The sequence below is a fragment of the Geomonas anaerohicana genome, assembly GCF_016458305.1.
Classification (GTDB): Bacteria; Desulfobacterota; Desulfuromonadia; order Geobacterales; family Geobacteraceae; genus Geomonas; species Geomonas anaerohicana.
This window is the reverse complement of sequence record NZ_JAEMHL010000004.1, coordinates 339690-395357: the sequence shown is the minus strand read 5'-3', so window position 1 is coordinate 395357 and position 55668 is coordinate 339690. Positions and strand designations below refer to the sequence as shown.

Annotated in this window: 55 protein-coding genes and 1 tRNA gene (2 of these 56 running past the window's edge); 13 read left to right on the top strand and 43 right to left on the bottom strand. The window is 61.3% G+C overall.

Annotated elements, in window-relative coordinates; all coding sequences use genetic code 11:
* The 4 genes from panB to JFN91_RS10910 all read right to left on the bottom strand — a co-directional run.
* Positions 1–679 carry the 5' portion of a 3-methyl-2-oxobutanoate hydroxymethyltransferase gene (gene panB / locus JFN91_RS10925; RefSeq protein WP_199389228.1) on the bottom strand. 125 nt of this gene lie to the left of the window's left edge, so only the first 679 of its 804 coding nucleotides appear in the window; it begins with the start codon at positions 677–679; the stop codon falls past the left edge of the window.
* A 428-nt stretch (positions 680–1107) separates the two neighbouring features.
* Complete coding sequence (locus tag JFN91_RS10920; protein ID WP_199389227.1) at positions 1108–3099, bottom strand: methyl-accepting chemotaxis protein; 1992 nt, start codon at positions 3097–3099, stop codon at positions 1108–1110.
* A gap of 94 nt (positions 3100–3193) precedes the next feature.
* A complete protein-coding gene (locus JFN91_RS10915; protein ID WP_199389226.1) occupies positions 3194–4279 on the bottom strand; it encodes a 6-phosphofructokinase in 1086 nt (361 codons plus the stop codon).
* 752 nt (positions 4280–5031) lie between these two features.
* Entirely contained in the window at positions 5032–5673 is a 642-nt protein-coding gene (locus JFN91_RS10910; protein WP_199389225.1) for a peroxiredoxin-like family protein, read from the bottom strand.
* Between the two features lie 211 nt (positions 5674–5884).
* Between JFN91_RS10910 and JFN91_RS10905 the strand changes: the two genes are divergently transcribed.
* The 3 genes from JFN91_RS10905 (at position 5885) to JFN91_RS10895 (ending at position 7198) form a co-directional block, all read left to right on the top strand.
* Positions 5885–6121 (top strand): hypothetical protein, encoded by a 237-nt coding sequence (locus JFN91_RS10905; RefSeq protein ID WP_199389224.1) that lies wholly within the window; start codon positions 5885–5887, stop codon positions 6119–6121.
* Positions 6122–6187: 66 nt separating this feature from the next.
* Positions 6188–6646, top strand: a complete 459-nt coding sequence (locus JFN91_RS10900) for an iron-sulfur cluster-binding oxidoreductase (RefSeq protein WP_183351166.1) — start codon at positions 6188–6190, stop codon at positions 6644–6646.
* Between the two features lie 3 nt (positions 6647–6649).
* Complete coding sequence (locus JFN91_RS10895; protein WP_199389223.1) at positions 6650–7198, top strand: hemerythrin domain-containing protein; 549 nt, start codon at positions 6650–6652, stop codon at positions 7196–7198.
* A 241-nt stretch (positions 7199–7439) separates the two neighbouring features.
* Here JFN91_RS10895 and JFN91_RS10890 read toward each other — a convergent pair whose 3' ends face one another.
* From JFN91_RS10890 to JFN91_RS10830, 13 genes are all read right to left on the bottom strand, one after another.
* Entirely contained in the window at positions 7440–8747 is a 1308-nt protein-coding gene (locus tag JFN91_RS10890; protein WP_199389222.1) for a homoserine dehydrogenase, read from the bottom strand.
* Positions 8748–9009: 262 nt separating this feature from the next.
* Entirely contained in the window at positions 9010–9447 is a 438-nt protein-coding gene (nusB, locus tag JFN91_RS10885; protein ID WP_183348122.1) for a transcription antitermination factor NusB, read from the bottom strand.
* Positions 9448–9915, bottom strand: a complete 468-nt coding sequence (gene ribH, locus JFN91_RS10880; RefSeq protein WP_199389221.1) for a 6,7-dimethyl-8-ribityllumazine synthase — start codon at positions 9913–9915, stop codon at positions 9448–9450.
* A gap of 111 nt (positions 9916–10026) precedes the next feature.
* Entirely contained in the window at positions 10027–11229 is a 1203-nt protein-coding gene (locus JFN91_RS10875; RefSeq protein ID WP_199389220.1) for a bifunctional 3,4-dihydroxy-2-butanone-4-phosphate synthase/GTP cyclohydrolase II, read from the bottom strand.
* 135 nt (positions 11230–11364) lie between these two features.
* Entirely contained in the window at positions 11365–12009 is a 645-nt protein-coding gene (locus JFN91_RS10870; RefSeq protein ID WP_199389219.1) for a riboflavin synthase, read from the bottom strand.
* A gap of 163 nt (positions 12010–12172) precedes the next feature.
* The gene (ribD, locus tag JFN91_RS10865; RefSeq protein WP_199389218.1) at positions 12173–13288 is read right to left on the bottom strand and encodes a bifunctional diaminohydroxyphosphoribosylaminopyrimidine deaminase/5-amino-6-(5-phosphoribosylamino)uracil reductase RibD; all 1116 of its coding nucleotides are present in this window, start codon (positions 13286–13288) and stop codon (positions 12173–12175) included.
* A 280-nt stretch (positions 13289–13568) separates the two neighbouring features.
* Entirely contained in the window at positions 13569–14021 is a 453-nt protein-coding gene (gene nrdR / locus JFN91_RS10860; RefSeq protein WP_183348112.1) for a transcriptional regulator NrdR, read from the bottom strand.
* Complete coding sequence (locus JFN91_RS10855) at positions 14018–14473, bottom strand: deoxycytidylate deaminase (protein ID WP_199389217.1); 456 nt, start codon at positions 14471–14473, stop codon at positions 14018–14020. The genes nrdR and JFN91_RS10855 overlap by 4 nt, the downstream gene beginning before the upstream one ends.
* Before the next feature lie 54 nt (positions 14474–14527).
* Positions 14528–15790 carry an MFS transporter gene (locus tag JFN91_RS10850; RefSeq protein WP_199389216.1) on the bottom strand — a complete coding sequence of 421 codons (1263 nt, stop codon included), beginning with the start codon at positions 15788–15790 and terminating at the stop codon, positions 14528–14530.
* A 3-nt stretch (positions 15791–15793) separates the two neighbouring features.
* Complete coding sequence (locus tag JFN91_RS10845) at positions 15794–16204, bottom strand: hemerythrin domain-containing protein (RefSeq protein WP_199389215.1); 411 nt, start codon at positions 16202–16204, stop codon at positions 15794–15796.
* An 85-nt stretch (positions 16205–16289) separates the two neighbouring features.
* A complete protein-coding gene (locus JFN91_RS10840) occupies positions 16290–17471 on the bottom strand; it encodes a hypothetical protein (protein ID WP_199389214.1) in 1182 nt (393 codons plus the stop codon).
* Positions 17472–17561: 90 nt separating this feature from the next.
* Positions 17562–19097 carry an FAD-dependent oxidoreductase gene (locus tag JFN91_RS10835; RefSeq protein ID WP_236015081.1) on the bottom strand — a complete coding sequence of 512 codons (1536 nt, stop codon included), beginning with the start codon at positions 19095–19097 and terminating at the stop codon, positions 17562–17564.
* 71 nt (positions 19098–19168) lie between these two features.
* The gene (locus JFN91_RS10830; protein WP_199389213.1) at positions 19169–19522 is read right to left on the bottom strand and encodes a cytochrome c3 family protein; all 354 of its coding nucleotides are present in this window, start codon (positions 19520–19522) and stop codon (positions 19169–19171) included.
* Between the two features lie 240 nt (positions 19523–19762).
* Between JFN91_RS10830 and JFN91_RS10825 the strand changes: the two genes are divergently transcribed.
* Together JFN91_RS10825 and JFN91_RS10820 are read left to right on the top strand one after the other, a co-directional pair.
* Positions 19763–21394: a sigma-54-dependent Fis family transcriptional regulator gene (locus JFN91_RS10825; RefSeq protein ID WP_199389212.1), complete on the top strand. Its 1632-nt coding sequence runs from the start codon at positions 19763–19765 to the stop codon at positions 21392–21394.
* A 228-nt stretch (positions 21395–21622) separates the two neighbouring features.
* Positions 21623–23893 (top strand): Tex family protein, encoded by a 2271-nt coding sequence (locus tag JFN91_RS10820; RefSeq protein WP_199389211.1) that lies wholly within the window; start codon positions 21623–21625, stop codon positions 23891–23893.
* 175 nt (positions 23894–24068) lie between these two features.
* On the opposite strand, the gene JFN91_RS10815 is transcribed toward JFN91_RS10820, so the two are convergent.
* The 17 genes from JFN91_RS10815 to JFN91_RS10735 all read right to left on the bottom strand — a co-directional run bounded on the left by JFN91_RS10815 (position 24069) and on the right by JFN91_RS10735 (position 42671).
* Positions 24069–24515, bottom strand: coding sequence for a hypothetical protein (locus JFN91_RS10815; protein WP_199389210.1), 447 nt, complete (start codon positions 24513–24515; stop codon positions 24069–24071).
* Between the two features lie 241 nt (positions 24516–24756).
* Positions 24757–25404 carry a phosphatase PAP2 family protein gene (locus JFN91_RS10810; protein ID WP_199389209.1) on the bottom strand — a complete coding sequence of 216 codons (648 nt, stop codon included), beginning with the start codon at positions 25402–25404 and terminating at the stop codon, positions 24757–24759.
* An 89-nt stretch (positions 25405–25493) separates the two neighbouring features.
* Positions 25494–25784 carry a DUF2325 domain-containing protein gene (locus JFN91_RS10805; protein WP_199389208.1) on the bottom strand — a complete coding sequence of 97 codons (291 nt, stop codon included), beginning with the start codon at positions 25782–25784 and terminating at the stop codon, positions 25494–25496.
* On the bottom strand, positions 25775–26575 hold the full coding sequence (locus JFN91_RS10800; protein ID WP_199389207.1) for a DUF3793 family protein: 801 nt from the start codon (positions 26573–26575) through the stop codon (positions 25775–25777). The genes JFN91_RS10805 and JFN91_RS10800 overlap by 10 nt, the downstream gene beginning before the upstream one ends.
* Positions 26576–26842: 267 nt before the next feature.
* A complete protein-coding gene (locus JFN91_RS10795) occupies positions 26843–27241 on the bottom strand; it encodes a hypothetical protein (RefSeq protein WP_199389206.1) in 399 nt (132 codons plus the stop codon).
* Between the two features lie 143 nt (positions 27242–27384).
* A complete protein-coding gene (locus tag JFN91_RS10790) occupies positions 27385–29346 on the bottom strand; it encodes a type VI secretion system Vgr family protein (protein WP_199389205.1) in 1962 nt (653 codons plus the stop codon).
* 44 nt (positions 29347–29390) lie between these two features.
* Positions 29391–30368: a type VI secretion system baseplate subunit TssG gene (tssG, locus tag JFN91_RS10785; protein WP_199389204.1), complete on the bottom strand. Its 978-nt coding sequence runs from the start codon at positions 30366–30368 to the stop codon at positions 29391–29393.
* The gene (tssF, locus tag JFN91_RS10780) at positions 30365–32143 is read right to left on the bottom strand and encodes a type VI secretion system baseplate subunit TssF (RefSeq protein ID WP_199389203.1); all 1779 of its coding nucleotides are present in this window, start codon (positions 32141–32143) and stop codon (positions 30365–30367) included. The genes tssG and tssF overlap by 4 nt, the downstream gene beginning before the upstream one ends.
* A gap of 6 nt (positions 32144–32149) precedes the next feature.
* On the bottom strand, positions 32150–32665 hold the full coding sequence (gene tssE / locus JFN91_RS10775; RefSeq protein WP_199389202.1) for a type VI secretion system baseplate subunit TssE: 516 nt from the start codon (positions 32663–32665) through the stop codon (positions 32150–32152).
* Positions 32666–32687: 22 nt separating this feature from the next.
* Positions 32688–33185, bottom strand: a complete 498-nt coding sequence (locus tag JFN91_RS10770; RefSeq protein WP_183348072.1) for an Hcp family type VI secretion system effector — start codon at positions 33183–33185, stop codon at positions 32688–32690.
* A gap of 34 nt (positions 33186–33219) precedes the next feature.
* Positions 33220–34707: a type VI secretion system contractile sheath large subunit gene (gene tssC, locus JFN91_RS10765; RefSeq protein WP_199389201.1), complete on the bottom strand. Its 1488-nt coding sequence runs from the start codon at positions 34705–34707 to the stop codon at positions 33220–33222.
* Between the two features lie 13 nt (positions 34708–34720).
* The gene (gene tssB / locus JFN91_RS10760) at positions 34721–35248 is read right to left on the bottom strand and encodes a type VI secretion system contractile sheath small subunit (RefSeq protein WP_199389200.1); all 528 of its coding nucleotides are present in this window, start codon (positions 35246–35248) and stop codon (positions 34721–34723) included.
* 21 nt (positions 35249–35269) lie between these two features.
* Positions 35270–36601 (bottom strand): type VI secretion system protein TssA, encoded by a 1332-nt coding sequence (gene tssA / locus JFN91_RS10755; RefSeq protein ID WP_199389199.1) that lies wholly within the window; start codon positions 36599–36601, stop codon positions 35270–35272.
* Positions 36602–36610: 9 nt separating this feature from the next.
* Positions 36611–40075: a type VI secretion protein IcmF/TssM N-terminal domain-containing protein gene (locus JFN91_RS10750; protein ID WP_328746716.1), complete on the bottom strand. Its 3465-nt coding sequence runs from the start codon at positions 40073–40075 to the stop codon at positions 36611–36613.
* A 15-nt stretch (positions 40076–40090) separates the two neighbouring features.
* Positions 40091–40756: a DotU family type IV/VI secretion system protein gene (locus JFN91_RS10745; protein WP_199389198.1), complete on the bottom strand. Its 666-nt coding sequence runs from the start codon at positions 40754–40756 to the stop codon at positions 40091–40093.
* Between the two features lie 2 nt (positions 40757–40758).
* Complete coding sequence (tssK, locus tag JFN91_RS10740) at positions 40759–42171, bottom strand: type VI secretion system baseplate subunit TssK (protein WP_199389197.1); 1413 nt, start codon at positions 42169–42171, stop codon at positions 40759–40761.
* Positions 42168–42671, bottom strand: a complete 504-nt coding sequence (locus JFN91_RS10735; RefSeq protein WP_199389196.1) for a type VI secretion lipoprotein TssJ — start codon at positions 42669–42671, stop codon at positions 42168–42170. The genes tssK and JFN91_RS10735 overlap by 4 nt, the downstream gene beginning before the upstream one ends.
* A 200-nt stretch (positions 42672–42871) precedes the next feature.
* Here JFN91_RS10735 and mobA point away from each other — a divergent pair, with 200 nt between their 5' ends.
* The 4 genes from mobA to JFN91_RS10715 all read left to right on the top strand — a co-directional run bounded on the left by mobA (position 42872) and on the right by JFN91_RS10715 (position 44802).
* Positions 42872–43468, top strand: a complete 597-nt coding sequence (mobA, locus tag JFN91_RS10730) for a molybdenum cofactor guanylyltransferase (RefSeq protein WP_199389195.1) — start codon at positions 42872–42874, stop codon at positions 43466–43468.
* Positions 43465–43968, top strand: coding sequence for a molybdopterin-guanine dinucleotide biosynthesis protein B (gene mobB, locus JFN91_RS10725; protein ID WP_183348040.1), 504 nt, complete (start codon positions 43465–43467; stop codon positions 43966–43968). The genes mobA and mobB overlap by 4 nt, the downstream gene beginning before the upstream one ends.
* Positions 43969–44246: 278 nt before the next feature.
* Positions 44247–44516 carry an AbrB/MazE/SpoVT family DNA-binding domain-containing protein gene (locus JFN91_RS10720; protein WP_199389194.1) on the top strand — a complete coding sequence of 90 codons (270 nt, stop codon included), beginning with the start codon at positions 44247–44249 and terminating at the stop codon, positions 44514–44516.
* On the top strand, positions 44506–44802 hold the full coding sequence (locus tag JFN91_RS10715; RefSeq protein WP_199389193.1) for a hypothetical protein: 297 nt from the start codon (positions 44506–44508) through the stop codon (positions 44800–44802). The genes JFN91_RS10720 and JFN91_RS10715 overlap by 11 nt, the downstream gene beginning before the upstream one ends.
* A gap of 21 nt (positions 44803–44823) precedes the next feature.
* On the opposite strand, the gene JFN91_RS10710 is transcribed toward JFN91_RS10715, so the two are convergent.
* Positions 44824–45117: a hypothetical protein gene (locus JFN91_RS10710; protein ID WP_199389192.1), complete on the bottom strand. Its 294-nt coding sequence runs from the start codon at positions 45115–45117 to the stop codon at positions 44824–44826.
* Positions 45118–45200: 83 nt separating this feature from the next.
* Positions 45201–45275, bottom strand: a tRNA-Gly gene (locus tag JFN91_RS10705).
* A 167-nt stretch (positions 45276–45442) separates the two neighbouring features.
* Here JFN91_RS10705 and JFN91_RS10700 point away from each other — a divergent pair.
* Both JFN91_RS10700 and JFN91_RS10695 read left to right on the top strand, forming a co-directional pair.
* Positions 45443–45877: an acyl-CoA thioesterase gene (locus tag JFN91_RS10700; RefSeq protein WP_199389191.1), complete on the top strand. Its 435-nt coding sequence runs from the start codon at positions 45443–45445 to the stop codon at positions 45875–45877.
* Entirely contained in the window at positions 45874–46080 is a 207-nt protein-coding gene (locus JFN91_RS10695; RefSeq protein WP_199389190.1) for a hypothetical protein, read from the top strand. The genes JFN91_RS10700 and JFN91_RS10695 overlap by 4 nt, the downstream gene beginning before the upstream one ends.
* Here JFN91_RS10695 and gluQRS read toward each other — a convergent pair.
* From gluQRS to JFN91_RS10680, 3 genes are all read right to left on the bottom strand, one after another.
* A complete protein-coding gene (gluQRS, locus tag JFN91_RS10690) occupies positions 46071–46997 on the bottom strand; it encodes a tRNA glutamyl-Q(34) synthetase GluQRS (protein ID WP_199389189.1) in 927 nt (308 codons plus the stop codon). The two genes, JFN91_RS10695 and gluQRS, sit on opposite strands and share 10 nt — an antisense overlap.
* 110 nt (positions 46998–47107) lie before the next feature.
* Complete coding sequence (ppnP, locus tag JFN91_RS10685) at positions 47108–47419, bottom strand: pyrimidine/purine nucleoside phosphorylase (protein WP_183348030.1); 312 nt, start codon at positions 47417–47419, stop codon at positions 47108–47110.
* A 135-nt stretch (positions 47420–47554) separates the two neighbouring features.
* Positions 47555–47902 carry a hypothetical protein gene (locus JFN91_RS10680; RefSeq protein ID WP_199389188.1) on the bottom strand — a complete coding sequence of 116 codons (348 nt, stop codon included), beginning with the start codon at positions 47900–47902 and terminating at the stop codon, positions 47555–47557.
* Positions 47903–48323: 421 nt separating this feature from the next.
* Here JFN91_RS10680 and JFN91_RS10675 point away from each other — a divergent pair, with 421 nt between their 5' ends.
* Positions 48324–48842, top strand: coding sequence for a hypothetical protein (locus tag JFN91_RS10675; RefSeq protein WP_199389187.1), 519 nt, complete (start codon positions 48324–48326; stop codon positions 48840–48842).
* 76 nt (positions 48843–48918) lie between these two features.
* Here the strand turns inward: JFN91_RS10675 and glnA are convergent, their stop codons facing one another.
* The 3 genes from glnA to JFN91_RS10660 all read right to left on the bottom strand — a co-directional run bounded on the left by glnA (position 48919) and on the right by JFN91_RS10660 (position 52957).
* Positions 48919–50331: a type I glutamate--ammonia ligase gene (gene glnA / locus JFN91_RS10670; RefSeq protein ID WP_199389186.1), complete on the bottom strand. Its 1413-nt coding sequence runs from the start codon at positions 50329–50331 to the stop codon at positions 48919–48921.
* Between the two features lie 38 nt (positions 50332–50369).
* A complete protein-coding gene (locus tag JFN91_RS10665; RefSeq protein WP_012531513.1) occupies positions 50370–50708 on the bottom strand; it encodes a P-II family nitrogen regulator in 339 nt (112 codons plus the stop codon).
* A 167-nt stretch (positions 50709–50875) separates the two neighbouring features.
* A complete protein-coding gene (locus JFN91_RS10660; RefSeq protein ID WP_215907356.1) occupies positions 50876–52957 on the bottom strand; it encodes a glutamine synthetase III family protein in 2082 nt (693 codons plus the stop codon).
* 430 nt (positions 52958–53387) lie between these two features.
* On the opposite strand from JFN91_RS10660, the gene JFN91_RS10655 reads away from it, so the two are divergent.
* Complete coding sequence (locus tag JFN91_RS10655; RefSeq protein WP_199389184.1) at positions 53388–54119, top strand: M23 family metallopeptidase; 732 nt, start codon at positions 53388–53390, stop codon at positions 54117–54119.
* A gap of 132 nt (positions 54120–54251) precedes the next feature.
* On the opposite strand, the gene hrpB is transcribed toward JFN91_RS10655, so the two are convergent.
* Positions 54252–55668 carry the 3' portion of an ATP-dependent helicase HrpB gene (gene hrpB / locus JFN91_RS10650; protein WP_199389183.1) on the bottom strand. Its footprint extends 1061 nt past the window's final position, so 1417 of the gene's 2478 nt are visible here — the last part of the coding sequence; its start codon lies beyond the right edge, outside the window; the stop codon is at positions 54252–54254.

Below are 55668 nucleotides of genomic sequence, written 5' to 3'. Positions count from 1 at the left end.
TGCTGCACAGCCCCAGGATGTCGTGGATCACCAGCACCTGGCCGTCGCAGTGCGGACCGGCGCCGATACCGATGGTGGGGATGGTGAGTTCGGCGGTGATGCGCTGGGCAAGCCCCATGGGGATTCCTTCCAGCACGATGGCGAAAGCGCCGGCCGCCTCCACCGCGCGGGCGTCTTCGATGAGTTTCTCCGCCTGGGCGTCACCCTTGCCCTGCACCTTGTAGCCCCCCATGCGGTGCAGCGACTGCGGGGTGAGACCGATGTGTCCCATGACGGGGATGTCCATCGCGGTGATGGCGGCGATGGTTTCGGCGACGTTGACGCCCCCCTCGATCTTGACCGCGGCGGCGCCGCCGTCTTTTATCAGCAGTCCCGCGTTGAGACGGGCGCTGTTCAGGTCGGTCTGGTAGGAGAGAAAGGGCATGTCGGCGACCACGAACGCCTTGGGGCGGGCGCGCATCACGGCCCTCGTGTGGTAAATCATGTCTTCCATGGTGACCGGCAGCGTGTTGTCGAAGCCGGCGACCACGACGCCGACCGAGTCCCCGACCAGGATCATGTCGATGCCGGCGGCGTCGATCAACCCGGTCATGGGGAAGTCGTAGCTGGTCAGGACGGTTATCTTTTCCCCTTCCGCTTTCATCCTGTGAAAGTCGAGAACGGTTTTGGCTTTGTGCATCTTTTGGTCGGCTCCTGTGGTGGTGGTCGGTCAAGAGAAATTCGTATACAAGTAAACAGAACAAGGTGCTAGGCGATCCGCCCTGTGCCGTCCGGCTTCGGCCGGAATCCACCGGGGTCCGTTTCGGGCAAAAAAAAACGCCTCCGGTGGGGAAGACGCTGTATAAAGTAGAGCGCGCACACAATTCTGGCGCGGTTCTGCTCAGCTTATCGCTTCCCGTACCGGTTCCTTGCGAAATCCAGGCGGTATGTTCGTGCTGTCGGCGCTCTTGGCGGCTCCACTTATCTATAGCGGGCCAAACGCCGTTAGAAACTATCACAACCGTTGCGACAAAGTCCAGACTTTTCTCAAAAACCAGCAGCAAACGCAAAAGCGGTTATACAAAATCTCTTTCGCATAACCGCTCGCTGCTTGTCATTATGGGGTTGCTACTCGGCGCTCGCCCTGATCTGCTCGAGCTCCTTGACCACCTGGCCGCTCTCGTGCTGGCGCTGCTCAATGCCGTCGAAGATCGCCTCGGCCATCCTGGTGACGTAGTCGATGCTCCCCTTGATCTCGCCGCTGTCCACGCTCTGGCGACCGGCAGCGGTGACCATGTCGTGGGTCATATCCTTCACGTCCTCGAGGGCGCGGGCCACGGCCTTGGTGGCCAGCCCCTGTTCCTTGGAGGCCTTGAACACCTGCAGCGTCATGGCACTCACGTCCTCGATGGAACGGGTCACCAGCTGCACGCTGGTCGCCTGCTCCTCGGTGGCAAGCTTGATCTGCTCGGTCATGTCGAGCGCCTTCTGCGAACTGTCGAGGATGCTGCCCAGGGAGGCGCCGGTCTGCTGACCCAGCTTGACACCCTTCTTGACCAGTTCCTTGGTGCTGGTCACGTTGTCGGCCGCGGTGCGGGACTCCGACATGATCTCCTCGATGATGCCGGTGATCTCGCCGGTGGAAAGGCCGGTCTGCAGCGACAGGTTCCTGATCTCGTCGGCGACCACGCCGAAGCTCTTGCCGTACTCGCCGGCCTGGGCCGCGATGATGGAGGCGTTCAGGGCCAGGAGGTTGGTCCGCTTGGTGATGTCGTTGATGACGCTGACGAACCCTTCGATCCGGCCGCTGTTGGCGCTCAGGCGCTTGATCCCCTCGTAGGAGAGGTCGACGGAGCGCTGGATCTCGGCAAGGGCCGATACCGTGTCCTGTACGATCCGGGTCCCCTGCTCGGCGTGCTCCTTGACGCGGCTGGAGAGGCTGTGGGAATGGGCGGTGTTCTTCTCCACCTGGCGCAGCGTCGAGGTGATCTGCTCCATGGCGGAGACCGACTTGTACACCGAGTCCGAGAGCGCGTCCATGTTCTGGGTGATCTGGTCCGTGGCGACCGAGATCTGGGCGGCGGAAGCGCTGGCGCTGTCGACCGATTCCATGACGCCGTGGGTGGCGGCATCGATCTTCACGGCGCCGCCGGAGAGGGACTCGGCCGCGGTCATGAGGCGGTAGAGATTGGAGGAGAAATTATCCCGCTTCTGCGACAGGTCGGAGAAGGTCCGCCCCAGTTCCAGGGTGAGCCGGTCGATCGACTGCAGCAGGCTGATGCGCATCAGGGCCGCCGCGGCCTGGTCGGCGAACAACCGGATGGTGTCCACGTCGGTGTCGTTGAGGGCGCGGTGGCTCTTCTTGTTGTCCAGGCCGAACACCCCGATGGTCTCCCCTTTGAGGATGATGGGGCAGAGGATGAAGGTGGATGAGCGCAGCGGCTCGATGCTGTCGAAAGGGGCCTGCAGCAGGTACTCGGCGGGGTACTTGGAGATGTCTTCCACGAAGAAGACCTGCTTCTCGACGAAGCTCTTGTAGATGACGCCGGAACGAACGTCGAGGGGAACGGTGACTTCGGGTCCGACGGCGCTCTCGTTGCCGGCGCTGGCGGCGAAGTAGAGGTTCTTGCGCTGGGGGTCGGCCATGAGGACGTTGACACGCTCGTAGCCGAGCACCTCGTGCAGCCCCTCCACGCAGAGCGCCATCACGTCGTCGCTGCGCACCGCCTTCTGGATGCGGCTGTTGATCTTGTGGAAGTTCTTGATGTTGTTGTCGAGGACCTTGTAGCGGTTCTCGAAGAGCTTCTTCTGCCCGTCCACTTCCTGGACCAGCTGGTCCAGCCGCTCGCCTTTTTGATGCAGCTCGTCTACGGCCCTGCCGATGAAGAAGCCGACCACGGCGAGCACCACCGCGGTCCCCCCGCCCATGTAGGCGTAGAGCGCCATGCCTTGGGCGCTGTGGGTCATTTCGGAAAAGATCTGTGCGGAGAGGGGGAGGTTGGGGTCGGAGAACATCAACAGACGCAGGATTATCCAGCCCAGGGGGGCCATGGCTCCGAGAAAAAAGCCGGCAAGCGCGTACAGCTGGCTCCTGTTGGCTCCGGCAATCGGGTTCTTCATAGGTAAACCACCTCGTTGCGTTCTTTGCCGCTGGGTGCGGCCGGAGAAATTTTCCGCAGTCTAGTTCAGAGATTAGGCAAAGTCAACCATTTACCTACCTGCCGAGCATGATCCCCAGGGCCTCGGCATGGCGCACCATCTCGCCGGAGGGATCGATGAGGTTGAGGCTGCGCACGGCGTCCTCGATGGAAACCGAGGTGATGTGCCTTCCCTTGAGGCAGACCATCTGGCCGAAAGCGCCCGCCTCCACCAGTTCCACCGCTTTGACGCCGAACCTGCTGCCGATGCAGCGGTCGAAGGTGGAGGGAGTGCCGCCGCGCTGCAGGTGGCCGAGCACGGTGACGCGGATGTCCATCTCCAGCACGCCGCCCAGTTCCCGGGAGAGCGTTTCCCCTACCCCGCCCAGCCGTTCCACGACCGATTTGCCGCCGGCGGCCTCCTTGAGGACCCGGTTGCCTCCCTTGGGATAGGCCCCTTCCGCGACCACGACCACGCTGAAGCGCCGGCCGCGTTTGCAGCGGGCGATGATGGCTTCGCGGATGCGGTCGATGTCGTAGGGGATCTCCGGAATGAGGATGACGTCGGCGCCGCCGGCGATGCCGGACTCGAGGGCGATCCACCCCGCGTAGCGACCCATCACCTCGAGCACCATGACCCGGTGGTGGCTTTCCGCGGTGGAGTGGAGTTTGTCCAGGGCATCGGTGGCGGTCTCGAGGGCGGTGTTGTAGCCGAAGGTGACGTCGGTTTCCAGCAGGTCGTTGTCGATGGTCTTGGGCACCCCCACGATGGGGACGCCGCGCCGCATCAGTTCCTGGGCGATCTTCAGGGAGCCGTCGCCGCCGACGACGATGAGCGCGTCCAGGCCGAGTTGAACGATGCGGGAGCGGACCTCGTCGGAGACGTCGACCAGTTCCACCTTCCCTTCGCGCATGATGGGGAAGGCGAAGGGGTTGCCGCGGTTGGAGGTGCCGAGGATGGTGCCGCCGCGCGGCAGGATGCCGCGCACCTCTTCGAGGCCGAGGGGGCGGCACTTTTCGGGGTGGAGAAAGCCGTCGAAGCCGTCCTCGATGCCGACGACCTCCCAGCCGCGACCGACCGCCGATTTAACCACACCCCTGATCACCGCGTTCAGGCCGGGGCAGTCCCCGCCGCCGGTCAAAATGCCTATCTTGGTTGCCATCTTTCCCCCCCAAAGTCAAAAGCTGATTTTGTAACGCAAAGACGCAAGGACGCAAAGCAGACAAAACACCAACCTGTAAAACCAAAAGCTTCAACGCAAAGACGCGGAGGCGCGAAGACGCTAAGCAGAAAACTGTAGAGGAAAAACTGAAACCTTTAAACCGTTTCTTTGTACTGAAAGGTTTTCTCTGCGTCTTTGCGGCTTTGCGTTAAATCATGCTTTAGGGTTAAAAGTCAAAAGCTGATTTGTAACGCAATGACGCAAGGACGCAAAGCAGACAAAGAACGAACCTGTAAAACCAAAAGCTTCAACGCAAAGACGCGGAGGCGCTAAGACGCTAAGCAGAAAATAGTAGAGGAAAAACCGAAATTCTTAAAACGTTTAGCTCTTCCCAAAAGGTTTCCCCTTGCGCCTTTGCGGCTTTGCGTTAAATCACGCTTTAAGGCTTAAAATCCAAAAGCATTTTGTAACGCAAAGACGCAAGGACGCAAGGTAGACTGAACATCAAAACCTAAATCTGAAAAGCTTCAACGCAAAGACACAGAGGCGCTAAGACGCTGAGCAGAAAACTGTAGAGGAAATACTGAAACCTTTAAAATTTTCCGTTCTTCCCAAAAGGTTCCCTTTTCGGCTTTGCGGCTTTGCGTTAAATCACGATTTAGGCTTAAAACCCAAAACGTTAAAAGGTTTTTCTCTGCGCCTCTGCGGCTTTGCGCCTTTGCGTTAAAGCTTTTGCCGTTGAGACTTTTTTCTCAGCCCCTGAGCGCTTCGAGGATGGCCTGGGGCTCTAAACGGTTCCTGGGATCACTGTCGGCATAACTGGTGATGATCCTGCCGTCCCGCGCCACGACGAAGGTGCCGGGCATGGGGAGCTCCCAAGACTCATCGGCATTGAACTCGGGGAGGTTCACCCCTAACTCCTTATAGAGATCCTGGACCCACTCGGGAAGCCGGTACACCAGGCCGTAACTGCGCGCCACGACGTTGCCCAAATCACTCAACACCTCGTACTGCAAAAAATTCTTCAGCAGCGTCGCCTGCGACTTGTCCGGACTCTGCGGCGAAATCGCCATCAGCGCAGCACCACTTTCCAGGATCTGCGGAAGGATCTTCTGGTAGGCCCTCAACTGAAGGCTGCAGTAGGGTCACCATATGCCCCGGTAAAAGGTGACCACGGCAGGACCGTGCGCCAGCGCGTCCGCCAGGGCCACAGGGATCCCCACGGCGTTGGGAAGGACGAAGTCGGGAGCGACGTCCCCCGCCTTGGGAACCTTGGCCGTGATGACTTTCTGCCCGATCTCGGCATAGGCGCTCTCCAACTGCGCCTTCACCTCCGGGGACAGCGCCTTGCCCTCCTCCAACCGTTCGATCTGAGACCTGAGGTCCTGTTCCATAGCGCACCTCCGATTTTTTTCCCGCGACCTCCACATTCCGGCCGCCGCGCCAGCGTTTCATTCTACGCTTAATCGTCAAAACGTCAATGTTTCTCCGCAATTCCGCCCCCTGCAGCACAGATGCAGACAATTCTATATTTTTGACCCAGGTCATAAACAATTTGGAGCGGGAGGGGTATTGTCAGATCATCAAGAACACGGGAGGAAGCAGATGGAATTCAAAAACGGCTTAGGCGATACGGCGATTCAAAACGTGATTGCGACTTACCCTGAGATCGGGGAGATCCTGAACCGCTACGAGATCGGATGCGTCACCTGCAAGGTCGGCATCTGCCTCCTGAAGGATGTGGTCTCCATCCACGGTCTGTCGCAGGAGCAGGAGGCAGCGGTGGAAAAAGAAATAAATGACTATTTGGATGCAAAAGAGGAAAATCGCAGGGTCGCCTAGATAAATCGAAACGGCACACGCCACAACCAATAACGAAGACAACCATATAAAAAGGGAGAAGTGAACATGGCACATGCAGGATGCGGCTGCCCCGGCAGCATGGCAAGGGTTATCGAGAGGAACGAGGCAACCGAGAAAGAGAACACCGTGAAGGCGGCTTCCGAGCTGCGGCAGTGGCCGGTACAGCTGCACCTGGTCCCGCCGACCGCCCCCTGGTTCCAGGACAGCGAGATCCTGATCGCCGCCGACTGCGTGGCCTTCGCCCTGGGGAGCTTCCACAGCGACCTCCTGAAAGGGAAAGCGCTGGCGATCGCCTGCCCGAAGCTCGATGACAGCACCCCGTACGTCGAGAAGCTGGCCCGGATCTTCAGCGAGAACAACGTGAAGAGCATCACGGTCGCCATCATGGAAGTCCCCTGCTGCCGCGGCCTCGACATGATGGTACGCCAGGCGCTGGCGCAGTCCGGCAAGGAGATCCCGCTGGAAACCGCGATCATCGGCATCAACGGCGAGAGGAGAAACTAGGTCATGAAACAGGACATCACCCAAAGGCTCAAGGACGAGCACCAGTTGATCTTGAGAATGCTCGCCTTGTTGGAGAAAAACGCGCGGCTCACCGAGGAAGGAAGCTTCAAGGATTACCGGTTCTACCTGGACGGTGTGGACTTCATCAGGAACTACGCCGACCGTTTTCACCACGCCAAGGAAGAGGATGTCCTGTTCGAAGCGCTGGTGGCCAACGGCATGCCCCGGGAGAACAGCCCGGTGGCGGCCATGCTGATGGAGCACGACCTGGGTCGCGCCTACGTGAAGGCGATGGAAGAGGCGGCGACCAGGGCGCTCAACGGCGAAGCTGGCCAGGAAGAGGCCATCGTCGCCAACGCCAGGGGCTACCTGGACCTGTTGCGCGATCACATCGCCAAGGAAGACGACATCCTCTACCCGCTCGCCGAGCGGATACTCCCCGAAGGGGTACGTCACGGCATCACCGCCGGGTATCAGAAGGCGGAGGAGAAATCCGAGGCGGGATTCGAGGAGCACTACCGCCAGGTCGTGGAGAAGTACGAAAAGGGCTAAAACAGGTTCTACGTTCTATATTCTACGTTCTACGTTAACTACCAGAACCGGAAGGCGGAACACGGAGGACACGGAGAAAGGCCACAGAGGTCACAGAGTAAAGAATAGGTTTTGTTTCCCCCCCGAAGCGGCCTTTCCTCTGTGTCCTCTGTGGACCTCCGTGTCCTCTGTGTTCCGGGTTTAAACGCAAAAGGGCGGAGTCATTGACTCCGCCCTTTCTTTTCTACCATTACCACCCAGTCTATTCGAGGTTGTCCTCGATCCTGATGTAGGTGCTCTTGGAGCGGATGACCTCGAAGGTGTCGATCTCGGCCAGGGCCTTCCTCACGTCCTCTTCGCGCGCGTCGTGGGTGGTGATCACGATGGGGACTTCGTCGGCGCTTCTGGCACTCTGCAGCATGGATGCGATGCTGATGCCACGTGCGCCGAGGGCACCGGCGATGCGGGCCAGAACGCCGGGACGGTCCAGCGCCTGGAAACGGATGTAGTACTTGTTGACGATCTCGCCAATGGGCTTGATCGGCAGCGTGGTGACCTTGTCGTCCAAAAAGCCCAGCGGAGAGCAGCGACGGGTGATGCCGGCGCACAGGTTGCGGGCCAGATCGACCACGTCACCGACCACGGCGCTCGCGGTGGCCTCCATGCCGGCACCGCGGCCGTAGAACATGACCGGACCGACGAAGTCGCCGGTGAGCCTGATGGCGTTGAAGACGCCGTGGACGTCGGCCAGCGGGTAGTCGATGGGGATCATGGTCGGATGGACGCGCGCCTCAATCTGGCCCCCATCCATCTTGCCGATGGCCAAAAGCTTGATGCGGTAGCCGAAGGTGTGGGCGAAATCGACGTCCTCGGAGGTGATGGAGGTGATCCCCTCGGAGTAGACGTCTTTCAGGTCGATCTTGGTGCCGAAGCAGAGCGACAGGAGCAGGCAGAGCTTGTGCGCGGTGTCGACGCCTTCGATGTCGAAGGTCGGATCGGCCTCGGCGTAACCCAGTTCCTGGGCGCTCTTCAGCACCTCGGCGAAGTCGGCACCTTCCTGGGTCATCCTGGTGAGGATGTAGTTGCAGGTGCCGTTCACGATGCCGAGCACGGTGGAGAAGCGGTTGCCCGCCATGTTCCCCTTGATCGCGGAGAGGACGGGGATGCCGCCGCCGACCGCTGCCTCGAAGAGGACCTCGACGTTGTTCTTCTTGGCGGCGGCGTAGATCTCCTCGCCGTGCACGGCCAGCAGCGCCTTGTTGGCGGTGACCACGTGCTTGCCGTTGCCGATCGCCTTGAGGGCGAAGCTGCGCGCCGGCTCGTAGCCGCCGATCAGCTCGATGACCACGGAGATCTCCGGGTCGGTCAGCACGTCGTCGGCGTTCCTGGAGAGGGTGATCCCCTCGGTGCAGACGCCACGGTCGGTGGTGATGTCCAGGTCGACGATGGTTTTCAGAGAGATCCGGGTGCCGGTCTTCTCAGTGAGGAGGGCGGAGTTTTCTTTGAGCAGCTTCACGACGCCGGCACCGATGGTGCCGAAACCTAGCAGGCCTACCTTAATCTCTTCCATGTTCCCTCTTTGATCAAATTTCAGATTTTTAAAGCTTAGGCATTCAACAGGGATAAAAGGGATCAAAGGGATAACAACCGAAGCACATCACCTGAAGCAAATCCCCCCTGTCCCCCCTTCGCAAAGGGGGGGGACCCTACGCCGACGGGGTCAGCAGCACTCGGCATACCCGACATGCCTGCTTCTATGGTTACGACGTGCCCGACGAGGGTGTAGGTGTTACATCCCCTTTATCCCTTTTATCCCTGTTTGTTTATGGTTTTTATTCCTTGTCGGTCACCGTGGAGGCGATCTCGTCCAGGATGCCGTTGACGAAGGAGGCGGAGTCGTCGGCACCGAACTTCTTGGCGACTTCGATGGCCTCGTTCATGGTGACGTTCTTCGGGATGTCCGGACGGTACAACAGCTCGAACACGGCCAGGCGCAGGATGTTCAGGTCTACGCGCGCCATGCGGGCCATGCTCCAGTGCTTCGATTTCTCGGCGATGCGGCCGTCGATCTCCTGCAGATGGCTGGCGACACCGGCAACCAGCTCGGCGGCAAAGGCATAGGCCTTGGAGTTGGCGGAAAGGGTCGGATCCTCGCCTTCGCCGAAGCTTTCGACGATGCGTTTGAGCGTGGTGCTGGGGTCCTGGGTCACCAGGTCCTTGGAGTAGAGCGCCTGCAGCGCCAGTTCTCTACCTTCTCTGCGTGTGGTCAATTATTTCATCTCCCTGAACAGGTTTGCGGTCTCGATCACCGTCACGGCAGCCTCGAAGCCCTTGTTGCCGGCCTTGGTACCGGCGCGCTCGATGGCCTGCTCGATGGTGTCGGTGGTCAGCACGCCGAAGGCAACGGGGATACCGGCGTCGAGCGAGACGTGGGCGATCCCTTTGGATACTTCGGACGCGACGTAGTCGAAGTGGGGGGTGGAGCCGCGGATTACGGCGCCGAGGCAGATCAGGGCATCGAAGTTGCCGGTCTGGGCCAGCTTCTGTGCGGCGAGCGGGATCTCGAAGGCGCCCGGCACGCGCATCACGGTGATATCCTGGTCCGCCGCGCCGTGGCGCAGCAGGGCGTCCAGCGCCCCTTCGAGGAGCCTTTCCCCGATGAAGCTGTTGAAGCGGCCGACCACGATGCCGACCTTGAGCCCTTCGGCGTTCAGTTTTCCCTCTAAATATTTAGGCATGATAACTCCATAAGACTAAGATTGAGATTAAGACATAGATTAAGACTGAGATAAAGATAAAGATTAAGTTAAAGAGGGGATGTAGTCTCAATCTTCATCTTTATCTGCCTTTTAAATGTTTTCCAGCAGGTGGCCCATCTTCTCCCGCTTGGTTTTCAGGTATTTCTCGTTGGCCTTGGACGGCTTGATCTCGATGGGTACCCGCTCCACGATATTGATGCCGTATCCCTGCAGACCGATCAGTTTCTTGGGGTTGTTGGTCATCAGGCGGATCTTCTTGACGCCCAAGTTGACCAGGATCTGCGCGCCGATGCCGTAGTCACGCAGGTCGGCCTTGAAGCCCAGGGCCAGGTTGGCCTCGACGGTGTCGTGCCCCTGGTCCTGCAACGCGTAGGCCTTGAGCTTGTTGGTCAGGCCGATGCCGCGCCCTTCCTGGCGCATGTAGAGGATGATCCCCTTCCCTTCCTCCTCGATCTGGGCCATGGCGGCGTGCAGCTGCTCCGCGCAGTCGCAGCGCACGGAACCGAACACGTCGCCGGTCAGGCACTCGGAGTGGACGCGCACCAGGACCGGCTCGTCCCCTTTCACCTCGCCTTTGACCAGCGCCAGGTGCTCGAGCTTGTCGATATCGTTTTCGAAGGCGACGGCGCGGAAGCTGCCGAAGGAGCTGGGGAGCGCGACGTCGACGGAGCGGCGCACCAGCGATTCGTGCTTCAAGCGGTAGGCGACCAGGTCGGCGATGGTGCAGACCTTGATGCCGTGTTCCTTGGCGAACTTCTTCAGTTCCGGCATGCGCGACATGGTGCCGTCTTCGTTCATGATCTCGCAGATGACGCCGGCCGGCTCCAGCCCTGCCAGGCGCGCCAGATCGACGGAGCCTTCGGTCTGCCCGGAGCGGACCAGGACGCCGCCGTTTTTGGCGCGCAGCGGGAAGATGTGCCCCGGGCGTGCCAGGTCGGAAGCCTGGGCGCCGGGCGCCACCGCGGTCAGGATGGTGTGGGCGCGGTCCGCGGCGGAGATGCCGGTGGTGACACCTTTCTTGGCCTCGATGGAGACGGTGAAGGCGGTGCCGAAGGAAGAGGTGTTGTCCTGCACCATGGGGGGCAGGTCGAGGCGGTCGCAGCGCTCCGCGGTCATGGTAAGGCAGATCAGGCCGCGGCCGAAACGGGCCATGAAGTTGATCGCCTCAGGGGTGACACACTGGGCCGCCATGGTGAGGTCCCCTTCGTTCTCGCGGTCCTCGTCGTCAACCAGGATTACCATCCTCCCGGCCCTGATCTCCTCAATGGCTTCCTCTATGCTTGCTACAGACATTACGTAACCTCTCCTCGTTCAGTATCGGTCGCCGGGATGGGAGGTTGTCCCACTCCCGCGGCCAAATTTGGTTGGACAACAAACCTTAGGGCGTTGACCATAACAAAATTTTCGCCGTAGTGGAAGCAAAAGCAGCTAGATAAAGCCGTTTTTAGCCAGCAGGTCCATGGTGACCCCGCCTTGATTTCTTTCCTTGCCCGCCAGCAGGCGCTCCAGGTAGCGGCAGAGCAGGTCGGTCTCGATGTTCACCTCGTCCCCCACCCGCTTGGAGATGAGCGTCGTCTTGGACGCGGTGTGCGGGATGATGTTGACGCTGAAGCTGTCCGGGCCGACCTCGTTCACGGTGAGGCTGATGCCGTCGATGGCGACCGACCCCTTGGCCGCGATGTATTTGGCGAACTCTGCCGGGAACCTGAAGGAGAAGACCATGTTGTTGGCCACCTCGCGTCTCTCGGTGATGGTGGCGACGCAGTCCACGTGGCCGGAGACCAGGTGGCCGTCCAGGCGGTCGGACAGGCGCATGGCGCGCTCCATGTTGAGCGGCGCGCCGCTTTTCAGGTTCTTGAACGCGGTGCGGTCGATGGTCTCGGGGGAGACGTCGAAGGTGACGGCGCCGCCCCCTTTGCGCACCACGGTGAGGCAGGCGCCGTTGATGGCGATGGAGTCGCCGATCCGGATCTCGTCCAGGGGGAGCGAGGTCTTGACCGTGAGGCTCCCCGACGCGCCGCGGCGCTCGATGGAGACCAGTTCGCCTACTGTTTCAATAAGACCTGTGAACATAACACCTCAAAAAGACGTTCAACGTTCAACGTTCAACGTTCAACGTTCAACGTTCGAGCGGCTGAATCTTCATATAGCAACGGCACGGGTACGGCACCTGCCCGGAGCACACGATTGGATGCACGTGCCGCCGCACAACTGTAGGCACAGAGAGATCAATGTTCTAACGTTGAACGTTGAACGTTGAACGGTCTGTGGGTTTACCTTCCACCAGCAGATCCACGCCGATGCGCTTTACCTTTACTTCTTCCAGCCGGATGGCGGCGGCCATGAGGTGGACACCTTCCCCGGCGAAGAGTCCCCTGCCGACTCCACCCACGAGCTTTGGCGCAAGGAACAGCATGCAGTGGTCGATGAGCCCGCCACGCAGGAAGGCGCCGGCCAGGTGGTGGCCGCCTTCCAGAAGGATGGACTGCACGCCGCGCTCGCCGAGCTTGACCAGCAGGTCGTCGAGGTCGACGCGTCCTTCGCTATCCTTGCAGAGCAGCACCTCGACACCATGCGCCGCGAGCGCCTCGATCCGTGCCTGGTCGCTGCAGCAGGTGGCGACGACGGTGGATGCCTGCGACTTCAGACTGAACAGGGCGGCGTGGCGCGGGATCCTGAGCGTGGAGTCGACGATGACGCGCAGCGGGTCCTTGCCCCCGGGGACCCGGCAGGTCAAAAGGGGATCGTCCTTGATCACGGTGCCGACGCCGACCATGATGGCATCCAGCCTGCCGCGCAGCCGGTGCACCTCGCGCCGCGCGGCGTCACTGGTCACCCACTTGGAATCGCCGCTCGCGGTCGCGCTCATGCCGTCCAGGGTGAGCGCACTCTTCAGCACCACGTAGGGACGCCTGGTCTGGATCCACTTGATGAAGGGAAGGTTCAGCTCCCGGCTCTCCGCCTCCAGGATCCCGGCCTCGACCTCGATGCCGGCCTCGCGCAGCATGCCGATGCCCCGGCCGGAGACGAGCGGGTTGGGGTCGACCATGGCGACGAAGACGCGCGCGACGCGGGCTTCGATGAGCGCTTTGGCGCAGGGAGGGGTCTTGCCGAAATGGGAGCAGGGCTCCAGCGTCACGTAGACGTCGGCACCCTCGGCCAGCGCGCCGGCCGCACGCAAGGCGTGTACCTCGGCGTGGGGGGTGCCCGCTTTTCTGTGCCACCCTTTGCCGACGATGGCGCCGTCTTTCACGATGACGCAGCCGACCGCCGGGTTGGGGGCGGTCTTGCCCACGCCCTTTCTGGCTTCGGTAAGCGCCAGCCGCATCATTTTCAGGTGCTGTCCGGGCATCGCTTTCCTTTATTTATTACGGGTCGGCAACTATCTTCGGCCACCTTCCGATTCCCCCTTTTGCAAAGGGGGGCGGGGGGATTTTGATCTCGTTCCCAAGGTCCGCCTTGGGAACGCAACCCCTCTCAGAAGCTCCGACTTCCCGCGGATACAAAGCTGGAGCTTTACGCCATGGGGGGGTTCCCAAGCTGGAGCTTGGGAACCAGGAAAAAGCAGGATCACCCTAAATCCCCCTTTGCAAAAGGGGGACTTTTACCGCGCAAGATCGTCACTAATCCGCTTATTTCTTGAGGAGGTCCTGCAACTCGACCATGAACTCGTTGATGTCCTTGAAGGAGCGGTACACGGAGGCGAAACGGACGTAGGCGACCTGATCGATACCGTGCAGCTCGTTCATGATCCACTCGCCCAGGGTCGTGGTCGGGATCTCGCGCTCGCCGCTTTCCTGCATCCGGGTCTCCAGGCGATCCACCAGCTTCTCGATGGTCTCCACCGATACCGGCCTCTTCTCGCACGCCTTCTGCAGACCGTTCACCAGCTTCAGGCGGTCGAAGGGCTCGCGCCGTCCGTCACGCTTGGTCACCAGGGGGAGCACTTCCTCGACCCGCTCGTGGGTGGTGAATCGCTTGCCGCAGGACTCGCACTCGCGCCGGCGACGGATGGCCGCCCCCCCCTTGTCGGGGCGGGAATCGACGACCTTGCTGTCGCTGAAACTGCAGAAGGGACATTTCATGGCTGCGGCTCCTCGTACTTCTCGACGGTGATGCCGGACTCGCGGATCATCTCCTCGGCCAGTTGGTCCGGGTAGCCGGAGAGGTAGACCACCCGCTTGATGCCGGAGTTGATCACCATCTTCGAGCAGATGATGCAGGGCATGGTGTTGCAGTACAGGGTCGCCCCCTCGATGGAGGTGCCGTGTTTGGCGGCCTGTATGATGGCGTTCTGCTCCGCGTGCAGGCCGCGGCAGAGCTCGTGGCGCTCGCCGGACGGGATGCCGAGCTTCTCGCGCAGGCAGCCGATATCGAGGCAATGGGCGGTTCCCGACGGTGCGCCGTTGTAGCCGGTGGCCAGGATGTTCTTGTCCTTCACCAGGACGGCGCCGACCTGCCGCCTCAGGCAGGTGGAGCGCTTGGCAACCAGGCGTGTGATCTCGATGAAATATTCATCCCAACTCGGACGCACCATAACGAGCCCCTCTCATTTGAAATTTGGCCAGAATAGCCGTTTTCGCTGGCCCGGTCAAGCGGCGTGAGAGTACGGGGGGATGGATTCACATGAGGATGATTCCGCCACGGAAGCAAGGGCACTGCTTTGCGCGCTCGCGCGGTGCGCCCCCTCCCCCTCGACGCCCCTGCTGTGCAGCGCGAACAGGGCGACGGCACCCAGCCCGACCGCCCCCGCGGCGTGGAATACACCGGCAAGGCCGAAGCTTCCCTGCAGCAGGGCGCCGGCAAGCGGACCGGTCGCGAAGCCAAGGTTCAGCGCCGCGTTGAAGGTTCCCGCCGTGACCGCCATGCCGTGCCGCGCCCCCTCTTCCACGAGGAGCGCGCTGCTGGCCGGCTGCGATATGACGCTGCAGACGCCGATGGCCAGGGTGAGCAGCAGCATCTGGTAAAACCCGGGAGCCGCCGGAATGAGAAAGTACAGGATAGAAACGGCGCTCCCCCCGGTCAGCACCAGCAAACGGCGCGGTGCGCGGTCGGACAGGAGCCCCATCGGGCGCAGGAGCAGGGTCATGGCGACGGTGCCGGACGCGAGGATCACGCCGCTGCGCGCCCCGGTCAGCCCGAGCTTCGCGGTGAGCAGGATAGGCAGAAAGGTGCCGGTTAGGGAGATGCCGAAAGCCCTGCCGAAGATGAAGGCAAGCAGCGCCTGGTAGCTGCCGGGGCGGTCCCATTTCCAGCGTGGTGCGGAGGTCCGGCCACGGGGAACGTCTTGGCCGGGCCGAAGGTCACCGACGGGGATGCCGCGCAGGGCGGCAAAGAGGGAGGTCAGGCACAAAAGCGCCACGACGGCGAAAAGCCCGGCGAAGCCCCAGGCGTCCTTGAGCAGGCCGCCGACCAGCGGCCCAAGGCAGAGCGCACCGTAGAAGGAGATGTCGAAGGTGGCGAGCACGGTGCCGCGCTTTTGCTCCGGCGCACAACTCCCCACCAGCGATAAGAGCACGGGGCGGAACAGCGCGCAGCTCACCCCCTGCAGCAGGCGCAGCACGGTCAGCATGGCGACCGGCAACTGCAGCAGGTAGCCGACCGACACCAGCAGGTACAGCGCGAGGCTGACGGTGACGGCGCGGCGGTAGCCGGCCCGGTCCGACCAGGCGCCCAGGAAACGGCTGCAAAAGATCTTGGTGAGGGAATAGCAGACCAGCGGCAGCCCGAGCATGAGTCCCCGGACACCGAGGCTGAAGAGATAGGTGGAGAAGAAGGCATCGGCGATGCCGAAGCCGAGGGTAACGGCGAAGTTGACCAGGAACAGCGTACGCAGCAGGTTGCGGTCGCGCATCGTTTACCCCCGTGCGGTCAGGAACGCCTCGAAGAGCCGGTCGTGCACTTCGATGTGCTCCAGCCAGAGCCGGCGGATCCGCTCGACGTCGTCAGCGGGGGACCCCTTCCCCAGCGCCAGCCGGTAGCGCAGCTTGGCGGTCCCGATGCTGATGGACTGGTGGCACAGCCGGTGCTCCCTCGCCTTCGGGAAGGCGACCAGTTCCATGAAGCTCTCCTCCGGCCCGATGTGGCTCAGGGTCGCCGCTACCAGTTGATCGAGCTCTGCGGTCACGTCGCAGCAGGGCTGCCGGCGCAACTGGTCGAGCATCCGGTTCAGGCGCCCGATGATGCTCCGGTAGCGGCTGTCCCAGTGCGCGGGTTCCTGGTTCGGATCACACAGTGCAGGAGTGAAAGCGTGACTGTTGGTTTTCATCCTTCTCTTCCGTTTTCTGGCGGGCGGGGGGGAGTGCCCCCCGCCGCCATTGCTGCTGTCCGGCCGCGGCCGGAGCTTCGGGATGTTAAAAGGTCATCTGCCACTTGGCGCCGGCGATCAAAGAACGCGGCTCTTTCTGCCCCAGCGAGTTCTTGAAGTCGTTCAGGTAGTCGATCTCCGGGACGATGTTGATGTGCTTGCCGAGAGCGTAGTTCATGTTCACGAAGGAGGCCATGCGGGCGTCGGCGTGGGCGATCTTGTTGTCGTCCCTCACGTAGGAAACGCCGGTGTAGAGCATGGCCCGGTCGCTGGCCCGGTAGCCCACCTGGCCGAAGCCGCCGTAGGTGTGCGAGTTCTTGCCGTGCAGGGTATCGAAGTAGGCGCCGTTGGCCTGGCCGGGGTTGGCCAGCGTGTTGCCGGTGCCGTTGCCGGTAGCGGTGCTCATCAGGTCACCGACGTTCTGGCCGGTGAAGACGTTGTAGCTCAATTCGACCGGCGCCAGGTCCACCTTGCCGTGGAAGAAGGCGAGGTAGGAGTAGATGTCGTGCTTGATGGGGGTCGAGTTGTTGGTCGAGCTGGTCACCTTGTACCAGTTGCCGGCGACGCCGCCGCCGTAGTTCCAGTTGTTCAGTTTCCCTTCGTAGCCGACCACCATCTTGGGGAGCATGGTGTCGTAGTCGGTGTAGGTCGCGGCGTAGCTGTTCCCGGTCTGGCTGTAGGCCGCGGTCACGTCGGCGTTGGGGGAAACGTTGGTGGTGTTGTTGGCCTGGTTGCCGACGCGCGGCTGCATGGCGTCGACGTAGAAGCCGTTGTTCATGGTCACCTTGATGTTGGCGTAGCGGCCGTCCCAGAGCGAGCCGTAACCGTTGAAGCCGCCGTCGCTGTCCCAGACCTGCTGGGAGCGGAACACGTAGGGGCTGGGCGTCTTACCGATGCGCAGCTTGCCCTCCCCGAAGTCCCACTCGCCGTAGAGGAGCCGTACCTCCACCCCCTTGGAGTAGGCCTTCGGGTTGTAAAGCCCCACCTCGGCCACGCCCGAGTACTCGCCGTCCTTCACCTTGACGCCGATAAAGCTGTCCCCGAAGTTGTCCAGGCTGAAGTCGCTGTCGTGCCGGGCAGCCCCGGTGGCCGGGCTGTAGTAGGAGTTCTGGGTCCAGAAGGTCCCGAGTTTGATGTTGCCGTAGGCGTTGAGGTCGATGGCCAGGGCGGGTGCGGAGCATGCCAGTGCGGCGATGCAGGTCATGGCGGCGATGTTGATCTTCTTCATGGTACTGTTCCCTTTCGATTGGTAGTCGTTGATGTAGTTGCAATACCTGCGGCTGCCGTGGCGGCGTTACCGCCACGGCAGGAAAAAGCGCTACTTGGTCATGCCCGCGTACTTGAGTGCGTTCTCAGCCGCGATGCGCCCGGAGTTGACGGCGTACCCCGCGGTGCCGCCCCCCAGGAGCAGGTCGTAGCTGTCGCCGTACATGCCGCCGGAGTCGGTGCCGACCGCGTAGAGGCCCGGGATCGGCTCGCCCTTCCCGTTGAGCGCCTCGGTGTTGCCGGAGATCTTGACGCCTCCCAGGGTGCCCAGGTGACGCGGCAGCAGCTTGACCGCATAGAAGGGGCCGGTGGCGACGGGGCGGAGGTACTTGGCCTTCTTGTTGAACTGGCTGTCCTCGCGCACGGCGGCGGACTTGTTCATGGTCTCGACACTCGCCTTCAGGATCTTCGGATCCATGTTGAGCTGCTTGGCGAGGTCTTCGATGCTGTCTGCCTTGAAGGCGAAACCGCGCTTCCTGGCCAGTTCCTTGTTGAAGGACTCGTCGAACTTGACCAGCTTGGTCCCCTGGAGCACCCACTCGCCCAGCGGCATCTCGATCCCCTGCTCGACGGCCTTCTTCCTGGTGGCCTCGTCGAAGATGGAGTAGGCGGTGCCGCCGATCCTGGTGATGGCGTTGCCGGCGTAGGGCCAGAACTCGACGCTGGACTCATCCACGTAGCGCTCGCCGCGCGGGGTGACCCAGAAGTACGGCTGCACCGCGAGGGCGATCATCTGGTCGGCCGGGTGGAAGCCGGGAAGACCCGGGCGGTACGCCTCGACGGTCCCCATCCCCTCAAGCTGCGCACCGGCCTTCTCGGCCATCCTGATGCCGTCGCCGTCCTTGCCGATGTTGCCGACCGGGATCACCTCCGGGTACTCGACGTACTTCTTCATCATCTCCTTGTTGTTGGCGAAGCCGCCGGTGGCGATGATCACCGCCTTGGCCCGGATCTTCAGCTGCTCGCCGGACTTCTCCTTGGCGACCACGCCGACCACCTTGCCGCTCTCGGTGATGAGGTCGGTGCCCGGGGTCTCGAGGAGGATCTTGCCGCCGTGATCCTGCACGTACTTCTCGAAGACGTTGATCATCCTCTGGCAGTGGAAGTCCCTGGGGTTCTTGTCCGGGTAGTCCGGACCCGGGGCGATGACGTGCCAGGTGAGCGGGCCGCCGAAGCCGCCGACGCCGACGTACTCGATCTTCACGCCCAGGCTGTCGAGCCAGTCGATGGTCTCCGCGGACTTGTCCACGAAGTTCTTGGCCAGGGCGCCGTTGGCCTTCCAGTGGCTGTAGTTCATGATCAGCTTGAAGGCGAAGTCCTTGCTGACGTCGATGCCGATGCGCTTTTGCGGCTTGCTCTCGGCGGCGAAGACCCCTTCACAGAAGCTGCCGGTGCCGCCGACCTTGGCCTGCTTCTCGAGCACGACCACCTTGGCGCCCAACTGCAGTGCCTGGACCGCGGCCGCCAGGCCGGAAGTGCCGGCGCCCACCACTACTACGTCGGTGTTCATTTCCTTTTCAGCCAGCGCCGGAGCGGCAAAGGCGAAAAGGGCCACGAACACCATCGCGATACCTCGAACTCTTCTCATCGATTCCTCCTCTTTGATTTCCCCTCAGGGGTTGGTGAGACGCGCTGTTGCCACGTCCTGAACAGTTCGAGCTACTTGTCCTTGAATTCGAAGTCGCTGTGGCACTCGAGGCACAGGTACTCCGAGGGGGCATGCACGCGATGGCACTTGAGGCAGGCCATCCTCCCCAGGTGGGAGTCGTGCGGGTTGTTGTGCAGCGCCTTGGTACGCTGCGCCATCTTGTCGTAGCCCTCGTGACACTCCAGGCAGACCTCGACGCCGGCCGCTGCCGCCGGCTTGTCCGTCTTATGGCAGTCGACGCAGCCAAGCCCCTCCGAGCCATGCTTTCCCTTGATGTTGGCAGCCGATGCCTCGCGTTGGGCCGGGGACATCCCCGCCCCCAGGGCAACCAGCAGCGACAGCGCTACGAAAAATTTCCTTCCCACGTTGATCCTCCCATTGATGGTTGTTGACCGACCGCACCGGGCCCGTTACTGTGCTGCCGGCTCTCTCGGGTCGAGATTTCGGTGATAACTCTTCTTTCGGGGTGGGAATAGCAGCGACTGTGCCACCAAAAAAGAAATTGGATTACAAGCATTTACCGGAAAGCCTCGTATACAGCGTGAAAATAACCTATCATTATGATATGGTGACTTCTTATTCTGGTATGGTGCGAGGAGGCACGCATGCAATCGGCAGATCTGGATTTACGGGAGCTACTGTCCTTCCGTCCCGACGGGGGGACCATGTTCTTCATGGGGCGCAGGGCCATCATCTTCGATGCCATCGCCCTGGGGCTTTTGCGCAAGGAGCTGATCGGTTCGCTGGGAATGGCCGCCGCGCGCAGCATCCTGACCAGGTTCGGCTACGCCCACGGCAGGATGACGGCGGAGAGCCTGAAGCTGGAGTTTCCCGACCTCTTCGCCGACAGCTGGACCGGTCCCAAGCTGCACATGCTGCAGGGGATGGTCCGGGTCGAGGAGAACAAGCGCAGCGACGGCAACGAGGACGAGCCCCTGGTCCAGTCGTTCTGGTACGACAGCTACGAGGTGGAGCAGCACCTTTTGCACCTGGGCCTTTCCGAGGAGTCCGTCTGCTGGACCCTGACCGGGTTCGCCAGCGGCTACGTCTCGTACTGGAGGGGAGAGAAGGTCTATTTCATCGAGGACCGCTGCTGCGGCAAGGGTGACGCCGTCTGCCACGTCGAGGGGAGGACCAGGGAGCAGTGGGGCGAGGCACTGGAGCCCTACCTTCCCTACTTCGAGTCCGAAAGCGGCGACGAGGTGTTCCAGAACCTGGCCAAGGCACTGCGCGAAACCGAAGAGCGCCTGAAGAAGCAGCGACGCCAGATGTCGTGTCTCAGTGCTGGGGGGGAAGAGTTCGGCTGCATCACCGCGCGTTCCAGCGCGATGCGGCAGGTGGTGGAGTTGACGCTACGTATCGCGCGGGTGGATTCCTCGGTGATCGTGACCGGCGAAAGCGGTGCCGGCAAAGAGCGCATCGCCCGGCTGATCCACGAGGAGTCGGCGCGCTCCGGGCGCCCCTTTGTGGCGGTGAACTGCGGCGCGCTCACCGAGACGCTCCTGGAGAGCGAGCTGTTCGGACATGCCAAGGGCGCCTTCACCGGTGCGGACCGGGACAAGATGGGGCTCATCGAAGCGGCCCACGGCGGCACGTTGTTCCTGGACGAGATCGGCGAGGTGTCCCAGTCCATGCAGGTGAAGCTGTTACGCGTGCTGCAGGAGCGTGAGGTAAGACGGGTCGGTGAGAACAAGTCGCGCCAGGTCGATATCCGGGTGGTCGCCGCCACCAACAGGAACCTCTCCGACGAGGTGAGCAAGGGGAACTTCCGGCGCGACCTCTACTACCGGCTCAGGGTGATCGAAGTGCGGGTCCCGCCGCTGAGGGAGCGCAACGAGGACATCCTACCCCTGGCGCGCATCTTCCTGGAACAGGCCTCCCGGCGCGCGGGGCGCAAGGTCACCGGATTCACTACCAAGGCGGCCGACCAGCTCTTGCGCTACAGCTGGCCGGGGAACGTGCGTGAGTTGCAGAACGCGGTGGAGCATGCCGTGGCGCTGTGCCTGGACACGAGGGCCGATCTCGAGGACCTGCCGGAGGAACTGAGGTCGGCGTTGCCGAGGGCGGGGATCGTGGAATCGGTGCGTCCGCTGGAAGAGGTGGAGCGGGAATACATCCTGGCGGCGCTGAGGGCCACCGGCAACAACAAGGCGCGCACCGCGGCGGAGCTGAACATCGGCGTGGCCACCCTGTACCGCAAACTGGCCGACTACGAGAAGCAGGGATTCATGGCCTAGGCGCCGGCGGGAAAGTTCTTGCCCCCGGCTCCCAAAGAGTGTAAGAAGTACCCTCTTTTTTTGCCGACAGCAGAAGGGTCCTGGCTCCGTCAGGTGCCTATCCCTCTAGCGGAACGCACCTTTCAGCTCAGCCAGCGTCCTCAAGCGACTAAGGGGACAGGCACCTGGCGGAGCCAGTCCCCTCCTTCGGGGACGGCGGTATTAGTTTTTTGAGGAGATCCTTTGGACATGCACGCAACAGACACACCGCAATTACTGGAAATAGTTGTAGAAGAAAGCGGCCTGCCGCGAGGCGGAGTGCTCGCCACGGTGGCGCTTTTGAACGAGGGGGGCACCGTCCCCTTCATCGCGCGCTACCGCAAGGAGCAGACCGGCGAGTTGGACGAGGTGCAGATCCGCGAGATTGAGGACCTGCTCAACTACCATCGCGAACTGGCCGAGCGCAAGGCGACCGTGCTGAAGAGCATCGAGGAGCAGGGGAAACTGACCCCGGAGCTTTCGGCGCGCATCACGACCTGCCGCAAGAAGACCGAACTAGAAGACCTCTACCTCCCCTACAAGCCCAAGCGCCGCACCAAGGCGACCATCGCGCGCGAGCGCGGCCTGGAGCCGCTCGCCCAACTGGTCCTGGCCCAGGAACTCACGCAGGGATCCGCCGCGGATGCCGCGGCGCCGTTCATCAGCGAGGAGTTGGGAGTACCGGACGCGGCCGCCGCACTCGAGGGAGCGTCGCATATCCTGGCGGAGCAGCTTGCCGAGGATGCCGACCGGCGCGCCATGGTGCGCGATCTTACCCGTGAGCAGGGGATATTCTCCTCGCAGCTGTTGGGCGAAGGCGCCGACCGGGAAGGCAAGTTCAAGATGTACTACGAGTACCAGGAGCCTCTCAAATCGATACCGTCGCACCGGATGCTGGCGATGAGGCGCGGCGAGAAGGAGGAGGTGCTGCGCCTCACCCTGCTGGCGCCGGAAGAGGAGATCGTGGCCCGGCTGAAGGGCGGGCTGATCAAGAGGGAGAGCATTTTCAAGGGAGTGCTGGAAGCCGTCGCCGTCGATGCCTACAAGCGGCTCATCGCGCCGTCCATCGAGGTGGAGCTGAGGCTGGAGGCGAAGACCAAGGCCGACGAGGCCGCCATCGCGGTCTTCGCGCAGAACCTGCGGAACCTGCTGCTGCTTCCTCCGGCAGGGGGGAGACGCGTGCTGGGTGTCGACCCGGGACTGCGGACCGGGTGCAAGCTCGCCGCCATCAGCGAGACGGGGCGCTTCCTGGAGCAGACCACCATTTACCCGCACACCGGCGGCCCCAAAGCGGACAGTGCCGGAGCCGAACTGGTGCGGCTCGTGGAGCGCCACGACCTGCGCCTGATCGCCATCGGTAACGGCACCGGCGGTCGCGAGACCGAAGTGTTCGTGCGCGAGGCGCTGCGCAGCGCAGGCGTCAAGGCCGAGACGGTCATGGTGAACGAGGCGGGCGCCTCGGTATACTCGGCCTCGGAGATCGCCCGCGAGGAGTTCCCCGAACTCGACCTCACCATCCGCGGCGCCATCTCCATCGGGCGCAGGCTGCAGGACCCGCTGGCGGAACTGGTCAAGATCGATCCCAAGAGCATCGGGGTGGGACAGTACCAGCACGACGTGAACCAGTCGCTGTTGAAAAAGGCGCTGGACGCCGTTGTCGAGTCCTGCGTCAACTACGTCGGGGTCGACTTGAACAGCGCCTCCTGGGCGCTCCTCTCCTACGTCGCCGGTCTCTCCGAGAGCCAGGGGCGCGCCATCGTGAAGTTCCGCGACGAGAACGGCGCCTTCCCGACCAGGCAGGCGCTCTTGAAGGTGCCCCGGTTCGGCCCGAAGGCCTTCGAGCAGGCGGCCGGCTTCCTGCGCATCCGCGGCGGAGAAAACCCGCTGGACAACACGGCAGTGCACCCGGAGAACTACGCGGTGGTGGAAACCATGGCGGCCGATCTCAGCGTCACCGTGGCGCAGCTCGCCTCCGACCCCGCCCTTTCCGCAGGGATCAAGCTGGAGCGTTACGTCACGGACAGCATCGGTCTTCCCACCCTGAGGGACATTCTGGCCGAACTGAAAAAACCGGGACGCGACCCGCGCGAGCAGTTTCAGACTGCGGCCTTCCGCGACGACGTGGTCACCATCACCGATTTGAAGGAGGGGATGATCCTGCAGGGGGTGGTCACCAACGTGGCGGCCTTCGGCGCCTTCGTCGACATCGGCGTGCACCAGGACGGACTGGTACACGTAAGCCAGTTGTCGCACCGCTACTGCAAGGATCCCAACGAAGCGGTCAAGGTCGGCGAGATCGTCAAGGTCAAGGTGCTGTCGGCGGACCCGCAGACCAAGCGGATCTCGCTCTCCATCAAGCAGGCGATGCCGGAGCAGGCGCAGAAGAGCGCGGCGCCGAAGCAGCAGCCGAAAGCGAAGGAGCAAAAGCCTGTCAACGACCTCTCCGGGTGGGAGAGGGCCGGGTTCAGGATTAAGAAATAATCAAAACCATTGGCCACGGAGAAAATCTGAGAACTTCGGAGAAAACCCAAAAAAGGTTTTGTCTTTCTCAGATTTCCTCAGATTTTCTCCGTGGCCAAAGGTTTGGCTTTTAAATAAAAAGGGGCTGCCGGAATGAATCCGACAGCCCCTTCTCTGTTTCTCTGCTCAAGCGCCTTTAGCAGGCGCTTCTCAGAAGCTTGCGACCGCTCTTGAAAACGACCTCGACCTTGCCGGCCTGGCACGACGCCACGACACCGGTCCCGAAGGTAGGATGGTTGATCAGCGTGTTGGCCTTGTACTTCCCTTCCATGCTGTAGGGAACCGCGAGATCCGGGTCGAGCGGCTGGATCATCTCCTCCCAGATGGCCTCGTCGGATACCGCCGGGGCCTTGGCGGCCCTGGTACGCGGTGCCTTTACAGCTTTTTCAGCCTTTGCTCCCTTCGCGGTGGCGGCCTTTGGTTCTTTCGCGGGACGATGGTTGTGCTCGCTGCCGCAGGTGTTGCATTTTACCCGCACCACCTGCCCCGCCACCATCGCCACGATGGTGTGGTTCAGCAGTGCCTTGCAACGCGTGCATTGCGAATCGACCATGTCTCCTGCAGTTAAAGCTCTTCTTTCCATTGGGCCTCCCTGACCTTTTTATGCTCAAACAAAAAGGGCTTAACCGTCGGCGGCTAAACCCTTTCCATGCGTTATCTGATCGCGGCGGCAATCCCCCGCTCATCTGCTACGTATCGTTGGTTTAAGCGTTTCTGCTATCTTCAATGTGCTGTTGAAATATAAGGGATTTTGCCCTGCGATGCAAGGGAAAAAACCGGAATCAAAGCCTCTCTGGATGCGGCCCTACGGGATATGACGCTGCTCAGTCAGATGTGCTGCGGTGGCGGCAGAAAAGGAGGCGGGCGACCATGACTTCGAGCACAACGGCGAGGTAGCCGCCGACGACGACATCGCTCAAAAAGTGATAGTTGGTGGCGATCAGGGCGATGCCGAGCAGGACCGAGAGCAGGATGCCGTAAGGGCGGCTTTCCGGATAGAAGCGCCACAGGGCAGCCAACAGGGCGACGATGACCAGCATGTGGCCGGACGGGAACCCGTCGCAGTGCTCTTTCATCTGGAACCAGTTAAACCCGTAGGCTCCGGGCTCCATCAGCCAGTACCGCGTGTTGCACCGGCCGAAAGCGATCTTCAGCAGCGCCTTGACAAGATAGGAGGCGGGTGCGAGCCACACTGTCTCTTTGGCCAGAAGTGTGGCGCGGTCTAGGATCCCCTTTTCGGAGCGGAACAGGTAGAAGAAGCAGGAGACGGCGGTGGCGGCGATCACCACGCCAAGCAGCAGGTCGGGGAGATCGGAAGTGGCCCGGAGCCAATGCCGGTTGGCATAAAGGTATTCCCTGACAAAGGTGGCAACCGGAATGTCGAGATAGAGAACGCAAACGGCGGTGAAAGGGAGCAGAAGAGCCCCGATCACCGCCAGCCTGCGGGATGTCGCGTCAGTCACATCTGTCATGCAGATCCTGCCGTATCATGTTGATGTCGAGCACGGCTACACCTACCACAGATGCGGTTCAATATGAAGTCCAATTTACGACACCAAGCCTAGTGACAGTTGTGTGCCAAGCATTCCAGGCAGTTCCTGAAGGTGCAGATGCCGCAGGCGTGTTCCATCAGCACCGGGATGTTATTCGCCTTTGCCACCTGCATGGCCTCGATCTTCACGCGGTGCGAAACCTTGTTGGTGAAGATCACCATAGCGTCGGCCTTTCTCAGTTTGGCTGCTATGTTGGTTTCCGAGGTGCTGAAAAACTGAAGTTTCACTCCAGCGCGTTCCGCCTCCTCCTGGTAGTGTTTTCCCAAGCGATCCATTCCGCCGATAAGAGCTATGCACATGTTGCCCTCCTCCGGGCGCCCAAGCCGCGGTTTTGATATTCACTTTCACCATACTGCCCCAAAAGGGTGCCTTGCTGCTGGTACGAATCAGCGACTGTGCCGATGCAGTTTCTCAGGCAGTCGAGCGGGTTGCATCCCGAAGCCAGTCGCTGCGACATACGGCTGCGGCACTCGCGGTGGCATTCCGCAAGGCGCAGGCTCTGATCAGGTTTGCCAAAGATTTTCCATGGCCCCTGGCAGGTGAAGGCAAGCGGCACCCACCCCATGAAACCGATCACGTCTTTGAGCGGGTAGCCGAGGAACACTCCGATCTCATGCGGAAAGCCTTGCCCCGTCACGCGCGCTTCCAGTTGGTCCAGGACCGCGTCGAAATCCTCGACGCTGTCATAGCCGGATTTGCCCAGGATGACACGCACGCTTTTCTGGGCGAGCAGCCCCCCGAGAGCCTCCTGCGAGTAGAGCAGGAGCAGGATGGAAGTGCCGCGGTCGTCGAGCACCCGCACCTTGAGCCCACTCTGTTCGAGGAGACCGGCGCCGTATTCTTTCCAGAGGAGATAGAGGTTGCGACCGCAGGAGCGGCGCTTGTTAGCAAGACAGACCAGGTTGGCGGGCTTGGCGCCCTGCAGCACCTCGGCAAGTTCCAGCGCCAGGAATGAAGCCAGGCATTGTTCGTCAGTCGGATAAAGTCCGGCAAAGTCCTGCCAGGCAGCCCTCGTCATGCGGCTTGAAGACGCTGCATCGGTGCCGTTTAACGCTGACAAATCCTCTTTCACTCCAACAGCACTGATCATGTCCCCTCCCCAACTCCTGTCAGCGGTTGCCGCCGACTCTCAAAGCCTTACGCGATCTTTAAATTATTTCTTACAAACCGACCGCAACAGCGATAATGAAAACTGTTATCAGTTTTATAAAGAAGATCCCGTGATATGTCAACAGCTAAATTGTGCGAAGTTTTTTGGGTGGGAAATGTTGTGACAGCAGCCCTAAAAAGTTCGAGGTCTGAGTGCAAGTCGCCCCGACCTCTGTTCCACCAGGGGCCGGGGCGTGAACCCGTTATGTCAGTTGCCCCAGGGTTCGGTGAGTTGCAGTGATTTTCTCAAAGCTTCGTCCGCGGCTGCTATGTTGTCCGGGTCGCCCAAAAACGACTCAACCCACTGGTTCAAAGCATGAACGCGGCGCACTTCAGGCAGAGGAGAAGCCAGGAGAGTCTCCAGGGCGGTGCTCTTCTCCTCGAAATCGATGTCCAGATACCACAGGGCCAGGACGTAGGACGCCATGCCCTGCTCCGACTTGAACCCTTTGTTTTCCGCCAGCTCTACCGCGGCCGCCAGGAATTCGCGGCGCTGGTCCCGCCCGATTTTGTAGTAGTCGCTGAGGTCGCGCATCAACGCCGCGTCCAGCCTTTCGATAAACTCCGCGCGCGCCACCTCGTTCATCTGCTCCATCCGGATTTCCATGGCACCTCCCCCACCCTCTCGTGTGGTTGCGCGACGGCCATTCTGTCCTCGCGCAGCACGTTGTCGTTTAGGAAGAACTTTCTCGCTGTCCCTGGTGTGCTCTCATCGTTTCTGCGCTGCAGTCGACACCAAGGTACCCGGGACTATTCTGCAGTGGCCATGTTGGCCCTGCCCGCTTCTTTGGGTGGCTTAGGCTGTTCAGGAGACGCGTCGGTGCAAACTCCGGGGGTGCCACCTTCATTGATCTGCACCGAGCCGCCGACTATGAAGACTCCGGCGGGAGTGACGGTAATGAAGCTGCCGCCGACCTGCAAAGAGACCTGTGTCAATGACTCAACCACTACGCTTTTGGCAGCCTTTATGTGGAACGCCTCCCCCGCCTGCAGGGCGTACTTTGTTGCCACCTTCAGTTGGAGATCGCCACCGACTGTTATGGCAAGGTCCCCACCAATGCCCTGGTTACAATCTCCAGCCACTTGAAGGTGCTGATCACGAGACACCTTCTCGAGCCGGTCACGGTTGATCATGAGGTGGCGATCCTGCCCCACCCACTCCAGGGAGTCTTGATTCACCCTGTTCACCTGCTCCCGCTGCGCATGAATGCACAACTGCTCCGCCCCCTTCTTGTCATCGAAGCAAAGCTCATTGTGCCCTTGCCCACCGGGGGTGGAACAGGACTTTATGCAAGTCACTGTCTTTGCCGCAGGCAACTGGTACGGCGGCAGGTTCACTCCGTTGTGGAGTTGACCGATGATGACGGGGTAGTCGGGATCGCCTTCGAGGAAATCGACCACTACCTCATGACCGACACGCGGGAGAAACATCGCTCCCCAGCCGTTGCCGGCAAGGGGCTGGCTTACCCTGATCCAGCAGGAACTGCTGTCATCGGCTTTCCCCGCACGATCCCAGTGAAATTTGACTTTAACCCGCCCGTACTGGTCGGTGTGGATCTCCTCTCCTGGCGGACCCACCACCACGGCCGTCTGGGTTCCCTGCACCACCGGCTTCGGTGTCAGACGTGACGGGCGGTACGGTGTGTGATGAGGAATGCACTCGAAACTGTTGTGGTAACTGGAGATGGAATCGGTAGCGTATGCTTCCATGGCATCATGCTTCACGGACACCAGGAGAAACTCCTTACCATCCAGTTCGGGGCTGCAGTGATCTCTGAGCTTGAAGCGATAGCCGCTGGCAAAGGCACGACAGTCGCTAGTGCCAATGAGGACGGTGGCCGTAGTTTCTTCTTCCTCCATCCGGATCCTTGCCAGCCTGTCGCCTGCGCCTCTGCTGCCGTAGCACCCAGGAGCGTCGTACAGTTCGCATTGCGCCGCGTGTGTCTGGACTGCGCCGGGAGCTTCAGATTTCAAGTTGGCTTTGGGAACGGTGAAGTTGTAGTCGCTCAATGAGTATTTTGCAGGATGTATATACCGGGTGATTTCCAGAGATGTGATCACGTCTTCGGTCCTGGTGCCCGTCGCGCTAGGACGTGAAGAAGCAAACGGCTGAAACGGACAAGGGATGTTTGCATCAGGAGAATCCGCGATGATCATGGTGTGTTTGCCGTCTTCGTGGCGGAAGAAATAAAAGAGCCCTTCTTCCTCGAGAAGGCGGCAGACGAAGTTGAAGGCTGTTTCCCGGTACTGGACACAGAACTCTCTCTTGTCGTAACTCCCGCGCAGATAGAAGCAGTACCAAGAGAAGCCAAGTTCCTTGAATACCTGCTCGACTATCTCCGGTGTTGAGCGGTTCTGGAAGATCCTTATGTCGGCACATTTGCTGAGGGTCCAGAACCAGGGAACAAGGGTACACCTGTAAAAGGAGAAGCGGTGACCTTCACCCTCCTCGCCACCCGATCTGCCTTGGGTGAAGCTGGAAATGATCCCGTTCAGGTACCTCTTGTTGCCGTTTGCGAGTGTAATGGCAACTGTGGCATTACTGCCGAGCAGGGAGTGGAAAGGAATACTGGTGCGCTCAGACTGCATAGACAGCTCAAAACTGAAGCTGCGTGAGATGCCCTCCTCGCCGCTGAGCTCGGTCAATAGCAGAGCGTCCTCGCCAAGCGAGGTGGTTAGAGAAAGGATCCTGTCATGCTGTGTGAACGCCATGCGGACACCTCACTTTTCACAAGGGGAGCATTTTACCTTCGCACCTACCCCGCGACAGTCACGTACGGATCCGCATCAAGAACGGAGTCTGGCGCTTTGAGCCAGGTGGAACGGCCCAGCCTTGGTGCATCGGGAGTTGCCTCGCCGAGCCTGCACCCGGGGACTTCATCTCTTCTCAAAATGAGCCCAATCTCGAACTCGTATTCCGGTCCCGCAAGGAACCTGACCAGTGACACCAGATGTTCCAGTCCACGCCCCGGTGACAGTTCGATGAATTGCTGGTAACCCATGGGGCCCAGAGAGAGCCGGAAGGTTGATTGAACGTCACAGGTCTGGCTGCCACAGACTGTGTCAACGCCAAGCAGACAATTGTTTTGGCCTAGCATGGTCAAGTCCGCCGGCTCAAGGTAAACCGTGCGGGGCACGAACTGTTCGATCTCGGCATCCACGCCAAGCACATGTTGAACGACCTGGGCAATCGTGCTAGCCGACGCCACCTGGCGGCTCGCCTGCCCGCAGAAGTGCAGCAGTGCCGCTTCCGTTACCGCAAGCTTTTCCCGCAGTCCCTCGGTCGCGAGTCCAAGAAAGCTGAAGAGATGGTTGGAGAAGAGATCGCTGTTGTCGCTTTTCTTCTGTGGCAGAAGCGCGTTGCGCTTCCAGGCACGGTAAAAAATCGAAATCAGGCGGTGGTGAAAAAGGTCGTAGAAATCGCCCATGGCGTGGTCGCCGCTCTTCTCCCGCTCCAGTACCAGTTCGTGATACCAATGCGGCAGCACGCCGGATGGACCGACCAGGCCCATAAAAGCGACTTCGACCTGTGCGGCTCCGTCTTCACCGTAGGTGATCTCGCTGATATCAGCTGCCGGGAAAGCACGACCTTTTCTCGCTGTGAACCGGATCCTTTCCCGGGCTGGCGACAAAGCCGCTCCGATCTCCGTGCCGGCTGAAAGCGCCTTTTCCAGGCAACGGACGGCCTTAAAGAACGCCCGGCAGTTTTGCAGCAGACTTTCCGCCCGTTTCACAGCAGCACCCTATCGCCGGTCCGGGGAGGCCACCGATTGATGATGGTGTCGTCGCTGGCTCTCATGGCCACGAGCTGCACGAATGAGTTGACTGATACATACTGCCCCAGGAACCTCTCCAGCACCGACGCGAACAGGTACACGCCGCTGCCGACGTACTTCTCCTCATCAAAGACAACCGTCACTTCCAATCCGCGGCAAAAACCTGCTCCTATTCTTCTGGTGACGGCTCGCGATCTCACAGAGAAGATGCCGCTTACCTGGTGCCGCGTGATAGAGGACGAGGCAAAGTCATACAGGGACAGGAGTTGCCTCAGCGCTCCGGCGCCTCCTTCGACAAGAGAGATGTAGTTCAGGGAGAGATGAGAGATAAGACGGCGCTGCTGCTCCCCATCGAGGAACGGACGTAGAGAGGGCGTCGGATTGAGAAGACAGTTGATGGCTGCGAGCGGCGCGGCAGATTCCGTGTCGAAATCTCCGGCAGGATCACCTAAAGGAAGTCTTGCAGGGAGGTCGCGGTTAGAGCAGGTCACGCGGACCAGAAGCGTTTCTTCACTGGCAACAGTGGCAGCTTCAGCAGGCTGGCAGACGGAAAGATAAACGTCCGTGCCGGCGTCGTGCAGGCGCGATGCCGGCCGCCGCTGCATCTGCCACAAGCCTGCACAATCGTCCACACTGTTCCCTGATAAGACCGGGTGGTAACGCTTTATCTCACCGGGGGATGCAGCGTCGCTCGCCGTGACTTCATCGATACTGAGCACCTCCAATCCGCCCTCACGCCTCAGGTCGGGAATGACCCTGTACTCGCTCTTGCCGTGGTTTTGCCTGATCGGCTCCGCTATCTTTTGGAAAACGTTGACCACGGGGGTCGCATAGAGGCAGAAGGTTTCTCCCCCAACCACTAAAGAGTCCGGCGCTACGGTGTCGAGGTAAAAGATCAGGTCGACGGAATGACCGAAAGCCGCACCTTTCCACACCACGGAGAAGCCACTGAGATCGATGAAAAGGAACTTGTGCGGAAAGGCGAAATACTCGAGGAGCAGCCGATACCCCGGGAAAGATTGTTCGGGGTATGGCAGAAGCCCCTCATCTGCAGCATAGCCGACGGGCCGCAGGCGATCGCTTGGCAGTTGCAGGGAATCAGCGGCCGATGCACCGGCCGGCACGCACTCGACAGAGCAAACGTGATTCAGCAGCAACTGGTGCAGCGGGAAAACATGCTGGGGCTGCCCGTTCAGATAAAACCGCAGTGTGTCGCCTGGAAAGCCGGAGGCACTGTGCAGCGACAAGCGAACCCGCACCGCCTGCTGTGCGCCTTTAACCAACTTTACCGGCGCCTCGAGCGACGCATCCATGACCTCGACGGGCCAGAGCGTGACAGGATAGGCAGTCCTGAATTGACAGGACATGCCGTCAACCGGCTTGGAGAAAAGAGGCGTCCCCCCGGCGATCTGGTAGCCCCCCTCCGGCAGGTTCCTGAACAAAGGCGCGAACTTCACCACGGAGCAGGACGGGATCGGAGCGGTCAGCTGCGGATAGAGCACCTGCAAGAGCGACTGGGTGATCTCCGGCAGGCCGTCGTCGATCTTGCGCTGTATGCGCGCGCAGAGGAAAGCGAATGCCTCGATAAGGCGCTCGGTGTGCGGGTCCTCGCACTTGCCGGGCTCAAGCAGGAGCCGCCCCGCCACCTTGGGATACTTCCTGGCGAAACTGCTCCCCGTGTCGCGCAGGTAGCTGAGCTCTTTTTCGAAGTAGTGAAGGATGTCATCGGGCATAGTCGATCACGAGAGGATGGTATAAGCGCCACTATTGATGTCGAAGTGGGTGTCAAAAGCGGTCGGGAGGGCTACCGGCTCGACTTGCAGCACAGCCTCGATCCGGAAGCTGAGAGCCCGCTCTCCCTGAGTCGGCCCTAGAGACACCGTCACGTCCTTCAGTCGCGGCTCGAAACAGTCGAGGAGCCTGATGATTTCCAGGCGTATGGCCTGCTGCACCCGGTGTGAGCGCGGGTTTTCGAGGCTGAAATCGCGGCTGCCGTAACTGAGAATGGAGTGCTGCAGATATGAAGGGAGGGGGGCTGGCACCTGCGGAGCCAGTCCCCTGAGCGGCAGTCCCCTGGTCGGTTTCAAAATAGGGAAGGATCTGGTATTGAAAAGGTTCTCCAGGTCGCGCAGCACCGAGTCGATCAGCGACTTGAGGCTGCTGCGCGAGGAGCGGACGGTTTCAGCAGGAGATTCCGGCTCACGGTCGGTAAGCCTCTCCAGTAGGGATTGTCTCGGTTCCGGCTGATATCGCATGCGCCCTCCCGCCCAGTTTGCATCACACCTTCTTGTTGGTCTCCAGGTTCCACCCGGCAGCAACCTGCCCGCCGCCGGAGCCGTCGGCGCGGTTTTGCTGGGTGTAGGCGAGTTCGATCTTGCCGTAGTTGAAGGCGATCTCCTCGACGGGGATCGCCTCGCCGCCATGGGCGCTGCCGCCGGGGCGGTTCAGGCTGATGATGACGTTGGAGAGCTTATATTCCATGTATTTCAACTTATCCCCGCCGGCCCGGCAGATCTCCAGGGTGACGCTGGGGATGTGCCGCCCGGTGGCGCAGGCTTCGAAGAGTTTGGGGCTTGCCTTGTCCAGCACCTTGACGACGCTGAAGTCGGAGAAACTCGCGCGTTCAGCGGAGGCGCCTCCCGCGCTGCTGGCGGTGCCGGAGGTGGGCTGGGTGACGGAGAAGTTGTAGGAGAGGACCTCGATCCAGTCCCTGTGCTTGTCGTCGCTGCTCTCTCCCGGGATCCCTTCTATCTTCAGGAATGCATCGAAGGCCATGGCGTCCTCCCTTTCGTGGTGATCTCAACCTGGGTCAGCTCGTCTTGGGCGACGGCAGGTTGGCAACGAGCCTCAACGATATGGTGAGTTCATCCAACTGGTAGTGCGGCTTCAAGAAGGCTACGGCCCGGTAGCACCCCGGCCGACCCGGCTGGTCAAACACCTCGATGCGTGCCTCCCTCAGCGGGAAGCGGGCCTTCATCTCCTGCCCCGCATCGTCATCCAGCAGGACATAGCGACTGATCCACCGGTTCAGATAATCCTCCACGTTCTTCCTGGTCCCGAAGCTGCCGATCTTGTCCCGCATCATGGCCTTGAGGTAATGGGCAAAGCGTGACACGGAGAGGATGTACTGCAGCTGCCCCGAGAGCCTCGCGTTGGCGTTGGCGGCATCGGTATCGTAGATCTTGGGCTTGTGTGCACTCTGGACGCTGAAGAAGGCGGCCATGTCGGTCCCCTTGCAGTGCACCAGCGGTACGAAACCAAGATCGGCGAGTTCCTTCTCGCGCCGGTCGGTGATGGCGATCTCGGTCGGGCACTTGGCCGCCAGTTCCCCTTCGCCGGTGTCGAAGCTGTGGATGGGGAGATCGGTGACCGCCCCTCCCCCTTCGACGCCGCGGATGGCTGCGGTCCAGCCGTGCCTCGAAAAAGCGTCGGTTATGCGTCCGGCAAGACAGTAAGCGGCGTTGCCCCAGAGGTATTTCCCGTGGTCGCAACCGGAGACGTCCTCCTCGAATTGGAACGACTCGGCCGGTTCGCTGTCAGGCCCGTACGGCAGCCGCACCAGCACGTGCGGCAGGCAAAGTGCTACGTACTTGGCATCCTCCGACATGCGGAAGGAGCGCCACCGGGCGTAGTCGGCTCCCTGGAAGATCTTGGCAAGATCCCTCGGCCCGTCCAGCCCGGCGAAACTGTCCACCCCGAACAGGGTCGATGCAGCGGAGGTGATCAGCGGAGCGTGGGCCGCTGCGGCAACTTCCGACATCCGCGTCAGCAGCGCCAGGTCCTGAGGCGTGTTGCCGAACTCGTAGTCGCCCACGAGGCAGCCGTAGGAGGCGCCCCCGAAAGTGCCGAACTCCTCCTCGTACACCTTCTTGAAGAGCGCGGACTGGTCGAACTCGGCCGCTTTCTCCATGTCCTTGGTGACTTCCTGCTTGGAGGCGTTGAGCACGCGGATCTTCAAATCGCTGCCGGTCTCCGCCCGGTGCACCAGGTAGGAGAGCCCGCGCCAGGATGCCTCCAGCTTCTGGAACTCCGGATGATGAATGATCAGGTTGACCTGGTCGCTGATCAGACGATCGATAACGGCGATCCTTGCGTGGATCATGCGTTCGATGTCGCCCCCCGGAACCATCTCACCTGTCAGCACCTGCTGCACCAGTTCGACCAGCATTTCCCTGGCGTACGGCTTTTGGTCTTCGCAGCGAGCCAGGCGCCCTTCGGTGACGATCAGGTCGAGTAATTGGTTGCCAGGCTGCTGCTCGGCGAACCGCACCTCGTTCTCTCTCGTGAGTTCTTCCATGCCTCCCTCCTTTTCAGGCGCTGTCGCCGCCGTTTCCGTCACCGCCGTCTGTGCGGTGACAGATCGCCTTGAGTGCGTCGCCACCAGCCAAGAGGTCCTGCAGCAGTTCATCCAGCCGGTCGTTGCCGTCCAGCCGGTTCAGCAGATCCGAGAGTCGTCCCCGCGCCTCGACCAGTTTTCTCAGCGGCTCCACCTGCTGCGCCACGCGCTCGGGATGGAAGTCCTCCAGCGTGGTAAAGCGCAGTTGTACGCCGAGCTGGGAACCATCACCGCACAGCGAGTTGCCGACCCGGAAGGCGAGCCGCGGTCTTATGGCTTCCATGACGCGATTGAAACTGTCCCGGTCGATTTCCACGAACTTCCTTTCCCTGAGTTTCGGCGGTGGGGTCTCCGGAGTGCCCGACAGATCGGCCAGTACCCCCACCACGAAAGGAATCTCTTTCACCTCCACGCCTCCGTCGACCTCGACGTCATAGGTGATGCGGACCCGGGGCGCCCTCACCCGCTCCAGCTTGTGTTGCAGACTTTCCGAAATGGACATGGTCTCTCCTTCTGCCGGTCCCTACTGGGGGTACGGCATCGCCTTGGTGACGTCGAGCAAACAGATGCGCTTGAACAGCGTGTGAGCAAGATCGAGGTCGCTATCGCGGGGAACGCCCTCCTGCAGACACCGGTAATACGCGACCAGCACTTCGGCGACCCAAAGCGGGGACTCCCAGCGCTCCAGATGCAGATCCTCGATAACGCCGTGCAACTCCTCCATGATCGGTCGGGCCAGATCTGACCTGCCCGCTTCCAGGCAGAGCTTTGCCATCAGGAGCCGGACCCGGTTGCGTTCCCGTAGCGAATCAGCGGCATTGCCTGCAGAAAGCAGCATGGCCAAGGCCTCCTGCAGCCGCCCCGCCCCGACCATGGCCAGCGCTTCGCGCCACAGGGAGTGCTCAGGCAACTCCCCCCCGGACACTGCTGAAACGGCTGCAGCGGCGGCGTGGAGATCCGGCGCCGGGTGAAAGCCGGCCCTCTCGCCTTGCAGGTGATCCAGATCACCAGCGGGTGCCCCGTCCGGTCCTCCTGCCACTGGTGCGCATGCTGCATTTCCTGCCTCGCCGCGGTAGAGCATGTCGACGAGCGTGCTGCAGCCGTCGATGGCAGAATCAAGCTCGGCAAGACTCGGTGCTGCGGACGGGAACTTCGCCTCGAGTACCGTTACCAGCCGCTGCACGCTGAGGCTGCAGTTGGCGACGCCATGCCGGAGCGCCGCGGCATAGCGTGCGCCTGAGCGTGCCACCGCAGCATCGAATTCCTCGGCGCTTACGGCCGACTCCGCCAGCAACTGCTCGCGCCGACTCTTCTTGTCGTCGTCGATCTCGCCATAGCGGTTCTTCACATCCGCCTCGAACCCCACTTCCCGGGATTGCCGCCAGTGCAGCCAGCAGAACCCCGAAGTGAGTTCCGGGTCGGTCAGCGGGATCAGCCTCACCTGCGAGGCGACCTTCGCGTCCAGGAACTGAAAGGGGGTGGCGCGGTATTCGAAGTCGCCCTCCTCGGTCTGCGGATACACCGTTTCCCAAAACCGCTCGGCAAGCCCCGTCATCAGTTCCAGCCCCAGCGCCAGTCCGGCAAAGCCTTCGGTGACCGTGAGAGCTTCGGCAAGCCACGCCGCTATCTGCAGGTCCTTGCTCTTCTCGCCGAGGGCTGAGGTCGCCAGGGAGATGGCCTTGTCCCAGTTGGGTTGTTTCACATCGTGCTGCCAGTCCCCCATGGCGACAGCGTCCTCGCAGCGGCGGGCTTCCATGATCTCCTCATAGACGGTGGTGTAGCGCAGGTCGCTGCCGGCAGGGCTTTCCGAAGAGATGGGCAGCAACAGCTTGTCGACGCAAAGATCCCTGGTCATGGCGTCCCCCTAGTCCCAGCACTCGGCGATCTTCACCGGTACCCGTGCGGGAAGCGGCTCTGCCGGTTGTGTCGCCAGGTCCCCGGCGCCGAAGAGCTGGTAGTTCACCTTGATGAAGCGCACCCCCAACCGTTGCAACGCCTCTTTTTCCTGCGGGAAGTTGCGGGGGTAAAAGGTATGCCGCCCGGCAGGGAAATCGCGCAGGAATTCTGTGAACCCGCGGCTGCCGGGATATTTCCTGGTAAGCGTGGTGTCGCCGACCTCGATCTGCAGCACCACGTCGCTGCAGGCCTCGGGCATGTAGACAAACGGTCTGCTCACCGGGTAGTTCATGTTGACCATGGACTGCACCCCGGTGGCGCAATGCAGCTCCAGCCGCGTCCCCTGGGGCTTGACCCGGGCCTCGGCGTTGGCGTCGGTCGGCAGCCCCTTGATGGTGACCTGGTAGACCGGCTTGGGTGCGCCGACTGCGGCGGCAAGCTTGGCCTTGCCCCCCTGCGCCAGGAACGAGTAGAACTCGGGCTTGAATGGGATCGAGCCACCCAGGGCGGACTTGGGGAAATAGCCGCGTGCGGGGCTCCAGCCGATAAAGGGGTTCACGTAGTCGCCGACGTACTTCCAGACCGGCCCGTCCTTGCCCAAGAGGTACTGCAGGCTCTGGGGGTCCCTGTTCCCCTGCACCTCTTTCAGCACCGTCTGCTCCCACTGGGCCTGAAGGGCGCAGGCCGTTTCCATGCGGATGTAGGTGCCGTAGAAAGTAATGGGACCGTAGATGAGGCGGGCGAAGGTTTCATCCCCCTGCCCCTGCACGAGGAGCTGGTTCAGCCGCTGGGCCGCCTCGGCAGCCTGGAACAGCGGGGACTTGCCGGCCTCAGCCGGATCCCTGAAGGCCTGCAACGCCATCCGGTGCGCCAGCGCCCTCGATTTCGCCACCGGGGCGATCTGCGCCACGGCGTTTAGGTACTCCCTGGCCAGGTTGGTGCCTTGTTCGTCGCCGGGGAGGTTTCCCTTCTTCCCCCCCAGCCGTCCGATCGATCCGGCGACCCGGCTTGCCTGCCCAGAGAGTGAAGATGCCACCCCGGCGGGGCCGGCGCCCTTGAGCGCCTGGAAGCGGTACAGCCCGGCAACCCAGACCGGCAGGGGCTCGGCGGGATCGAAAGGCTGCAGTTCGATCATGGCGCGTCGCATGAAGCTGAAGTAAGGCCCCTGCTCACCCGCCATGGCGGCGGCCGCATTCTGCCACTCCTTGGGTGCCAGCAGCCGAAGGGCACCGATGGGGAGTTGTGCCGCGAAGCTCTGCCAGGCCTTGAAGGCCGCCTCACGGTAACCGCTCCAGAACTCCGCCCGCGCCCGCTCCAGGACGTCGCGCTCCGGGTAGGCAGCGCTGAGCTCGCCGAGCACTGCGGTAATGCGCTCTCTTCCGTTGCGGGTGAAACAGGCAGGCAGGGACGGCTCACCCTGGAGTGTCCTCGATCCTCCCCAAAAATCCTGCAGGGAAATGGGCGCCGCGGTTTGCTCCCGGTCCACGTACCCCAATACCCAGCTGAAGTCCGCCCCTTTCAACAACACCAGGCGCTTGAGCAGCTGCTGCAGCCGTTGCAACTCCTCCGACACCCGGCCGGGATCGGCAAGCCAGGAGACGTAGGCGAGGTAAAGGTTGCCGGCGACGGGGTCGGACCACCCCTGCGCCGGTGCTGCCAGCACCCGGTACTCCGGGACCGGCCGGGAGGCGAGGCCGGTTTCGTCCTCGCCGGCGAGCCTCCCTTTCAGGAGGTTGCAGCGCCGGCTCAGGTGCAGCACCAAACCTCCGAAAGCTGAGTCGGGCAGTGCTGGAGAAAGCGCTTCCAAGGCCCCCGCCATCTCCGCATCGAAAGGCGCCAACAGGTGCTTTCGGTATTCCTGGCAGTAACGTGCCTTGAGCGCCTGCTCCACTTCGTTGCTGCGGCTCAGGCCGAAGCGCGGCAGCCACCAGTTCCGATTCTTCTGTTCCACCTCCGCGATGGCCCGGCGCATGGCTTCCAACGCGGCAAGATCGGCTGCGGTATCGCCCTGCAACTGCGGCGTGCCGGCCGCCGCGAAAGAGGCCTGCCGCAATACGCCGATGTTCTTGACGAAGGCACCGGTGAGCATGGCGCATAGGGAGATGCCGATCAGCAGCCAGCAGACCAGGGCCAGGTTGTCCGAGAGGCGCCGCCATTTGAGAACGCGGGCGCTGGGGCTCCAAAGCGCACGGTCCCGAGGCAGTACCTTCTCGAAAAGATCGTGGAGAAACGGCGCATGAGCGGCGGTGACGTGCTGGGTATCGCCGGGAAGATGGTGGGAGACGGTTCTGACCGGTAGTGCGCTGCAAAGGTAGATGCCGCGCAACAGCGGGGTTTCCTGGTAGTGGTTCTTCCCGAAGGCGGCAGGCATGAAGAGCTCGAGCCCGGGGCGCAGCGCCCGCAATTGATCCGGGAAGAGCAGCAGGCGGGCGTTGGCAGGCGCAGGTGTCGCGTGGTGCAGCAGCAAAAGGCGCAGCATCCGCATCCTCCCGTCCACCAAGTCGCAGAACCGCTCCAGCAAGCGCGGCGCATCGCCATCAAGCTCCCGGTTCAAGATGCCCACGGGCTGGTCCAGAGTTCCAAGAGGAAGTGCGCAGCAGAACTCGCTCATGCCGCTTACCAGGTCGCACTTGGTGATGAGCAGGTACACCGGGAAGGTGACGCCCAGGTGGCGGATCATTTCCTCGATGCGGCAACGCAACTGCCGTCCTTCTTCCTCGAGTTCGGCCGTGTCTCCCGCCATCAGCCGGTCTGCCGCCACCGTGACGATGACGCCGTTAATCAGCTCGGTCCTTCGGTACTTTTTCAGCAACGACAGAAAGGTCAGCCATTCCTCGTGATCACTGCCCCGGTTGACCGGCAGTGCGTAACGCCCCGCCGTGTCGATGACGATGCCTTGATCATAGAAGTGCCAGGAACAGTTCGCAGTCGCCTCGTGCTCCGGCCGCTCGGAAAACGGCGACAGCAGCCGGGCGCCGTGCACCGCGCTGGTCTTGCCCGAACCGCCGGCACCCAGCAACAAGTACCAGGGAAGTACCTGCAGGGGATCCCCTTCCTGCTTGAGATGGGAACTCTTGAGCGTGCTCACGGCGGCGCGAACGTTCTGCTGCAGAGCGATAATCCGGTCCTGCCGCGCCGATTCGAGCTGGGACTGGTCGGGCTGAATCAATTCAACACCCGCGGAATGTGCCGGCTGGGTTGGTGCAGGTTCCTGCGGCACCGGCTGCGATTTGCCCTGCTGCGCACGCTGCACGCGCTTTTTGAGCCATCCCAGCGTGCCCCACAACAGCAGCACGATGAAGGGAAGGAAGATGCCGATACGCCACGGCCAGGTAAGGAGCGGGATCATCACGAAAGCGACCACCGTGATGGGAAGCAGGGCCGCGCCGAAGAGCAGATATTTGCAGTAGGTGAGCACGGTGTACTTCTGCACGACGCACCTCCTCCGCTAGAGGTTCGGAAGGGCCAGACCGTTCAGGACGTACCGGAACACGAGGTACATGAGGGCAAAGATGATGACCGGCGCCGCTATCAGGACCGCAGACAACGGGGTCAGGGCAAAAGCGGTATGGCTGGTCGGGACTTCCCCGGCCGGCAGATCCGGCAGGGACTGGGGAAAGAGCGCAAGGCCTTCCAGGGCGGGGACAGCGTCCGCCGCGCCAAGAAACCGTTTCAGATGCGCGGCCTTCAACTGTTCCAGCAGATACGCCCCCTGCTCACCGATGTAGCGCCCCCTGAACCCCAGGGCGAGGCAGGTGCAATAGACCTCATGCACCTCCTGCTGCTCGACAAGGGTCTCCAGCCGCTGAAAAGCTTCCACGCCGGCATCGGTAGTCCTGTAAAAAAGACGCTGCAGCTGCTCGTGCTGCCACAGTTGCCGGTCGGCCCACGGTGAGGCGAGCAGGGTCTCGTCGACCCAGGCACAGACCATGAAGCGGGCCTGGTCGAACTGATCCTGATCGCAGCCGCCTTCCTGCGACAGCGCTTCCGATTGCGCCAGCAGCTGCCATATCTCCCCTTTCACCTGGACATAGTCGGCTGTGCACTGCGGCAGCGCGTTGCGGAAGTCGACGACATGGGCCAGCAATGGCATGAAGCAATCGATCAGTCTCATGGTTAGCCCCTGGTGACGATCATCAGCTCGGCCTCCAGGTCGTCAGGCGCCTGGTCCCAGCAGAGAGCGATGTTGTGCGACTTCTGCACGAGCTCCCACCGGTCGGAGCGGCTGTCGATGGAGAAGTACAGGGTAGATGCGCGGCGCGGCAGCTCCTGGGGCGGGTTGGGCACGTGCTCCAAGGCGATGCCCGGCAACGCCTGCGCGATCAGGAGCGGAAGTCTCTCGCGGGTAGCGAGCTTGGCAAGGCTGGTAAGGGAGGGAAGCACAGTAGCGGGGTCGGCTTCGGTAGTAATCGCGAGGTAGAAGCGGCTTCTGCCCTGGAGGTGGGCGGCGGTAAGGTCTGCACAATAATAGCTACCGTCGAAGCAGAGCCTGAGGGCGTACTCCGGACCGGTGCAGACCTGGTCCAGGAGTTTCAGGATCAGGTCGTGGGCCCGGGCAAAACAGCCGCCGAGGTCGAGATGGTCGTAGTCGGGAAGGGAGACGGCTACGCCGGCGACGGCATCGGCCGACCGGACGGCGGACTCGGCGGAGCAGACGATGGACTCGGAAAAGCAGGAGAGTTCCGCCACGAGTTGGGCGAGCACGCCGTACAGCTGCCAGGGATGGACCCGGGCGAGAATGAGGTGATCGAGCTGGGCAAGGTAGCGACTCACGGTCCTCAGGGCCAGGAGGTAAACCAGGTCCTGAGACCCGAACTCCGCCGCCTTGATGCCGCGCTGCTTCTTGCAGCTTTCCATCCGACGGGAGCGCACCGCGACCAGGTCCCGTATCCCCAGCACCAGGTCGTTCAGCAACGGCACGGCGGCGATGGTGAGAGAGGGGGGGACGAAATCGGGAGCTATGACGAGTTCTTCGCTCCGCAGCTCCAGCCGGGTTAGGGGAAGCAACAGGTAATCCCCGGCACGGTCCAGCTCGCTGTCCCAGAAAAGCTTCAGCACGTAGTCCAGTTGCCGGACTTCCGCCGCGGCCCCGCCTGCCTGCAGGTCGGGACAGGAACTACCCTCGACGCCGGTCACGTACCGGGTGTTGCCCCTCCCGGCCTCATCCCCCTGCGGCAGGACCGACACGTTTTCGCCACGTGCCTGCCACTTTTTGAGCCCCAGGTACACCGTCAAGGCGCCTTTGCCCACCACCCCTTCCTGGACCAGCCGTGATTCTACAACCGCGTTGCCTGGGAGTTCGACGTAAGCGCCGTCGGGAAACAGGAATGCGCCGCTGGTGACTTCGACGGATGGCACTCCCCTGGAGCAGGTCGCGACCGCCACGTGGCACACGCCCCAAAAATGCGGGACCAGGTGGCTGTGGTACGGAGTCAGCAGGGAGTGCACACCGCGCTCGGCAAGCTGGAAATGCTGCGGCTGCAGGAACATGCCCTGGTGCCAAAAGATTGGACGCAGCGCCGTGTTCATTCTACCCTCGCACTGGTGATCTCTTGGGCGCCCAGGTCCAGATGCAGCAACCCCTCCGGTCCGTTGTCGGCGGTGCCAGAAGGCATGGCCAGCAATTCCGTCACCTTCCTCTTGCCAAAACTGTAGTAGCCAGTGGCAAGCCCCAGGTAGCGGGCGTCAGTCCCCTTGTCGCAACTCTGGCTGAGCTCCTGTCCCGGCTGGACGACCAGGAGCTGCGCATTTACCACCGACGGGTCGAAACGGCCGCATTCCAGCAGTTTCGGCACCCCTTCCCTGTTCTGCGCCAACTGCCGGAAACCGTCCGGTTCCTTGAGCTGGTACAGGCAGAGCAGCAGTGCGTGGGAATTTCTATCGTATCGATTGAGCTGGGGGTCCGCCTGGACCTTGAGCCGGATCACCCGGCGCGGCGAAGAGGATGCGCCGCCTTCCGCGAGCCGCATGTTCATCGTGCAGCCCGGCAGCAAAGCAAGGAGTGAAACAGCGAGAAGTACCCTAAACATGGTCACCCCCATCGCGCCCTTGGCCATGCCAGACGGCATGCTTCGTATGTCGCGCCCAAGGACAAGGGAGAGGTTAGCATAAATTTATTAACTGCAAACACCGGGGCTGGATTTTAATTTCTGCCACCGCCAACGGGACTTATGGTATAAACGAGGCTGGCTTGGCGGACGGCAGCAAGGGGTGAACCGGAGCGGCATCGATGGCGGTTTTCGTGGCGGACGACATAACGGGCGTCATCCTGGTCGGGGGCAAAAGCCGCCGCATGGGGCGGGACAAGGCATTCCTGCAACTGCAGGGTAGGCCTCTTTTCGAGCGGGTGCTCGACCTGTTCCGGGAGTGCTTTCCGAAGGTCGTGCTGGTGGGCGACCGGGGGGAGCGGTTCGCAGACTACTCGCTACAGGTGCTCCCCGACCTCATCCCCGGCAGTTCCCTCGGTGGGGTCTACACAGGCTTGTCCGGTGCGGACAGCGAGTGGATCTTCGTGGCTTCCTGCGACCTCCCCTTCCCCAGCAAGGCGATCCTGCAGCACCTTTGCTCGCTCAGAGAGGGGTTCGACGCGGTGGTCCCGAAGACAAGGCAGGGGTATGAGCCGCTCTTCGCGCTTTACTCCAGCAGATGTGTGGATCCGATAAGGGAACTGCTGGAGGGAGGCGAGTGCTGCGCCTATGCCTGGTATCCGCGGGTGAGGGTGAAAGAGGTAGGTCCCGAGGAGATCGCGCATCTCGACCCGGCAGGCACCGCCTTCCTCAATCTCAATACACCGGAAGACGTTATCAATACAGGAGGAACGATATGACGGTAAAGGCAGTATCCTTTGTGGCAAAATCGGGCACCGGGAAGACGACCCTGCTGGAGAAGGTGATCGTGCACCTGAAGGCGCGCGGTTACAAGGTGGGGGTCATCAAGCACGACGCGCACCGTTTCGATATCGATCACCCCGGCAAGGACAGCCACCGGCTCACCGCGGCCGGCGCCGACACCATGCTGATCTCGTCGCCCGAGAAGCTCGCCATAGTCAAGAAGCACACCCAGTCCCCCCCCATCGAGGAACTGATCGAGACCTACTTTTCCGACATGGACATCGTGGTCACCGAAGGGTTCAAGAAGAGCGGCATGCCCAAGATCGAGGTGAACCGCCAGGAGAGGAGCACCACCCTGCTCTGCCGTGGCGAGGCCTACGACCCCACCCTGATCGCGGTGGCCAGCGACGCCGACCTCGACCTCGACGTGCCGGTGCTGGACCTGAACGATCCCGCCGCCGTCGCGGACTTCATCGAGGAGACCTTCCTGCAGTAGTACCCACCACTCGGACCGCAGGTGGACCCAGCGCCCGCCTGCGGTCGATCATGCTCTCCCGGCGGGGGCTTCCCGTCGCGCCAAGCTGTTGCAATAAATAGCAGGCCTCGTAAACTCTCCCACATCGCAAAAAACGGCCAATGAAAGAACGGCAGTAGGTGACCGCCAGCGTCCATATCTACGCTGCTCCGAACGCGACGTATGCCATAAGCACACCCTCAAAGGGCATTGCCCATTTGTTGCATTGTTGCTATAGTCAGACAAAGGAGGTGCCTACTATGCTCATACAAACGGATTCCAGAAGGCGCGTTACTCTTCCCCCCACCGTGGGTGTCAATCCAGGCGATGCGCTCGATCTTCAAATCCTGGAAGACGGCAGGATCATTTTGATTCCTGTCGAGCCAGTCCCTCGTCATCAACTCTGGGCCTGGACAACCGAAACTAAGGAAGCCATCGCCGCATCGCTCACTGACCCACGCCCTTCCATTTCAGTCAAATCGGCTAAGGAAGTTGTTGCAATTGCTAAGAGGTGGGCTGGTGAAGATTGAGATTCGTCCAGCCTTCGATGAAGCAGTCATGAACGCCGAGCTGCCGGTCCGTAAAGCCGCAGCAAAAATGCTCTCCCTGCTGCACTCTCTAACTCTTCAACAACTATGGAGCCACACTGGCCTGAATTTCGAGAAACTACACGGGATGATCGAGCCGGCATCCGGGGAGCAACTGTACTCGCTCCGTGTGACCGGCAGTGCTCGCGCCATTACCTGTATCCTAAGAGGTCCCACCATCGTTCTTGTCTCGCTCCATGTTCAGCATGACAAGGCTTATCGGAAATAGCCCTTGCAAGAATTGTCAGCGTTAAGCAGAGGCCTTGGTTACCTGCGGGACATCCAGAAGCTGCCACTCGGCATATCCTGCCTTGCGTGATGTTAGCTTTTGCCCTTCAAGCACCAGCTCGTCTCGAAGCGGGTCTGTCTTGACCGTGACGTAAGCTCGCACTATGGCTGCCACGGTAGCCTCCTGCAGCGTTATGGAGCTGCCATCCCCCAGTTGCAGGGTGGTGCGCAGGTGCCGGTGCCCCTTGGGCACCTCCATCACGACGCGGGTCACGTCTTCGGTCCTCAGTATCCTCTCGCCACCGTTTTTTTCCATGACACGCCTCCGTACAGCCTGGATCCAGCTACAATGCAAAAACCCCGGCAGCCTGTAAGGCTACCGGGGTTTTGTTAATTAATTGGAGCGGGAAACGGGGTTCGAACCCGCGACTTCAACCTTGGCAAGGTTGCACTCTACCACTGAGTTATTCCCGCTCAACAGAGATCCTGTTTATAGCAAAACCGCCCTCCCCAGTCAACCACTTTTTTTAATGACACGAAAAATTTCAGCTGCCAATGCGCTAAATGTCGTATCATATCGCGCACCATCAGCTATACTGCTCCCATGAGAAGAGACGGCATGGGTCGAAAAGGAGATGCACATGGAGAACAGAAAGGCGGAACTGATCGAGACGCTGCTCCCTAAGGACACCAACTCGTACGGCAACATCTTCGGCGGCGTGATCATGAGCATCATGGACAAGACCGCCGGCGTGGTCTGCTGGCGTTATTCCCGCAAGCGCGTGGTCACCGCCTGCGCCCAGCGCATCACCTTTCATACGCCCATCAACGTGGGCGAGGTGATCTATTCCCGGGCCACCATCATCCACGTCGGACGCAGCTCCATGGAGGTGGAGGTGGTGGTGGAAGCGGAGAACGTGACCGACGGCGCCAAGCGCCTGGCTGCAAGCGGCGTTTTCACCATGGTGGCCGTCGACGAAAACTGGCATCCCGCGCCGGTGCCGCAATGGCAGCCGGTGACCGAGGCGGAACTGGAAAAATGGCGCGAGGTGGAAAAAAGGAGAAAGAAGGGATGACCCTGCGCATGCTCCTGCTGCTGCCGGCGCTGCTGCTGCCGGGTTGCGAGACGCTGAACGACGCCATGGTCCGGCACATGCTCAAGGAACCGGGGATGAGCGGGCGGATCAGCGACCAGATCCGCGACGGACTGCAAAGACGTGAGAAGGCCCCGCCGGCCACGGTGCCGGAGGCTCCGCCCCCGTTCCTCGATCAGGGGTAGAGAAAGGGCGCCGGGGTGCGCGGAATGGCGGAGATGTCAAGGTGGGCAACGCCCCAATCCAGGATTTCCGCCGGTGCAGCACCCTGCAACTCCGGCAGGGGCGACTGGCCGAGAAAACGAAGCGCCGCAAACAGCAGCCGTCCCCCCTCCTGCTCCAGGTCGCGACCGGCGGCAAGGGAAACCGCGTTGTCGCGCTTGCTGAGCTTGGCGCCATCGGGGCCGGTGACCAGCGGCAGGTGGAAATAGGCAGGCGTGGGGAAATCGAAGATGCGCTGCAGATAGATCTGGCGCGGCGTCGAGGCCAACAGATCAGCCCCCCGCACCACCTGGTTCACGCCGGAGGCAGCGTCGTCGACCACCACGGCCAGGTGGTAGGCGTAGGGCCCGTCGGCCCGGTGAATCACGAAGTCGCCGCAGGACGCGGTAAGGTGCTGGCTGTAACGTCCCATGATCCCGTCATCGAAGGAAATCACCTCGTCATAGACCTTGACCCGCAGCGCCCGCTCCACCTTCTCGGGCGGCAACCCCTCGCGGCACAGCCCCGGATAGACCAGGCCCTCTTCATGGGGTGCCGAAGCGATCTGGGCAATCTCACTCCTGGTGCAGCCACAGGCGTAGGCCAGGCCGCGCCGTTGCAGCTCTTCCGCAGCGGCCCGGTAATGATCGGTGCGCCTGCTCTGGTACAACACCTCTCCATCCCAGTACAAGCCGAGCTTCTCGAGGGTGGCCATCATGTCATCGGCGATGCCGGGCACCACGCGCGGCAGGTCCAGATCCTCCATGCGCAAAAGCCACTGGCCGCCCGCGTTCTTCGCGACCAGGTAACTCCCCAACGCGGCAACGAGCGAGCCCAGGTGCAGCGGCCCGGTGGGCGACGGCGCGAAGCGGCCGATTATCTCAGATTTATCTGTAGCCATGAGCACACCGAAAGCCATCGGCCACGGAGCACACCGAGGGAAAGCTGCACAACCTGACCTTCAGGTTGCTCAGATATTCTCAGCATTTCTCCGCGGCCAACAGTTTGGTTTTAGAGGAAGGAGCAGCAGTAATCCGAGACGGCGGTGACCTTCAGCTTGAAGCTGGAGTTCTCGGGCACCTCGAAAGCCTCGCCCCCCTTGATGGTGACCCAGTCGGGGGAGCCGGGGAGCAGCACGGTCATCTCGCCGGACATGATCTCCATGAGTTCAGCGGAACCGGTGTTGAAGGTGTACTCGCCGGGCATCATGATACCCAGGGTCTTGCGGGACCCATCGGCGAAGAAAATGGTACGGCTGGTGACACCGCCGTCGAAGTAGACATTGGCCTCTTTGACCACCGTTACGTTGTTGAATTCTGACACAGTTCAGTTACCTCCTCGATAGTATATTCCAAAAGCAAATCCCCCTAAGTCCCCCTTTGCTAAAGGGGGACTTTTACCGGCGGAAGATCGTCACTAATCCGCATTCTATGTAAGTACTTCCGCAGCCACCATCATCTACTGATCCCAATCGCCGCTCTCCCAGCGCTCCAGGGCGGTCTGGGCCCGGAATCCGATCAGCCCCGGCTCTCTGGCGATGAGGGTGAGCACCGCCACGCAGCGTTCGGGAGCTTCCCGCATGGCGTACACCGCCACCATGCCGGCGATGACCGGGTTGGGATCGTCGAGCAGACGCAGCAACTCGGCCACCCCGCCTTCGCGCTGCAAGGCACGGTAGTAGCGGGTCAGATCGGCAACCTCGGCGGCGGCCAGGTCCTCGGCCATGGCCTCCAGGGCCTCGGCATGGCGCACGGCCGCCTTGGCAAACCATCCCACCAGCTTTGTCACCTTCTCATGCTGCTGCACGCACCCTCCAGCCCTGACAGCGCCTGCAAGTCGATGGCCGCCGTTAAGTTGCGAAAGTAGCAGTTTTTGAACGAGCCTTCAAGGATAAAGACTTCTCTGCCGGCGCAACATACAACCTCTGCTTTGGGCGGAGTCGATATTGTATAAGCATAAGCAAAATATCAGTCCCAGGTATTGCGTTGACAGCATTCAAATGGACCTGTATAGTCCCCGCCTAATTAGGTAACTGTCATAACAGGGAGCTTGCATGATGCTTAGAAGACTGAAAAGAAAAACACTATCAGCCTTAGCCCTTTCCGCCTTCGTGATGATGAGTAGCGGCTGCTCTCACAACATGAGAATTACCAATGCAGACGACTACTTCGTTCCGCCTGCTCCTGTACCGAAACAGACAGTAAAAGTTGGAGTCACCTCCAATAACATGAGCCAGCCGCAAAATAGCAAGTACATCACCGCAATAGTCGATGCACTGCAAAGAAACAGTGCCATCGAGAGGGTGATCTATCCGTACAGCACGGCGAACAACCAGAACCAAGCCGACGCAGTCATCGATATTTCCGTCAATCCCCGCTACGACGGCAACGGCTCCAACTTTTTGGTCAACTGGCCCGGCTTCCTGATCTTCGCGCCTGCCATCTGGGGCTACGGCTACACGGCCGACATCAAGACCGAGGCGACCATCACCAACTTGAAGAACGGTAAGACGCAGCAGCTTTCCATCCCGGCCCAGTTTGAATTCAGGCAGGCAGAAATAGACAGAACCTGGACCGAGATCGGCTGGTTCGAGGTCGGCATCATTCCGTTGCTCGGTGGCATCGTCTTCACCGCATACGACAGCGACCTTACCCCGGAATTCATCAAGAACGTGGCGCCGACCTACGGCCCCTACGTCGCCACCAAGGCCACCAAGGCGGTCTATGACAGCCTGGGTTACAACTAGCCGCAAGCCAAACGCAGGACGCGAAAAAGGCGGGGGAAAAATCCCCCGCCTTTTTTGTTGCCGATGAGCAGACTGCTTAGATGTCGAAGTACAGAGCGAACTCGAGCGGTACCGGACGCATACGGACCGGGTTGACTTCGGCTTCGGTTTTGTACTCGATCCACTTGTCGATGACGTCCGGGGTGAAGACGTCGCCCTTGAGCAGGAACTCGTGGTCTTCCTTGAGGGCGTTGAGCGCCTCCTCCAGGCTGCCCGGAGCGGACGGGATGGTGGAGAGCTCTTCCGGGGACAGACCGTAGATATCCTTGTCCAGCGGCTGGCCCGGATCGATCTTGTTCTCGATACCGTCGAGGCCCGCCATCAGCATGGCGGCAAAGGCGAGGTAGCCGTTGCAGGACGGGTCCGGAGTACGGTACTCGATCCTCTTTGCCTTGGGGTTGTTGGAGAACATCGGGATGCGCAGGGAGGCGGAACGGTTACGGCTGGAGTAAGCCATGTTCACCGGAGCCTCGAAGCCCGGCACCAGACGCTTGTAGGAGTTGGTGGTCGGGTTGGTGAAGGCGCACAGGGCGCGGGCATGCTTGATGATACCGCCGATGTAGTACAGGGCCATCTGGGAAAGCCCGCCGTATTTGTCGCCGGCGAAGAGGTTGGTGCCGTCTTTCCACAGGGACATGTGGCAGTGCATACCGGAACCGTTGTCGCCGTAGAGCGGCTTGGGCATGAAGGTTACGGTCTTGCCGTTGCGGTTGGCGACGTTCTTGATGACGTACTTGAACCACTGGAGCTGGTCAGCCATGTCGACCAGCGAGGAGAAACGCATGTCGATTTCGGCCTGGCCGCCGGTGGCGACTTCGTGGTGCTGGCACTCGACGCGGATGCCGACCTTCTGCAGTTCCATCACCATCTCGTTGCGGAGATCGTTCTGGGAGTCGGTCGGGGCAACCGGGAAGTAGCCTTCCTTGTGGCGCGGCTTGTAGCCGAGGTTCGGGAACTCTTCGCGGCCGGTATTCCAGGCGCCTTCCACGGAGTCAACGGCGTAGAAGGAGGAGTTGGCGTTGGAGTCGTAACGGACGTCGTCGAAGATGAAGAATTCGGCTTCCGGTCCGAAGTAAGCGGTGTCGGCGAGACCGGTGGACTTCACGTAGTTCTCCGCCTTCTTGGCGATGTTACGCGGGTCGCGGGAGTAGCTTTCCTTGGTGATCGGATCGAAGATGTCACAGATCAGGGAGAGGGTCGGCACCGCGGTGAACGGATCCATCTTTGCGGTGGTCGGGTCCGGGAGAATGATCATGTCGGAAGCGTGGATCGGCTGCCACCCGCGGATGGAGGAGCCGTCGAAGCCCTGGCCTTCCTCGAAGGTGTCCTCGCCGAACTCGCTCATCGGCACGGTGAAGTGCTGCCAGATGCCGACGAAGTCCATGAATTTGAAATCGACCATCAGCACGCCGTTTTCTTTGGCAAACTCCACTACTTGTTTTGGTGTCATCTACTATCTCCTTTCGAATTAAGTAAAGGATCAGCCCATTAGAGAGCGTCTTCGCCCCTCTCACCGGTCCTGATCCGGACTACTTCTTCCACAGGGGTGACAAAGATCTTGCCGTCGCCGATGCGTCCAGTTTTTGCAGCCTGCTCGATGGCGTCAACGACCTTGCCGACGACTTCGTCGGAGACGATGATCTCCATCTTGATTTTGGGAATGAAATCAACCACGTACTCGGCGCCACGGTAAAGCTCGGTGTGTCCCTTCTGACGACCGAAGCCTTTGACCTCACCGATGGTGATGCCCTGGATGCCGATCTCATTGAGTGCTTCTTTCACTTCATCAAGCTTGAAAGGTTTTATGATTGCTTCGACTTTTTTCAAGGCAGTTATCCTCCGCTTGTCGTTCAGTGCGCCGCGAATTATAGATACCTTACAATACAATTGCAAGTTTTAATAAACCGCGTGCTCATGGTTCGTTTCGTTAAGGCAAAGCTAAAATAGGAGCCCCACTAGGAGGCTCCTATCTGGCAGACAACTGAGGTTACCAATTACAGGACGAAGAGCATTTCCCTGTAAGTCGGCAGCGGCCAGTACTTGGCAGCGATGATCTTCTCCAGTGCGTCACCGGTGGTGCGCAGCTCGAGCATCTTGGCAAAGACGTTGGCCCTGAATGCCGCAGCCTGCTTCTCGGCATCGGCGATGTTCATCGCCTCTTCGAGCGCCTTCTCCAGCGCCTTGGTGTTGGCGCTCATCGCGGCCAGCTTGTCGCTGAGCTCTTCCAGCAGTTCCTTCTGGGTGGAGACGTCCAGCTTGGTGGACACCGCGGTAACCGCGTTGATCGACGCTGCCACGGTGGTCGCATACTCGATGGCGGTGGGGATGATGCTGTGGTTGGCCATGTCGATCATGGTCAGGGCTTCGATGTTCAGGGTCTTGACGTACTGCTCGACCATGATTTCGTAGCGGGCGTGAACTTCTTTCTCGTTGAAGACATTGTGAGCAGCGAACACCTCGACTGCTTCCTTGGAGACCAGTTCCTTGAGAGCGTCGGGAGTGCTGGGGATGTTGGGGAGGCCGCGCTTGGCCGCTTCCTGAACCCACTCGTCGGAATAGTTGTTGCCGTTGAAGATGATGCGCTGGTGCTTTTTCGCGATTTCCTGAAGCAGCTTGTCCAGGTCGGCGTCGAAGTTGGTGGAGTTCTCGAGCGCGTCGGCGATTTCCTTCAGCGACTGGGCGATGATGGTATTGATGATGATGTTCGGGCCGGAGATGGAGAAGGACGAACCGAGCATCCTGAACTCGAACTTGTTGCCGGTGAAGGCGAACGGCGAAGTCCTGTTCCTGTCGGTGGCGTCCTTGGGCAGCGACGGAAGGGTGCTGACACCGATGTCCATGTGACCGCTCATGGAGGAGGATTTTGCGACGCCCTTAACGATCTGATCGATGATGTCGGCCAGTTGCTCGCCGAGGAAGACCGAAATGATCGCCGGCGGTGCTTCGTTGGCGCCCAGGCGGTGGTCGTTGCCCGCGTTGGCGCAGGAGCAGCGCAGGAGGCCGGCGTAGGTGTCGACAGCCTTGATGGTTGCCATGAGGAAGGTCAGGAACTGGGCATTCTCGTGCGGGGTGTGACCCGGCTCGAGCAGGTTCTGGCCGTCGTTGGAACTCATGGACCAGTTGTTGTGCTTGCCGGAGCCGTTGACGCCGGCAAACGGTTTTTCGTGCAGCAGGCAGACCATGTCGTGCCTGAGGGCGACGCGCTTGAGAACTTCCATGACCATCTGGTTGTGGTCGGTGGCGATGTTGGTGTTCTCGAAGATCGGGGCGATTTCAAACTGTCCCGGGGCTACTTCGTTGTGCTGGGTCTTGGCGGTGACGCCGAGTTTCCACAGCTCTTCGTTCACTTCCTTCATGTAGGACAGCACTCTTTCCTTGATGCTGCCGAAGTAGTGGTCTTCCATCTCCTGCCCTTTGGAGGACATGGCGCCGAAAAGGGTCCTGCCGGCCATCATCAGGTCCGGCCTCTGCAGGTAGAAGGACTTGTCGACCAGGAAGTACTCCTGCTCGGCGCCGACAGTCGAGGTGACCCTGGTGACATCGGTGTTGCCGAACAGCTTGAGCACACGCACTGCCTGCGCAGAAAGCGCTTCCATGGAGCGCAGCAGCGGGACCTTCTTATCCAGGGCCTCGCCGGTGTAAGAGCAGAAGGCGGTGGGGATGCAGAGGGTGACGACGTCAGCCTCTTCCCTCAGGAAGGCCGGCGAGGTGCAGTCCCAGGCGGTGTAACCCCTGGCTTCGAAGGTCGCCCTCAGGCCGCCGCTGGGGAAGGAGGATGCATCCGGCTCGCCCTTGACCAGCTCTTTACCGGAGAATTCCAGCAGTGCGCCGCTGTCGGTGGGGGAAAGGAAAGCGTCGTGCTTTTCCGCGGTGATGCCGGTCATCGGCTGGAACCAATGAGTGAAGTGCGTAGCGCCTCTTTCAACGGCCCACTCTTTCATTGCCGCTGCGACAACATCTGCGATGGAGGGATCCAGCGGCAGACCTTCGTCTATTGTTTTCTTGAGGTTCTTGAAAACAGCTTTCGGCAGCTTCTCTCTCATCACAGACTGATTGAATACGTTTTGCCCGAACATCTCCACGGTACAGCCTCCTTTTTGTGCAGCGGTGTCTAAAAAATAAGCACAATGCTTATCGAAGGGAATGAGGTTCTAAGGACTTACAGAACCAATGCGTTGAACCACCGATCTAGTAGCAAGAGGAGTGCCCAGTCCGGCATACTCTTGATTATTATTTACCCACAGCCCACCCTCCGAGGACGACCGCGGCGCCGTTGCGGTCTGATCCGCAGGCTCGACGGTCCCCGACACTGCGGGAGTGCGCAGATTTAAAACGGCATTACAGTGAGTTGCCGCATTGCCAACTATCCTGGAGCGGCGACTGCCGGGTAGTGATCAGCAAACGCCCCGGCGAAGTGCGACTTGCCAAGTGTCGGCAATCCTACTATAGTACGGGTGCTTCTGCGCGGCACCAGGCGGCCCCGGAGTCTGAGCAAAGGATTAAGTGATGAAGAAAAAGGCATCCACACTTCGATGGAAGGCAATATCGCGACTGGCGGGTACGCTCCTGCCGGCAACGGTGCTTTGTGCGCTCTCCATCGCGCCGGCACAGGCCGACTTTTTCCGCTACACCGACGAGAACGGCGTCGAGGTCTTCACCAACACCCCTACCAACAGCGGCGCGGTCCGGGTCCTGCGCGAGGCGAAGAAGCCAAAGCAAAGTGCGAAGCTGCAGCAACAGGTACAAGGCACGGAAGCCCCGGACCTCTCCGGCATCGATGGGAAACTTCCAGTACAGGGGGTGATCACCTCGGGGTACGGCATGCGGCACGATCCCATCGATGGCAGCCCGAGGCATCATAACGGGATCGACATCGCCGTACCGACCGGCACCAGGGTGAAGGCGATTGCAGCAGGGAGGGTGGTAGAGAGCGGAGCGCGCGGCGGCTACGGCAACCTGGTCACCATCCAGCATGCCGACGGTATGGTTTCCATGTACGGCCACAACTCACTGATCGAGGTCAAGGTAGGAGACCAGGTGGAGGCGGGGCAGACCGTGGCGCTGTCCGGGTCGACCGGCAGATCGACGGGGCCCCACGTGCATTTCGAACTCTGGAAAAACGGCGTCAACGTGACGCGGAACTATCTCGACACCGGGGCCGGCATCCCCGAAGTCACCGGCAGCATCAGAAGCTACCTGCACAAGGACGGGTCACTCGTCTTTACCAATATCAACTAAGTTACTCCAAGCCAAAGACTACATCTTCGCCACATACGTCCACATCCCCTCTCCGGGAGAGGGTTAGGGTGAGGGCGTTGCCACGAGCAACATGAGAGCAGCAAGCAGCCCCCTCACCTGCCAAGTGCCGTCTCACATCCTCTTCTTCACATGTCTCGTCGCCGGAGCGTTCCAGGGGTCGTCAGGCCAGGGATGTTTCGGGTAGCGCCCCTTCAACTCCTTGCACACTTCACGATAGGCGCCGTTCCAGAAACTCTTCAGGTCGGCAGTGACCTGGATGGGGCGCCGTGCCGGTGATAAAAGGTGGATCAGCACCGGCACCCTTCCCCGCGCCAGACGTGGCGTCTCGGCTAACCCGAACATCTCTTGAAGTTTCACCGCCAGAAACGGTCCCCCCTCCGCCGGGTACTCCAACGCAACGCGCGAGCCGCTGGGAACCTGCAGGTGCGTGGGCGCCTCCCGTTCCACGAGCTGCTGCTGCCGGTAATCGAGCAGTGACTTCAACGGCTGCAGCAGATCCACCTTGGCCAGCTGGGCCAGGCTGCGCACCCCCTGCAGATAGGGGAGGAGCCATTGCGCAACACTCGCGGTGAGCGCCTCATCGGAGAGATCGGGGAGTTCCCCCTCGGGCAGAGCCCGGGCCAGGAAAAGCACCCGGTTGCGGTACTGCGCGGCCTGCTCGCTCCAGTTCAGCCCGCCGATGCCCGCACCGGAAAGGATCCCCTGCAGAAGTGCCGCGGCCACTTCTTCCTTCTCGGGGACCGCCGCCCGCTCGGAAAGCACCACCGCGCCGAGCCGCTCCTCGTCGCGGGCCACCACCCTCCCCTCGCGCTCGTCCCAGAACACCCTGCGCTCACGGGTGATGTCGGCTGTACATCCGGAACGGATCGCCTCCAGAGAAACGGCACTGGCCATGTGGATGTCCGCCTCGCCGCCGCCCCCCTCGACCTCGACGGCAACGATGAAGGGCTGCGCCCGGAGGTTACTGCGCGGGGAGAGCTTGGCGCCGGTGCCGTTGGCCATCAGGTAGCGCCCCGAGCCGTGACTCCTCTCGCGCGCCACCCGGTCCGGATACGCCATCAGGAGCAGCCGACCGACAGTGGCCGCGTCGGCATGCGCCGCCGTGTCCGCCACGCCGAGGGCGCCTCGAAAATAGGCAGCCAGTCGTTCCACTGTGCGTGCCCCCTGCGGGTCGCGCCGTTCGCGCACCGCATCCAGACGGTCCAAGAGGTCGCTGTCCGAGATGCTGCCGCTGCCGCGCGGCAGAATGTCCCGTTCGGAGAGGATGGCAGCCAGGGTACAGGCAAGCGGCGCGCAGCCGGCATCGACAGATCCGATCAGCATGGCGGCAAGGCGCGGGTGCATGGGGAGCGCGGCCATCCTGCGGCCGAGGTCGGTTATGGCGCCGCGCCGGTCGAGGGCGCCCAAGGAGCGCAACAGGGCACGCCCTTCGGCAAGATGGGCAGCCGGGGGCTCATCAAGGAAACTCAGCGAGGCGGGGTCGGCCACGCCCCACTGCGCCAGGTCGAGCGCCAGGGGAGCCAGGTCG

Excerpts from the sequence above, each read along its gene's own strand:
- JFN91_RS10920 (WP_199389227.1), bottom strand. The coding sequence starts at position 3,099 with ATGAAGAACCCGATTGCCGGAGCCAACAGGAGCCAGCTGTACGCGCTT.
- JFN91_RS10915 (WP_199389226.1), bottom strand. The coding sequence starts at position 4,279 with ATGGCAACCAAGATAGGCATTTTGACCGGCGGCGGGGACTGCCCCGGC.
- JFN91_RS10905 (WP_199389224.1), top strand. The coding sequence starts at position 5,885 with ATGGAATTCAAAAACGGCTTAGGCGATACGGCGATTCAAAACGTGATT.
- JFN91_RS10900 (WP_183351166.1), top strand. The coding sequence starts at position 6,188 with ATGGCACATGCAGGATGCGGCTGCCCCGGCAGCATGGCAAGGGTTATC.
- JFN91_RS10895 (WP_199389223.1), top strand. The coding sequence starts at position 6,650 with ATGAAACAGGACATCACCCAAAGGCTCAAGGACGAGCACCAGTTGATC.
- JFN91_RS10890 (WP_199389222.1), bottom strand. The coding sequence starts at position 8,747 with ATGGAAGAGATTAAGGTAGGCCTGCTAGGTTTCGGCACCATCGGTGCC.
- ribH (WP_199389221.1), bottom strand. The coding sequence starts at position 9,915 with ATGCCTAAATATTTAGAGGGAAAACTGAACGCCGAAGGGCTCAAGGTC.
- JFN91_RS10875 (WP_199389220.1), bottom strand. The coding sequence starts at position 11,229 with ATGTCTGTAGCAAGCATAGAGGAAGCCATTGAGGAGATCAGGGCCGGG.
- JFN91_RS10870 (WP_199389219.1), bottom strand. The coding sequence starts at position 12,009 with ATGTTCACAGGTCTTATTGAAACAGTAGGCGAACTGGTCTCCATCGAG.
- ribD (WP_199389218.1), bottom strand. The coding sequence starts at position 13,288 with ATGCCCGGACAGCACCTGAAAATGATGCGGCTGGCGCTTACCGAAGCC.
- nrdR (WP_183348112.1), bottom strand. The coding sequence starts at position 14,021 with ATGAAATGTCCCTTCTGCAGTTTCAGCGACAGCAAGGTCGTCGATTCC.
- JFN91_RS10855 (WP_199389217.1), bottom strand. The coding sequence starts at position 14,473 with ATGGTGCGTCCGAGTTGGGATGAATATTTCATCGAGATCACACGCCTG.
- JFN91_RS10850 (WP_199389216.1), bottom strand. The coding sequence starts at position 15,790 with ATGCGCGACCGCAACCTGCTGCGTACGCTGTTCCTGGTCAACTTCGCC.
- JFN91_RS10845 (WP_199389215.1), bottom strand. The coding sequence starts at position 16,204 with ATGAAAACCAACAGTCACGCTTTCACTCCTGCACTGTGTGATCCGAAC.
- JFN91_RS10840 (WP_199389214.1), bottom strand. The coding sequence starts at position 17,471 with ATGAAGAAGATCAACATCGCCGCCATGACCTGCATCGCCGCACTGGCA.
- JFN91_RS10835 (WP_236015081.1), bottom strand. The coding sequence starts at position 19,097 with ATGAGAAGAGTTCGAGGTATCGCGATGGTGTTCGTGGCCCTTTTCGCC.
- JFN91_RS10825 (WP_199389212.1), top strand. The coding sequence starts at position 19,763 with ATGCAATCGGCAGATCTGGATTTACGGGAGCTACTGTCCTTCCGTCCC.
- JFN91_RS10820 (WP_199389211.1), top strand. The coding sequence starts at position 21,623 with ATGCACGCAACAGACACACCGCAATTACTGGAAATAGTTGTAGAAGAA.
- JFN91_RS10815 (WP_199389210.1), bottom strand. The coding sequence starts at position 24,515 with ATGGAAAGAAGAGCTTTAACTGCAGGAGACATGGTCGATTCGCAATGC.
- JFN91_RS10810 (WP_199389209.1), bottom strand. The coding sequence starts at position 25,404 with ATGACAGATGTGACTGACGCGACATCCCGCAGGCTGGCGGTGATCGGG.
- JFN91_RS10805 (WP_199389208.1), bottom strand. The coding sequence starts at position 25,784 with ATGTGCATAGCTCTTATCGGCGGAATGGATCGCTTGGGAAAACACTAC.
- JFN91_RS10800 (WP_199389207.1), bottom strand. The coding sequence starts at position 26,575 with ATGATCAGTGCTGTTGGAGTGAAAGAGGATTTGTCAGCGTTAAACGGC.
- JFN91_RS10795 (WP_199389206.1), bottom strand. The coding sequence starts at position 27,241 with ATGGAAATCCGGATGGAGCAGATGAACGAGGTGGCGCGCGCGGAGTTT.
- JFN91_RS10790 (WP_199389205.1), bottom strand. The coding sequence starts at position 29,346 with ATGGCGTTCACACAGCATGACAGGATCCTTTCTCTAACCACCTCGCTT.
- tssF (WP_199389203.1), bottom strand. The coding sequence starts at position 32,143 with ATGCCCGATGACATCCTTCACTACTTCGAAAAAGAGCTCAGCTACCTG.
- tssE (WP_199389202.1), bottom strand. The coding sequence starts at position 32,665 with ATGCGATATCAGCCGGAACCGAGACAATCCCTACTGGAGAGGCTTACC.
- JFN91_RS10770 (WP_183348072.1), bottom strand. The coding sequence starts at position 33,185 with ATGGCCTTCGATGCATTCCTGAAGATAGAAGGGATCCCGGGAGAGAGC.
- tssC (WP_199389201.1), bottom strand. The coding sequence starts at position 34,707 with ATGGAAGAACTCACGAGAGAGAACGAGGTGCGGTTCGCCGAGCAGCAG.
- tssB (WP_199389200.1), bottom strand. The coding sequence starts at position 35,248 with ATGTCCATTTCGGAAAGTCTGCAACACAAGCTGGAGCGGGTGAGGGCG.
- tssA (WP_199389199.1), bottom strand. The coding sequence starts at position 36,601 with ATGACCAGGGATCTTTGCGTCGACAAGCTGTTGCTGCCCATCTCTTCG.
- JFN91_RS10745 (WP_199389198.1), bottom strand. The coding sequence starts at position 40,756 with ATGAGACTGATCGATTGCTTCATGCCATTGCTGGCCCATGTCGTCGAC.
- tssK (WP_199389197.1), bottom strand. The coding sequence starts at position 42,171 with ATGAACACGGCGCTGCGTCCAATCTTTTGGCACCAGGGCATGTTCCTG.
- JFN91_RS10735 (WP_199389196.1), bottom strand. The coding sequence starts at position 42,671 with ATGTTTAGGGTACTTCTCGCTGTTTCACTCCTTGCTTTGCTGCCGGGC.
- mobA (WP_199389195.1), top strand. The coding sequence starts at position 42,872 with ATGGCGGTTTTCGTGGCGGACGACATAACGGGCGTCATCCTGGTCGGG.
- mobB (WP_183348040.1), top strand. The coding sequence starts at position 43,465 with ATGACGGTAAAGGCAGTATCCTTTGTGGCAAAATCGGGCACCGGGAAG.
- JFN91_RS10720 (WP_199389194.1), top strand. The coding sequence starts at position 44,247 with ATGCTCATACAAACGGATTCCAGAAGGCGCGTTACTCTTCCCCCCACC.
- JFN91_RS10710 (WP_199389192.1), bottom strand. The coding sequence starts at position 45,117 with ATGGAAAAAAACGGTGGCGAGAGGATACTGAGGACCGAAGACGTGACC.
- JFN91_RS10700 (WP_199389191.1), top strand. The coding sequence starts at position 45,443 with ATGGAGAACAGAAAGGCGGAACTGATCGAGACGCTGCTCCCTAAGGAC.
- JFN91_RS10695 (WP_199389190.1), top strand. The coding sequence starts at position 45,874 with ATGACCCTGCGCATGCTCCTGCTGCTGCCGGCGCTGCTGCTGCCGGGT.
- gluQRS (WP_199389189.1), bottom strand. The coding sequence starts at position 46,997 with ATGGCTACAGATAAATCTGAGATAATCGGCCGCTTCGCGCCGTCGCCC.
- JFN91_RS10675 (WP_199389187.1), top strand. The coding sequence starts at position 48,324 with ATGAGCCAGCCGCAAAATAGCAAGTACATCACCGCAATAGTCGATGCA.
- glnA (WP_199389186.1), bottom strand. The coding sequence starts at position 50,331 with ATGACACCAAAACAAGTAGTGGAGTTTGCCAAAGAAAACGGCGTGCTG.
- JFN91_RS10660 (WP_215907356.1), bottom strand. The coding sequence starts at position 52,957 with ATGTTCGGGCAAAACGTATTCAATCAGTCTGTGATGAGAGAGAAGCTG.
- JFN91_RS10655 (WP_199389184.1), top strand. The coding sequence starts at position 53,388 with ATGAAGAAAAAGGCATCCACACTTCGATGGAAGGCAATATCGCGACTG.